This is a genomic window from Bradyrhizobium sp. AUGA SZCCT0160, assembly GCF_018130105.1.
In the GTDB taxonomy this organism is placed as follows: Bacteria; Pseudomonadota; Alphaproteobacteria; order Rhizobiales; family Xanthobacteraceae; genus Bradyrhizobium.
Map to the genome: position 1 here is coordinate 171093 of NZ_JAFCMD010000003.1, position 55846 is coordinate 226938.

General features: G+C 63.1%; 58 protein-coding genes and 1 pseudogene (2 of these 59 only partly in view). 29 read left to right on the top strand and 30 right to left on the bottom strand.

Translation table 11 applies throughout. From position 1 onward, the window contains the following. Positions 1-715: the 3' portion of an aspartate/glutamate racemase family protein gene (locus tag JQ558_RS06910; RefSeq protein ID WP_212293198.1), read on the top strand. It extends 14 nt beyond the left edge of the window; 715 of the gene's 729 nt are visible here — the last part of the coding sequence; its start codon lies beyond the left edge, outside the window; its stop codon occupies positions 713-715. A gap of 17 nt (positions 716-732) precedes the next feature. On the opposite strand, the gene JQ558_RS06915 is transcribed toward JQ558_RS06910, so the two are convergent. Genes JQ558_RS06915 through JQ558_RS38320 form a run of 3 tightly spaced genes read right to left on the bottom strand, consistent with a single transcriptional unit; the run spans position 733 to position 2529 of the window. Then, complete coding sequence (locus tag JQ558_RS06915) at positions 733-1512, bottom strand: SDR family oxidoreductase (RefSeq protein ID WP_212293199.1); 780 nt, start codon at positions 1510-1512, stop codon at positions 733-735. 43 nt (positions 1513-1555) lie between these two features. Beyond that, positions 1556-2293 (bottom strand): ketopantoate reductase C-terminal domain-containing protein, encoded by a 738-nt coding sequence (locus JQ558_RS38090; protein WP_409410490.1) that lies wholly within the window; start codon positions 2291-2293, stop codon positions 1556-1558. Beyond that, the gene (locus JQ558_RS38320; RefSeq protein ID WP_249142369.1) at positions 2290-2529 is read right to left on the bottom strand and encodes a 2-dehydropantoate 2-reductase N-terminal domain-containing protein; all 240 of its coding nucleotides are present in this window, start codon (positions 2527-2529) and stop codon (positions 2290-2292) included. The genes JQ558_RS38090 and JQ558_RS38320 overlap by 4 nt, the downstream gene beginning before the upstream one ends. A 171-nt stretch (positions 2530-2700) precedes the next feature. Between JQ558_RS38320 and JQ558_RS06925 the strand changes: the two genes are divergently transcribed. Beyond that, positions 2701-3501, top strand: coding sequence for an enoyl-CoA hydratase-related protein (locus tag JQ558_RS06925; RefSeq protein ID WP_212209725.1), 801 nt, complete (start codon positions 2701-2703; stop codon positions 3499-3501). Between the two features lie 9 nt (positions 3502-3510). On the opposite strand, the gene JQ558_RS06930 is transcribed toward JQ558_RS06925, so the two are convergent. Beyond that, complete coding sequence (locus JQ558_RS06930; RefSeq protein ID WP_249142370.1) at positions 3511-3783, bottom strand: hypothetical protein; 273 nt, start codon at positions 3781-3783, stop codon at positions 3511-3513. A gap of 141 nt (positions 3784-3924) precedes the next feature. On the opposite strand from JQ558_RS06930, the gene JQ558_RS06935 reads away from it, so the two are divergent. The 4 genes from JQ558_RS06935 to JQ558_RS06950 all read left to right on the top strand — a co-directional run bounded on the left by JQ558_RS06935 (position 3925) and on the right by JQ558_RS06950 (position 8071). Beyond that, positions 3925-5289 carry an FAD-dependent oxidoreductase gene (locus JQ558_RS06935; protein WP_212293200.1) on the top strand — a complete coding sequence of 455 codons (1365 nt, stop codon included), beginning with the start codon at positions 3925-3927 and terminating at the stop codon, positions 5287-5289. A 22-nt stretch (positions 5290-5311) separates the two neighbouring features. Further along, on the top strand, positions 5312-6316 hold the full coding sequence (locus tag JQ558_RS06940; protein WP_212293201.1) for an ABC transporter substrate-binding protein: 1005 nt from the start codon (positions 5312-5314) through the stop codon (positions 6314-6316). A 167-nt stretch (positions 6317-6483) separates the two neighbouring features. Continuing rightward, a complete protein-coding gene (locus JQ558_RS06945) occupies positions 6484-7257 on the top strand; it encodes an ABC transporter ATP-binding protein (protein ID WP_212293202.1) in 774 nt (257 codons plus the stop codon). After that, the gene (locus tag JQ558_RS06950; protein ID WP_212209721.1) at positions 7250-8071 is read left to right on the top strand and encodes an ABC transporter permease; all 822 of its coding nucleotides are present in this window, start codon (positions 7250-7252) and stop codon (positions 8069-8071) included. Before JQ558_RS06945 ends, JQ558_RS06950 begins: the two co-directional genes overlap by 8 nt. Positions 8072-8249: 178 nt before the next feature. Here the strand turns inward: JQ558_RS06950 and gtdA are convergent, their stop codons facing one another. After that, positions 8250-9290 carry a gentisate 1,2-dioxygenase gene (gene gtdA / locus JQ558_RS06955; protein WP_212209720.1) on the bottom strand — a complete coding sequence of 347 codons (1041 nt, stop codon included), beginning with the start codon at positions 9288-9290 and terminating at the stop codon, positions 8250-8252. 109 nt (positions 9291-9399) lie between these two features. Between gtdA and maiA the strand changes: the two genes are divergently transcribed. Together maiA and JQ558_RS06965 are read left to right on the top strand one after the other, a co-directional pair. After that, positions 9400-10032 carry a maleylacetoacetate isomerase gene (maiA, locus tag JQ558_RS06960; RefSeq protein ID WP_212209719.1) on the top strand — a complete coding sequence of 211 codons (633 nt, stop codon included), beginning with the start codon at positions 9400-9402 and terminating at the stop codon, positions 10030-10032. Next, entirely contained in the window at positions 10022-10531 is a 510-nt protein-coding gene (locus tag JQ558_RS06965; RefSeq protein ID WP_212209718.1) for a MarR family winged helix-turn-helix transcriptional regulator, read from the top strand. The genes maiA and JQ558_RS06965 overlap by 11 nt, the downstream gene beginning before the upstream one ends. 159 nt (positions 10532-10690) lie before the next feature. Here the strand turns inward: JQ558_RS06965 and JQ558_RS06970 are convergent, their stop codons facing one another. The 5 genes from JQ558_RS06970 to JQ558_RS37140 form a co-directional block, all read right to left on the bottom strand. Then, positions 10691-12298 carry a benzoate-CoA ligase family protein gene (locus JQ558_RS06970; RefSeq protein ID WP_212293203.1) on the bottom strand — a complete coding sequence of 536 codons (1608 nt, stop codon included), beginning with the start codon at positions 12296-12298 and terminating at the stop codon, positions 10691-10693. Further along, positions 12295-13434 (bottom strand): FAD-dependent monooxygenase, encoded by a 1140-nt coding sequence (locus JQ558_RS06975; RefSeq protein WP_212293204.1) that lies wholly within the window; start codon positions 13432-13434, stop codon positions 12295-12297. Before JQ558_RS06975 ends, JQ558_RS06970 begins: the two co-directional genes overlap by 4 nt. Before the next feature lie 259 nt (positions 13435-13693). Beyond that, positions 13694-15034, bottom strand: coding sequence for a TAXI family TRAP transporter solute-binding subunit (locus JQ558_RS06980; protein ID WP_249142371.1), 1341 nt, complete (start codon positions 15032-15034; stop codon positions 13694-13696). 161 nt (positions 15035-15195) lie between these two features. After that, complete coding sequence (locus JQ558_RS06985) at positions 15196-15411, bottom strand: hypothetical protein (RefSeq protein WP_212209714.1); 216 nt, start codon at positions 15409-15411, stop codon at positions 15196-15198. Positions 15412-15490: 79 nt separating this feature from the next. Further along, a complete protein-coding gene (locus JQ558_RS37140) occupies positions 15491-15835 on the bottom strand; it encodes a cysteine rich repeat-containing protein (RefSeq protein WP_249119139.1) in 345 nt (114 codons plus the stop codon). Between the two features lie 459 nt (positions 15836-16294). Between JQ558_RS37140 and JQ558_RS06995 the strand changes: the two genes are divergently transcribed. Genes JQ558_RS06995 through JQ558_RS07010 form a run of 4 tightly spaced genes read left to right on the top strand, consistent with a single transcriptional unit; the run spans position 16295 to position 19123 of the window. Next, the gene (locus JQ558_RS06995; RefSeq protein WP_249128379.1) at positions 16295-17062 is read left to right on the top strand and encodes a transporter substrate-binding domain-containing protein; all 768 of its coding nucleotides are present in this window, start codon (positions 16295-16297) and stop codon (positions 17060-17062) included. Between the two features lie 24 nt (positions 17063-17086). Beyond that, positions 17087-17749: an amino acid ABC transporter permease gene (locus tag JQ558_RS07000; protein ID WP_212293205.1), complete on the top strand. Its 663-nt coding sequence runs from the start codon at positions 17087-17089 to the stop codon at positions 17747-17749. 2 nt (positions 17750-17751) lie between these two features. Further along, entirely contained in the window at positions 17752-18402 is a 651-nt protein-coding gene (locus JQ558_RS07005; protein ID WP_212275367.1) for an amino acid ABC transporter permease, read from the top strand. Continuing rightward, entirely contained in the window at positions 18389-19123 is a 735-nt protein-coding gene (locus tag JQ558_RS07010) for an amino acid ABC transporter ATP-binding protein (protein WP_212209710.1), read from the top strand. The genes JQ558_RS07005 and JQ558_RS07010 overlap by 14 nt, the downstream gene beginning before the upstream one ends. A 45-nt stretch (positions 19124-19168) precedes the next feature. Here the strand turns inward: JQ558_RS07010 and JQ558_RS07015 are convergent, their stop codons facing one another. Further along, entirely contained in the window at positions 19169-20005 is an 837-nt protein-coding gene (locus JQ558_RS07015; RefSeq protein WP_212293206.1) for a hypothetical protein, read from the bottom strand. A 206-nt stretch (positions 20006-20211) separates the two neighbouring features. Here JQ558_RS07015 and JQ558_RS07020 point away from each other — a divergent pair, with 206 nt between their 5' ends. Both JQ558_RS07020 and JQ558_RS07025 read left to right on the top strand, forming a co-directional pair. Then, positions 20212-21414, top strand: coding sequence for an efflux RND transporter periplasmic adaptor subunit (locus tag JQ558_RS07020; protein ID WP_212293207.1), 1203 nt, complete (start codon positions 20212-20214; stop codon positions 21412-21414). A gap of 9 nt (positions 21415-21423) precedes the next feature. After that, positions 21424-24582 (top strand): efflux RND transporter permease subunit, encoded by a 3159-nt coding sequence (locus tag JQ558_RS07025; RefSeq protein ID WP_212293208.1) that lies wholly within the window; start codon positions 21424-21426, stop codon positions 24580-24582. A gap of 147 nt (positions 24583-24729) precedes the next feature. On the opposite strand, the gene JQ558_RS07030 is transcribed toward JQ558_RS07025, so the two are convergent. The 3 genes from JQ558_RS07030 to JQ558_RS07040 all read right to left on the bottom strand — a co-directional run bounded on the left by JQ558_RS07030 (position 24730) and on the right by JQ558_RS07040 (position 28150). After that, complete coding sequence (locus JQ558_RS07030) at positions 24730-25731, bottom strand: NADP-dependent oxidoreductase (RefSeq protein ID WP_212293209.1); 1002 nt, start codon at positions 25729-25731, stop codon at positions 24730-24732. A gap of 105 nt (positions 25732-25836) precedes the next feature. Next, positions 25837-27153, bottom strand: a complete 1317-nt coding sequence (locus JQ558_RS07035; RefSeq protein WP_212293210.1) for a glutamate ligase domain-containing protein — start codon at positions 27151-27153, stop codon at positions 25837-25839. Beyond that, on the bottom strand, positions 27146-28150 hold the full coding sequence (locus JQ558_RS07040; RefSeq protein WP_212293211.1) for a hypothetical protein: 1005 nt from the start codon (positions 28148-28150) through the stop codon (positions 27146-27148). Before JQ558_RS07040 ends, JQ558_RS07035 begins: the two co-directional genes overlap by 8 nt. A gap of 305 nt (positions 28151-28455) precedes the next feature. Here JQ558_RS07040 and JQ558_RS07045 point away from each other — a divergent pair, with 305 nt between their 5' ends. From JQ558_RS07045 to JQ558_RS07060, 4 genes are all read left to right on the top strand, one after another. Continuing rightward, positions 28456-29229: a ferredoxin--NADP reductase gene (locus JQ558_RS07045; protein WP_212209703.1), complete on the top strand. Its 774-nt coding sequence runs from the start codon at positions 28456-28458 to the stop codon at positions 29227-29229. Between the two features lie 258 nt (positions 29230-29487). Then, on the top strand, positions 29488-30360 hold the full coding sequence (locus JQ558_RS07050; RefSeq protein ID WP_249119138.1) for a patatin-like phospholipase family protein: 873 nt from the start codon (positions 29488-29490) through the stop codon (positions 30358-30360). A 201-nt stretch (positions 30361-30561) separates the two neighbouring features. After that, positions 30562-32193, top strand: a complete 1632-nt coding sequence (locus JQ558_RS07055; RefSeq protein ID WP_212293212.1) for an FMN-binding glutamate synthase family protein — start codon at positions 30562-30564, stop codon at positions 32191-32193. Between the two features lie 113 nt (positions 32194-32306). Next, a complete protein-coding gene (locus JQ558_RS07060; RefSeq protein WP_212209700.1) occupies positions 32307-33611 on the top strand; it encodes a hemolysin family protein in 1305 nt (434 codons plus the stop codon). Between the two features lie 24 nt (positions 33612-33635). On the opposite strand, the gene JQ558_RS07065 is transcribed toward JQ558_RS07060, so the two are convergent. Then, positions 33636-35636 (bottom strand): carbohydrate porin, encoded by a 2001-nt coding sequence (locus tag JQ558_RS07065; RefSeq protein ID WP_212293213.1) that lies wholly within the window; start codon positions 35634-35636, stop codon positions 33636-33638. A gap of 475 nt (positions 35637-36111) precedes the next feature. Further along, positions 36112-36933: a creatininase family protein gene (locus JQ558_RS07070; protein WP_212293214.1), complete on the bottom strand. Its 822-nt coding sequence runs from the start codon at positions 36931-36933 to the stop codon at positions 36112-36114. A gap of 135 nt (positions 36934-37068) precedes the next feature. Here JQ558_RS07070 and JQ558_RS07075 point away from each other — a divergent pair, with 135 nt between their 5' ends. The 9 genes from JQ558_RS07075 (at position 37069) to JQ558_RS07115 (ending at position 45056) form a co-directional block, all read left to right on the top strand. Continuing rightward, entirely contained in the window at positions 37069-38088 is a 1020-nt protein-coding gene (locus JQ558_RS07075) for an ABC transporter substrate-binding protein (RefSeq protein WP_212293215.1), read from the top strand. A gap of 5 nt (positions 38089-38093) precedes the next feature. Further along, positions 38094-38888 carry an ABC transporter ATP-binding protein gene (locus JQ558_RS07080; protein WP_212293216.1) on the top strand — a complete coding sequence of 265 codons (795 nt, stop codon included), beginning with the start codon at positions 38094-38096 and terminating at the stop codon, positions 38886-38888. Then, complete coding sequence (locus JQ558_RS07085) at positions 38885-39673, top strand: ABC transporter permease (RefSeq protein WP_212293217.1); 789 nt, start codon at positions 38885-38887, stop codon at positions 39671-39673. Before JQ558_RS07080 ends, JQ558_RS07085 begins: the two co-directional genes overlap by 4 nt. Next, positions 39673-40662, top strand: coding sequence for a 2-hydroxyacid dehydrogenase (locus JQ558_RS07090; protein WP_212293218.1), 990 nt, complete (start codon positions 39673-39675; stop codon positions 40660-40662). Before JQ558_RS07085 ends, JQ558_RS07090 begins: the two co-directional genes overlap by 1 nt. Before the next feature lie 146 nt (positions 40663-40808). Next, the gene (locus JQ558_RS07095) at positions 40809-41480 is read left to right on the top strand and encodes an AprI/Inh family metalloprotease inhibitor (RefSeq protein WP_249142388.1); all 672 of its coding nucleotides are present in this window, start codon (positions 40809-40811) and stop codon (positions 41478-41480) included. Positions 41481-41678: 198 nt separating this feature from the next. Next, a complete protein-coding gene (locus tag JQ558_RS07100; protein ID WP_212293220.1) occupies positions 41679-42725 on the top strand; it encodes a hypothetical protein in 1047 nt (348 codons plus the stop codon). A 191-nt stretch (positions 42726-42916) separates the two neighbouring features. Beyond that, positions 42917-43288 (top strand): YciI family protein, encoded by a 372-nt coding sequence (locus JQ558_RS07105; protein WP_192739251.1) that lies wholly within the window; start codon positions 42917-42919, stop codon positions 43286-43288. Positions 43289-43360: 72 nt separating this feature from the next. Further along, a complete protein-coding gene (locus JQ558_RS07110) occupies positions 43361-43753 on the top strand; it encodes a YciI family protein (RefSeq protein ID WP_212275398.1) in 393 nt (130 codons plus the stop codon). Between the two features lie 31 nt (positions 43754-43784). Then, positions 43785-45056: an RNA polymerase sigma factor gene (locus JQ558_RS07115; RefSeq protein WP_212293335.1), complete on the top strand. Its 1272-nt coding sequence runs from the start codon at positions 43785-43787 to the stop codon at positions 45054-45056. Between the two features lie 2 nt (positions 45057-45058). Here the strand turns inward: JQ558_RS07115 and JQ558_RS07120 are convergent, their stop codons facing one another. Continuing rightward, positions 45059-45370, bottom strand: a complete 312-nt coding sequence (locus JQ558_RS07120) for a putative quinol monooxygenase (protein ID WP_192739249.1) — start codon at positions 45368-45370, stop codon at positions 45059-45061. 177 nt (positions 45371-45547) lie between these two features. Here JQ558_RS07120 and JQ558_RS07125 point away from each other — a divergent pair, with 177 nt between their 5' ends. Further along, a complete protein-coding gene (locus JQ558_RS07125; protein ID WP_212293221.1) occupies positions 45548-45925 on the top strand; it encodes a hypothetical protein in 378 nt (125 codons plus the stop codon). Between the two features lie 128 nt (positions 45926-46053). Here the strand turns inward: JQ558_RS07125 and JQ558_RS07130 are convergent, their stop codons facing one another. From JQ558_RS07130 to JQ558_RS07160, 8 genes and pseudogenes are all read right to left on the bottom strand, one after another. Further along, on the bottom strand, positions 46054-46302 hold the full coding sequence (locus tag JQ558_RS07130; RefSeq protein WP_212293222.1) for a 4-oxalocrotonate tautomerase family protein: 249 nt from the start codon (positions 46300-46302) through the stop codon (positions 46054-46056). Between the two features lie 36 nt (positions 46303-46338). Continuing rightward, complete coding sequence (locus JQ558_RS07135; protein ID WP_212293223.1) at positions 46339-47049, bottom strand: SDR family NAD(P)-dependent oxidoreductase; 711 nt, start codon at positions 47047-47049, stop codon at positions 46339-46341. A gap of 99 nt (positions 47050-47148) precedes the next feature. Further along, positions 47149-48117 carry a LysR family transcriptional regulator gene (locus JQ558_RS07140; protein ID WP_212209689.1) on the bottom strand — a complete coding sequence of 323 codons (969 nt, stop codon included), beginning with the start codon at positions 48115-48117 and terminating at the stop codon, positions 47149-47151. Positions 48118-48402: 285 nt separating this feature from the next. Further along, entirely contained in the window at positions 48403-48654 is a 252-nt protein-coding gene (locus JQ558_RS38325; RefSeq protein ID WP_409410491.1) for a hypothetical protein, read from the bottom strand. Between the two features lie 61 nt (positions 48655-48715). Continuing rightward, positions 48716-49081, bottom strand: a pseudogene (locus JQ558_RS38330) (substrate-binding domain-containing protein); the annotation flags it as partial. Then, positions 49081-49908 (bottom strand): extracellular solute-binding protein, encoded by an 828-nt coding sequence (locus JQ558_RS07150; protein ID WP_212293225.1) that lies wholly within the window; start codon positions 49906-49908, stop codon positions 49081-49083. The pseudogene JQ558_RS38330 and the gene JQ558_RS07150, both read right to left, overlap by 1 nt. A 22-nt stretch (positions 49909-49930) precedes the next feature. After that, the gene (locus JQ558_RS07155) at positions 49931-50653 is read right to left on the bottom strand and encodes an ABC transporter ATP-binding protein (protein WP_212293226.1); all 723 of its coding nucleotides are present in this window, start codon (positions 50651-50653) and stop codon (positions 49931-49933) included. Between the two features lie 2 nt (positions 50654-50655). Continuing rightward, positions 50656-51348 carry an ABC transporter permease gene (locus JQ558_RS07160; protein ID WP_212293227.1) on the bottom strand — a complete coding sequence of 231 codons (693 nt, stop codon included), beginning with the start codon at positions 51346-51348 and terminating at the stop codon, positions 50656-50658. A gap of 96 nt (positions 51349-51444) precedes the next feature. On the opposite strand from JQ558_RS07160, the gene JQ558_RS07165 reads away from it, so the two are divergent. Next, positions 51445-52338, top strand: a complete 894-nt coding sequence (locus JQ558_RS07165) for a helix-turn-helix transcriptional regulator (RefSeq protein WP_212293228.1) — start codon at positions 51445-51447, stop codon at positions 52336-52338. On the opposite strand, the gene JQ558_RS07170 is transcribed toward JQ558_RS07165, so the two are convergent. The 5 genes from JQ558_RS07170 to map form a co-directional block, all read right to left on the bottom strand. Beyond that, positions 52335-52556 (bottom strand): LuxR C-terminal-related transcriptional regulator, encoded by a 222-nt coding sequence (locus JQ558_RS07170; protein ID WP_212293336.1) that lies wholly within the window; start codon positions 52554-52556, stop codon positions 52335-52337. The genes JQ558_RS07165 and JQ558_RS07170 overlap by 4 nt on opposite strands. Before the next feature lie 192 nt (positions 52557-52748). Continuing rightward, positions 52749-53462, bottom strand: a complete 714-nt coding sequence (gene radC, locus JQ558_RS07175; RefSeq protein ID WP_212293337.1) for a RadC family protein — start codon at positions 53460-53462, stop codon at positions 52749-52751. A gap of 127 nt (positions 53463-53589) precedes the next feature. Continuing rightward, positions 53590-54549 (bottom strand): MBL fold metallo-hydrolase, encoded by a 960-nt coding sequence (locus JQ558_RS07180; protein ID WP_212209683.1) that lies wholly within the window; start codon positions 54547-54549, stop codon positions 53590-53592. Between the two features lie 251 nt (positions 54550-54800). Further along, positions 54801-55490: an HAD family phosphatase gene (locus tag JQ558_RS07185; RefSeq protein ID WP_212293229.1), complete on the bottom strand. Its 690-nt coding sequence runs from the start codon at positions 55488-55490 to the stop codon at positions 54801-54803. Then, on the bottom strand, positions 55491-55846 hold the end of the coding sequence (gene map / locus JQ558_RS07190) for a type I methionyl aminopeptidase (RefSeq protein ID WP_212209681.1). 469 nt of this gene lie beyond the right edge of the window; the window shows 356 of its 825 coding nt (coding positions 470-825); its start codon lies beyond the right edge, outside the window — the gene reads right to left on this strand; its stop codon occupies positions 55491-55493.

Sequence of the window (55846 nt, forward strand, 5' to 3'; positions counted from 1 at the left end):
CATCGTTAATCCCAATACGACCGCGTCAATGACGAAAACCATCGGCGAGGCCGCGCGCGCGGTCGCGGCATCAGGCACCGAGATCGTCGACGTGACGTCGGCGATGGGGCCGGTCTCGATCGAGGGATTTTATGACGAAGCCTTCGCCGTTCCCGGCCTGATCCAGGCGCTGTTGAACGCAAGGGATGCCGATGCCGGCATCATCGCCTGCTTCGACGACACCGGCCTCGACGCCGCGCGATCGGTCGCCCCCTATCCGGTGGTCGGGATTTGCGAGGCCGCGCTGGTGACGGCGGGGCAACTGGCAAAACGCATCGGAATAGTGACCACGCTGCCGCGTTCGATCGTGCCGCTGGAAGAACTGGTGCGGCGCTACGGCTTTGCGGAACGGGCGCATGTCACCGCCTGCAATGTCGCGGTGCTTGATCTCGAAAAGCCTGGCTCCGGCGCGGAAGAGAAACTCGACGCCGAGATTGCGCGCGCGCTCGACAAGGGCGCGGAAGCCATCGTGCTCGGTTGCGCCGGGATGGCCGACCTTGCAGCCAAGCTCTCGCAAAAATTCGGCGTTCCCGTCGTCGACGGCGTCGCGGCCGCGGTGAAGCAGGCCGAGGCGCTGGTCGGCTTGAAGCTCACCACATCGCGGCGCGGTGCCTACGCGCTGCCGGGCGCCAAGGACTACACCGGCCTGCTGGCGCCGTTTGCGCCCAAGAGTTAAGCAGAACTGAGAAGGCTTCAGGCTGATTGCGTCCCATAAATCTTGTCGCGCAGCCGCCGCATGCCGGCCAGCCAGCGTTCGCGGCTGGAAGCCTTGCGCAGCATGTATTCGGCGACTTGCGGGTGCGACAGAATCAGAAACCGTTCGGCTTCCATCGCCTCGATAACCATGCGGGCGACTTCGGGCGCCTGCAGCACGCCATCGACCCGCGCGGCGCTGGGACCGGGCGTCGTCATGCCGGTCTGTACAGATTGCGGGCAAAGCACCGACACGCGGATGCCGCGGTCGCCATATTGAATGGCGAGATGTTCGGCGAGCGCCACCGCGGCATTCTTGGTGACGCCGTAGGGCATCGAATTCAGCGACGCCAACAGGCCCGCGGCGGATGCGGTGTTGAGCAGATAGCCCGAGCCGCGCGCGAGCATGCCCGGCACCAGCACGCGTGCCGCGAACACGTGGCTCATGACATGGACCCGCCAGCTGACGTCCCAGTCGGCGTCGGACGCGCTTTCCTGTCCCTTGCGCGACAGGCCGGCGTTGGAAAAGAACACGTCGATCGGGCCATATTTGTCCTCGGCTGCCGCGATCAGCGCCTTGACGTCTTCTTCAAGGCCGACGTCGGCGGTCACGGCCAATCCATCGATGTCGCCGGCGACATTCGCCAGCCGGTCGCGCGAGGTTTTCAGGTCGGCGACGACCACGCCGCGCGCGCCGGCCTCGGCATAAGCACGCGCCACCGCTTCGCCAATGCCGCTCGCGGCGCCGGTAACGACACAGACCTTGCCTTTGACGTTCATGCTGAAGCTTCCTTCTTTGTTCGGCGTGTCCCGCGTGTGGTGTTCAAGTCCGGTAAAGCCCCTTGTCGCGCGCCTGACGAATTGCAAGTCCCGCCATCAGATCGAGCATCGGCGTCGAAAGCCCGGCGGCCCGTGCGAATGCGGCGGGTGCGCGGACCAGTACGTCGATCTCCATGGCGCGGCCGAGCTCAAAGTCCTGCAGGATCGATGGCTTGTGGGCGGGCGCAGGTCCGGAGCGGGTGACGCGCTTGACCTCGGGGTAACAGCTCTGGGCGATGCTGTTGGCTTCATCCAGCAAACGCGGGATCACCTCGGCGAGCGCCGGTTCGTCCCGGACGCCGCGGGCGGTCTGGCCGGTGAGCAGACACAGCACCGACATCGACATGTTGGTCAAAAGCTTGGACCAGATCGCTTCCCTGATCTCGGCGACATCTGGCGATTCGATCGAAGCTTCATTGAGCGCTGTGCGCAGCCGCGCGATCCGCTCGCTGTGACGATTGTCGCATTCGCCGATCAGGAGCCGGTTCCGATCAGGTGAGAGATTCGCGACCACACCGGGTGCGACAATCTCGTTGGATGAATAGATCACGCCGCCGATAATCCGTTCTTTGGGTATCGCCGCGCGCAGCTTGCCGTTTGGATCGAGGAAGCCAAGATCGGGCGTCGGCGGATGTTTTGCGGGAAGCCCGATATCGTACCACCAGGGGATCCCGTTCTGGGCCAAGACCACGGCGGTATCGTCGCGCAACAGGGATTGCAGACCGGCGGCGAGCGCGCTCACCCCGTCGCCTTCAGCGTGCTGATCACGACATCCTGCGGACCTAGATCAGCCGGGTCGTCCGAGGCGGTCACTTTGGCTTTGAACTCGGCCTCGCCGACACGCAGCGTCAGGCCGTTGGCCCTCACGGCTTCGAGGTGCGGGCCGCGCATCACGCAGGAAACGTCGTGTCCGGCCAGCGCGAGCCGCACCGCGAAATGGCTGCCGACGGCGCCCGTACCGAAAACGCATATCCGCATCGAGTTGATGTCCTGCTGAGGGGAACCGTGAGGCGACAGTTTCCACAAGCTTGCACCGCAGCGCAACCGGCGATGCCGTTTGCATCGCAGGCATCACGGAAAGGGATAGATCAATCGCCGCTGTGTCGGCATATTGCCTGTCGAAACTGCTGCAACCAAAAAGGACCGTCAATGTCTGCCAATCCAGTCTTGTGGGATCTCGATCAACGCGGCGTCGCGACGGTCACGCTGAATCGCCCGGAAGTGAACAACGCCTACGATGCCGGGCTCATCAACGGCGTGCTGGCGGCGATGGATGAACTCGGCCAGAAGTCTCACCTGCGCGTCGTGGTGCTGAAGGGCAACGGCAAGCATTTCCAGGCCGGCGCCGACCTGAAATGGATCAATGGCGTGCGGCCGAAATCGCCCGAAGAGAACGAGGCGGTCTCACGCGCCACCTTCGAGGCGGTGCAGCGGCTCAATACGCTGCCGATCCCGACCGTGGCGCTGGTGCAAGGTGGCTGCTTCGGCGGCGGCACCGGCGTGATTTCGGCGTGCGACGTGGTGATCGCCGCCGACAATGCGCTGTTCTCGATCACGGAAGTCCGCTGGGGCCTGACGGCCGCGATCATCATCCCGCAGCTTTGCGATTCCATCGGTGTCCGTCAGGTGCGCCGCTACGCGTTGACCGGTGAGCGCTTCGGCGCCGAAGACGCGCGCCGCATTGGTCTGGTGCATGAGGTGGTGCCGCTGGCGGAGCTTGAAGCGTCGGGCGCAAAGGTCGTGGAGCAATTGCTGGCCAACGGCCCCGAGGCGCTGGCCGAAACCAAGGCACTGGCGCTGGAAAGCTCCTTCGGCGGCATGAGTGTCGACGACGACGCTTATACACGCCTGGTCAAAATGCATTCGGACCGGCGGCGGACATCGGAGGCGTCCGAAGGGCTGGCCTCGTTCGCCGAAAAGCGCGCGGCGAATTGGGGCGGCAAGGGATAGTTTCACGACTCAGCAGCCCCGGCAGATGCCGCTCACACTCCGGTAGACCTCGGCATCGTCGCGCCGCATCTGCTGCAGCGATTCGATCATGCGTGCGTCGGTGCTGCGCGTGTCGGCAATGGCGGGCGCGGGCTTGCGCTTGGCGGCCAGCGCAGCCTCCTGACGCGTGTAACAGGCCTCGCGCTCGGGTTTGGCCTGGATGAACCGGCACTGCTCCACTTCCGCCAGCGCGGGGGAAGCGCCGAGCAACAGGGCGGGTACGAGGGCAGCGAGGATTTTCAAACCGGTCAGTCCTTTCGTCCCCACTTTCTCAATTCCGCGTAGCGGGAGCAATGTCTTCCGTCTCTATTTCAACCGTTTGACACGTAGCCAAAATCGCCTGTGAAGGGCATGATGCCGGCACTTCAGCCGGGAACCCCAAAATTGCCCTCCAAAACCATCACCGAGCCTGCGCGCCAAATTCCGCTCTATGGCGAATACGATGTCGCCGTGCTGGGCGGCGGGCCTGCAGGCATAGCCGCCGCCGTTGCTGCTGCGCGCGCGGGCCGTCGCACCCTGCTGATCGAACGCTATGGCTTCCTCGGCGGCATGGGCACCGCCGCGGGCGTCACGAATTTCTGCGGGCTGCATGCCAATGTCCATGGCGAGATGCACCGGGTGGTGCAGGGGATTGCCACCGAACTGCTGGATCGGATCGACCGGCTCGGCGGGCTGAACGCGCCGCATCTGATCCTGGGCAAGATCTTCGCACAGGCCTATGACACCGCGGCCTACAAGATCGCGGCCGACGATCTCCTCGCCGCGCACAGGGTCGACATTCTCTTTCATGCGCTCGGCGCCGGCGTGGTGATGCATGACGAGAGGCACATCGACGCGCTGATGGTCGAGACCAAGGCGGGTCGGCAGGCGGTGCGCGCCGGAATCTTCATCGATTGCTCCGGCGATGGCGATCTGGCCGCCTGGGCCGGCGCGCCGTTCGAGGTCGGCGATAACGCCGGCAGCACGATGTACCCGTCGATGATGTTCCGCCTCAACGGCATCGACTCCGAGAAGGCTGGCGACGCCTGGCGGACCATTCCGGCGCTGATGGAAAAGGCCGAGGCCGCAGGCACGCACAAGTTTCCGCGCAAGGCCGCGATCGTCCGGCCACAGCGTCACGGGATCGAATGGCGGGTGAATTTTACCCAGCTCGCGCGCGAAGACGGCACGGCGGTGAACGGCCTCGAGCCTGACGATATGACCCGCGGCGAGATCGAGGGCCGCCGCCAGGCGGTGCAGGCATTCGAGTTCCTGCGCACCGTGCCGGGCTTCGAACAATCCTACATCGTCGATCTTCCGCCGCAGCTCGGCATCCGCGAGACCCGCCGCGTCGTTGGCGGCTACATGCTCTCCGGCGAGGACGTGCTCGGCTGCGCCTCGTTCGAGGATTCCATCGGTGTCAATGGCTGGCCGATGGAATCCCATGTCGCGGGCGACGTGGTCTTCAAGTTCCCGCCGATCCCGGAATCACGCGGCTTCAACGAGCTGCCGTATCGGATGCTGGTGCCCGAGGGTATCGACAACCTCTTGATGGCCGGGCGCTGCGCCTCGATGACCCATGACGGCCAGTCGGCGGCGCGGGTTTCCGGCGCCTGCTTTGCGATGGGCGAGGCGGTTGGGATCGCTGCGGATTTGGCACTGTCCGGCAACACGATTCCACGCGACATTGCCGTTGAAAAGTTGCAACAAGCATTGCAACAACAGGGCGCCTTTATCGGCCGCGGCCAGAGCGTGCCCGAAGGGCTGTAAGAGAAGTTGCGGAGGAAACGGTATGACGGGATTTGCTCGGCTCGCTGTGGCTGCCTTGCTGGCGATCGCGGCAAGCGGGATCGCACGGGCCGATGATGCGCTGAAGGCCAGGATCGGCGTGCTCAGGCTGTCCTCGTCGGCGCCGGTGTTCATCGCGCAGGACAAGGGCTACTTTCGCGAGGCCGGCCTCGACATCGAATTGAAATTCTTCGACGCGGCGCAGCCGATCGCGGTGGCGACGACGTCGGGCGATGTCGATTTCGGCGTCACCGCGTTCACCGCGGGGCTCTATAATCTCGCCGGCAAGGGCACGCTGAAGGTGATCGGCGGCATGAGCCGCGAGAAGGCCGGCTATCCCCTGATCGGTTATTTCGCCAGCAACAACGCCTATGCCGCCGGGCTGAAGACGCCGAAGGATCTCGCCGGAAAGCGCATCGCTGTGACGCAAGTCGGCTCCAGCTTCCACTATTCGCTGGGGCTGCTCGCCGACAAATACGGCTTCAAGCTCGTGGACATCAAGGTGCTGCCGCTGCAGTCGCTGTCGAACGCTGCTGCGGCGCTGAAGGGCGAGACCGTCGATGCGGCGTTGCTGCCGGTGTCGACCGCGCGCACGCTGATGGATTCCGACGGCGCCAAATTGCTCGGCTGGGTCGGCGACGAGACGCCGTGGCAGCTCGGCGCGGTGTTCGCTTCGCCAAAAGCACTGACCAACAACGCGCTGGTGACGAAATTGCTGGGCGCACTGGTCCGCGCCGACCGCGAATATCATGACGTGATCCTGGCCTCCGTGAAGGACGGCAAGGCCGGGATCAACGACAAGACAAAGCCGCTGCTGGAAATCATCGCCAAATACACCAATCTGCCGGTCGAGCAGGTGGTCGGCAATTGCGCCTATATCGATCCCGACGGCAAACTCGACGTCAAGAACGTCGCCAACCAGATCAGCTGGCTGCAGGAACAGGGTTTCGTCGACAAGGGCTTTGGCGTGGATGCGATCATCGCCAAGGAATATGTGAAGGCGGATTGATTTGAGGTTTACCTCTCCCGCTCGCGGGGGAGGTCGACGCGCGAAGCGCGGCGGGTGGGGGTCTATCCACTCGGAAGAGCCTGTCGTGTGGAGAGACCCCCACCCCAGCCCTTCCCCGCAAGCGGGAGAGGGAGCGCAGCGGTGCAAGGATTCGAACTGAGAACCCAATGGACCTGATCGCCGGCCATATCAGCCACCGCTTCGGTACGCTGGACGTGCTCGACAACGTCTCGTTCACCGTGCGTGCCGGCGAAGTGGTGGCGATCGTCGGGCCCTCCGGCTGCGGCAAGAGCACGCTGCTGTCGATCCTCGGCGGGCTGCTGCGGCCGAGCGGAGGCCAGGCCGAACTGCGCGGCGCGCCGCCGGCGGGCAGCCTCAACCCGCTGACCTTCGTGTTCCAGGATTTTGCGCTGCTGCCGTGGTGCACGGTGGAAGAAAATGTGGAGTTTCCGCTGGTGCACACGGCGCTCGGGATAAGCGAGCGCCGTGCCGTGATCGACAACGCGCTGCGCCGCACGGGGCTCACCGATTTTCGCGGCGCCTACCCGAAGCAATTGTCCGGCGGCATGCGCCAGCGTGTCGGCATTGCGCGCGCGCTCGCAGTGCGTCCGGCGATCCTGCTGATGGACGAGCCGCTCTCGGCGCTGGATTCGCAGACCCGCGAACTGCTGATGGAGGATTTTATCCGCCTGCTCGCCGACGGTTCGATGGGCGCGGTCTACGTGACGCATAATCTCGAAGAAGCCGTTCGCCTTGCCGACCGCATCGTGGTGCTGTCGCGCCGTCCCGGCCGCGTCCGCGAGGTCGTGACCATCCCGATGACGCGCGACGAGCGCGGCGATATCAATGCCCGCGGAAAACTGCTCGCGATACAAAATGATCTGTGGTCGCTGATCCGTGAGGAGGCGATCGACGCCGAGCGTGAGGTCCAGCATGCTTGACCGCGCGCCGCAGGGAACGCAGGACGAGATCACGCCGCGGCCGGTGGCGTTTCGCGGCGCCGGCTTTACGCCAAGCGCCGGCCGCTATTCCGGCTGGATCGCGCTTATCCTGGTGATTGCGTTCTGGCAGCTCGCCGGCAGCGCCGGCTGGGTCAATGCTCTGTTCCTGCCACCCCCCTCGGCGATCGCGGTTGCGATCTACAAGCTCGCGCTATCGGGCGCGCTCTGGCAGCATCTGTCCTGGTCGGTGATGCGGATCGGATCGGGCTGGATCCTCGGCACGGCTGCCGGCGTCATCGTCGGTTTCGGGATCGGGCTGTCGACGCTGGCGCGCGGTGTCGGCATCACCTTCATCTCGGCGCTGTTTCCGATTCCGAAGATCGCGCTGCTGCCGCTGCTGATCCTGTGGCTCGGGATCGGCGAGGAGCCGAAGATCGCGACCATCGCGCTCGGCGTGTTCTTCTCCACCGCGATCTCGGTCTATAGCGGCGTCGACGCGGTGCCGCGCAATCTGATCCGGATGGCGCAGAGTTTTAACGTGCCGTTCCACCTGATCGTGCGCCGCGTGATCTGGCCGGGCGCGCTGCCCTCGATCCTCGCGGGTTTTCGCATCACGGCGTCGGTCGCGCTGCTGCTGGTGGTGAGTGCGGAAATGATCGGCGCCCAATACGGCATCGGCGCCTTCGTGCTGCAGGCCGGCAATCTGATGCAGACCGATCAGCTGCTGGCCGGCGTTGTGATCCTGTCGGTGTTCGGGCTGGTGGTGGGGAAGGGGATTAATTTGCTGGAGGCAAGGCTGCTGCACTGGCGGTGATGTGCGTCGGCGTGAGCGAGCCAAAATTGGCGCGACAAACAACACCGTCGTCCCGGCCTTGAGCCGGGACCCATACCGCGTGATCTATCGATGGCCCGAGGTAGCTAACGCTGTTCGCAAAATGAGCGTCGGTGGTTATGGGTCCCGGCTCAAGGCCGGGACGACAGCGGTGGTTGCCTCACGCATTCCCGCGGTCTTCGCGGAACAGATCGAGCTTCTGCTGCACCGGACGGTCGGAGAAGCTGAACAGCACCGAATCGACATCGGCTTCGTGGGTGACCCATTGCCAGCTCGGCACCACGAACAGATCGCGGGCGCCCCACTCAAACGTCTGATCGCCGACCCGCGTGCGGCCCTTGCCCTCGATCGCGGCGAACACGGTCGCGTCGGTGGAGCGATAGCGCGCTGTCTTAAAACCCTTCGGCAGCATCTGGATGAAAGTACCGATGGTCGGCATCGCGAATTCGCCGGTTTCGGGGTTGGAGAATTTCAGCTTCAGCCCGTGGCAGGCGTCCCACTCATTGCGGATCTTGGCCTGCTCCAGCGCCTCGCGGGTGTAGCTGTAGGGATAGTTGAAGATCGGTGATGTCTTCGACTTTCGCTTCTCGTCGACGGGGAGGAGGTTGCGTCCGTAGCGGGCAAAGCTGTCGCCGGAAGGCCGCGTGATCTTCTGCTGGTCCTCGTTCGAGCCTTCGGCAAAGGACGCATCGAAGAACTGCACCATCGGAATGTCGAGCCCGTCGAGCCAGAACATCGGCTCGGAGGTTTCGTTGGAATGATCATGCCAGGTCATCGATGGCGTGATGACGAAATCGCCGGGCTCCATCAGCGTCTTCTCGCCGTCGACCGCGGTTGCCGCCCCCTTGCCCTCGAGCACGAAACGCAACGCCGACTGGCTGTGGCGGTGCGCCGGGGCGACGTCGCCGGGGACCACCATCTGCACGCCGGCAAACAGCGAGGTCGTGATCTTCGACTGGCCGCGCAGGCCCGGATTTTCCAGCACCAGCACCCGCCGCTCGGCTTCCTTGGCGGTGATCAGCTTGCCGGCCTCGGTCATGTAGTCGCGGATCTGGTCGAACTTCCACAGATGCGGCCGGCAGGCGCTGCGCGGCTCCGGTGTGATCAGATCGCCCATCACGTTCCAGAGTGCGGAGAGGTTCTCGCCGTCGATCTTCTTGTAGAACGCCTCGCGTTCCGGGGTCTTCTGCACGGCTTCCATAGATAGCCTCCCGTTATTCTTGTCCGTCCATTTATTGACAGCATACTTACAATATGGGTAGCGTCAATGACGGCGTAGACCGCAACGATAGATTTACGGGGAGGTTCCGATGAAGCTGCACGGCTATTTCCGCAGTGCCGCGGCCTACCGGGTCAGGATCGCCTTGAATCTGAAGGGGCTGCGACCCGAACATTTGCCGCATCACCTTCGCAAGGGCGAACAATGCGCGCCGGCCTATCTCGCCATCAACCCGCAGGGGCTCGTGCCCGCACTGGAGGACGACGCCGGCGCCGTACTCACGCAATCGTTGGCGATCATTGAATGGCTGGATGAAACCTATCCCGAACCGGCGCTGCTGCCCGGCGATGCGCTGGGTCGCGCAAAAGTTCGCGCCTTCGCCATGGCGCTGGCCTGTGACACCCACCCGGTGCAGAACCTGAAAGTGTTGAACCGGCTTCGGCAACTCGGTTTACCCGAGGAAAAGGTGACGGAGTGGGCGGCCTGGGTCAACCGCGAGGGACTGACGGCTTGCGAAGCACTGGCCACCGGCGAAAAGGGGCCATTCTGTTTCGGTGCAACGCCGACGATCGCCGATCTCTGCCTGGTGCCGCAACTCGGCAACGCGCGGCGCTTCGGGGTGGATGTCTCGGTCTTCCCGCGCCTGCTCAAGGCTGAAGCCGCGGCGAAGGAAATCAAGGCGTTCGCCGACGCCGCACCGGACAAGCAGCCCGATGCCGAGTAAGCCCACGCCCATCACCATGGACGCCGTCTATGCGGCGCCGGGCTATTTGTTTCGGCGCATGCAGCAGATCGCGGTCGCGATCTTTGTCGAGGAATGCAAGGCCTTCGACCTGACGCCGGTGCAATATGCCGCGCTGGTTTCGATCCACACCCATCCCGGCATCGACGCGACGCGGCTGTCGGCGGTGATCGCGTTCGACCGCTCGACGCTCGGCAATGTGATCGAGCGGCTGGAGGCAAAGGCCTTTATCGAGCGCAGAGCCGGCCGCGAGGACAAGAGGGTAAAATTGCTCTATCTGACCAAAGCGGGTGCCGCCACGCTGCGCGAGATCATGCCATCGGTCGAGCGGGCGCAGGCGCGGATGCTGCAGCCGCTGAAGGCCGCCGACCGCAAGGTGTTGCTGACGCTGATGACGCAACTCGTCGATCTCAACAACGAGGCCTCGCGCGTGCCGCTGCGCGCCGAGGACGCGCTCGAGCATCTGGGTAAATCGGGTTGAGGCGGCCGGACAACTAGTTATTGTCGTCCCGGCCTTGAGCCGGGACCCTTAACCACCGGCAGGAATTATCTTGCACGCTGGTCGTTATCTTTTCTTTCCAGCAACGCGGGCCGCGGCGTATGGGTCCCGGCTCAAGGCCGGGACGACACGGAGTATGTCCTACATCCTCAACAGCGCCTGCCGGTCGATCTTGCCTGTTCCGGTCTTCGGCAGTTCATCGATGAATCGTACCTCGCGCGGGTATTTGTAAGGCAACAGCTTTGCCTTGACGAAATCCTGCAGCCGCTTGGTGGCATCGCCCGCGTCGAAGCCGCCCTGGTTCATCACCACCACCGCCTTCAGCGTCATGCGCCGGTCCGGCAGCTCGGCAGCGAAGACGGCGCATTCACGGACGTCGGGGTGCTCGGCAAGGCAGAGCTCGACTTCGAGCGGATAGACCCACTGGCCGGAAATCTTGATCAGGTCGTCGGCGCGGCCGCGGAAGAAATGGAAGCCGTCGGCATCGCGGACAAAACGGTCGCCGGTGTAGATCCAGCCGCCCTCGCGGATCGTCTCCGCTGATTTGTCCGGCCGGTTCCAGTACAGCGGCGTATTGGAATCGCCGCGCACCCACATGATCCCTTCCTCGTTGTCGCCGACGTCGCGTCCTTCCTTGTCCCGGAGCGCGATTTCATAACCGGGGACACGCAGCCCCGCCGCGCCGAGCTTCTTGTGATCGGGCCGGTTGGAAAGGTAGATGTGCAGTGCCTCGGTCGAACCCAGGCCCTCGATGATCTCGAGCCCGGTCAGCGTCTTCCAGCCGTTGAACACTTCACCCGACAGCACCTCGGCGGCGGACAGCGCCATCCGTAGCGACGAGAAGTCGGCTGCCGCCGCGCCATCGGCCTTGGTCAATGACGTATAAAGCGTCGGCAATCCGAAAAACACGCTCGGACGGTAGCGCCCGATCGCCTCGAAGATAGCGGCGGGCTTCGGCTGGCCGGGCAATAATAGCGTGGCGGCGCCGACCGAGAACGGGAAGGTGATGGAATTGCCGAAGCCGTAGGCGAAGAAAATCTTCGGCACCGAGAAGCAGATATCGTCGGGGGCGAGCTTGAGCACGCTACGTGCGAACGCGGCTTCGCTGTAGGCCATGTCGTGCTGCAGATGTACGATGCCTTTGGGCCGCCCGGTCGAGCCGGACGAGTACATCCAGAACGCCATCTCGTTGCGGTGCGTGTCGGCCTCCGCGAGTTCGGTTGGGAAGGCCTTCAGCCAGGTATCGGCGGCAAGCGTCTTCGGCACGGCGTGCTCGCCGGCGGTGCCGTTGACCACGATCAACGTGTGCAGTGGCGTGTCCTTGCAGGCGACCACGTCGAATCGGGAAGTGAACTCGGCATCGGTCACCGCGACAGCGGCGCCGGCGTCCGAGAGATAAAACTGCAGCAGGTCCGGCGGCGTCAGGGTGTTGATCAACAGCGGCACGAAGCCGGAGCGGACCGCGCCGAAGAAGGCGGCCGGGTAAGCCGGCGTATCGTCGAGGAACAACAGGATGCGGTTGCCGCGCTTCAGCCCCAGCGACTGGAAGCCGTGACCCCATTGCGAGGCCTCGCGGCACAGCTCGGCATAGCTGCGTGTGCCGGCGGGTCCGGTCAGCGCCAGGCGTTCACCGCGGCCGTGCACGAGGTTGTCGAACAGGATGCGGCTGGCGTTGTAGCGCTCCGGGATCGCGAAACCGATTTCGCGCGCGCCGGGATTTTCCAGAGGTACCTGATCGTCGATCATCATGACCGGCTCCGGCTGTTCTTTGCTGCTTCATAGCGCGCCATGAAGGCCGGCGACATCGCGCGCAGGCGCGCATCGTCGATCCGTCCGGAGCGGGTGATGTAGCTGTAGGCAAAATCCATCAGATCGAGCTTCATGTGTTCGGGGAAATGTTCGTACCAGTCGGCGCTGGTGCGCGCCGCCGTCACCAGTTTCTTCACGATCGGCTTGCGTTCGCTCTGGTAGCGGGCAAGGCCCGCCGGAATGTCCGCTTCCGCCTCCAGCGCCTTGGTCAGCGCGATGGCGTCCTCGATCGCCAGCCTTGTTCCCGAGCCGATCGAGAAATGCGCCGAATGCAGGGCATCGCCGATCAGCACCATGTTGCCGTGCGACCAGTTCTCGTTCCAGATCCAGGGAAAATTGCGCCATACCGATTTGTTCGACACCAGCGAATGGCCGTCGAGCGCGTCGGCAAAGACCTGTTCGCAGATAGCCTGCGATTGTTCGATGGTCTTGTGCTCGAAACCATAGGCCTGCCAGGTCGCCGCGTCGCATTCGACCAGGAAGGTGCTCATGGCGGGCGCATAACGGTAGTGATGCGCGTTGAAAGACCCGAGATCGGTCTTCACGAAGGTCTGCGACAGCGTGGCAAAACGTTTGCTGGTGCCATACCAGGCAAATTTGTTGGTCGAATGCGAGACCGAGGCGTCGAATTCCTTCTCAAAGTTGCGGCGCACCAGTGAGTTCAGCCCGTCGGCGGCGACGATCAGGTCATAACCCCTGAGTTCGTCCAGCGACTGGATGATGGTGTCGTATCGCGGCGTGATGCCGGCGGCGCGCACGCGCTGCTGCAGGATAGTCAGCAATTCGAGCCGCCCGATCGAGGAGAAGCCGACGCCGTCGATCTCGACGCTCTCACCCGGCAAATTGAGCGTGATGTTCTTCCAGCTTTCCATCCGCGGCGTGATCGCATCGACCGTCTCGGGGTCGTCGGCACGCAAAAATTCCAGCGCCTGTTCGGAGAACACGACACCAAAACCCCAGGTTGCGCCTTCGGGATTCTGCTCGAACAGGTCGATCTCTGCGTCCGGATGACGCCGCTTCCAGAGATAGGCGAAGTAGAGACCGCCGGGGCCTCCGCCGATGACGGCGATGCGCACAGGTTCCCTCCCTGATTGACAGTATACTTACTATTTGAGGCACCCTAAACCGGACCGGGGAATGACGCTACCAAAAAAATTGCCAAAACGGGCCAGGCGGATGCTTGTCTGGGTGCAACCCGGGACTGGAACGTGATGAGCCGAGATTTAATACCACCACTCGCTCCGTATCGCGTCATCCTGAGGTGCGCGCTCTTGTGCGCCTCGAAGGATGAGAAGCGCCCGTAACCCATCCTTCGAGGCTCGCTTTGCTCGCACCTCAGAATGACGTGTGCCGATTCGATTCAATAGTGCCAGCAGGCTCCTCCGCCAGCATTTGCCGGCGGCGATAGATCGAATCTTCCAGCCGATGCGCCATTGAAACCAGCGTCGAAATATCCTGCGCGTTCTCGCTTCTGATCGCGCTCGCCATCTCGGCATCCAGCGCCTGGTCGACCTGGTTTTCGATCTCGCTCAGTTCGGCCTCGCCCTTCACTTCCCTGATCCGCCGCGGCAGGGCGAACAGGCTGCGCAACGTCGTCTCGGCCGGTTCCTGCCGGCCGCCAAGAAACCGCCACGCGGTTGCGAAGATCGAGGCCAGCGCGCCCAGCACCATCGGCGTCAGGTAAATCCAGTTGCCGTATTTATCCATGAAGCTCTGCTGGGTCCCGTTGTAGTAGGCAGCCGCCCCCGGATGGACCGGGATGTAGGCGCCGGGGTCGGTATCGGGTGCCGTCAGCCCGGCCAGCAGCGGCTGGTCGCGCACGAGATCGTTGCGGGCGGTGACCAGCGCCTGTGTCAGCGTCGTGATCGTGTCCGGGTCGATCTTCTTGTTGGCCACCAGATAAGTCGCGACGCGGAGCGTGGTCGAATCGGCGTCCGGCACCGGCGGATTGCCGCGCAGCGTGCCTTGCGGAATATCGAAGCTTTCATAGGCGCCTTCGACATCGGCGATGGCGCCGGCCGATTCCACCGGGATCAATGCGGGGAAGGAGTTATGCCCGCCCCGGAAGAAGCGCCTCACCAGGGAGATATACTTTTCGCTGAGTGGGACGACCAGCACGAACGCGCTCGCCGCTTTCGACTGTATCGCGCCCGGCGTATCCGCCGGCGCCATGTTCTTGAAGATCACCTTGTCGCCGAGGTCGTATTCCGCTTTCAGGGCCTCGACGATCTTCTGATTGATCTCGCCACCGACGACGCCGACGGTGTGGCCCTTCATCTTCTCGATGCTGGTCACCTGCGATCCCGGCAGGGCCAGGATCATCAGGACCGATTTGGTGATCAGCGCCACGCTCCGCGCCAGCGAGAGATCGCCGAGATCGGCGCGCACGATGGCAAGGTCGGTCTTTCCCTCGGCAAAGATTTTTGCGGAATCGAGCACGTTGTCGGTCGGAACGATCTTCAAACGGACCGCGGATTTGGTGGCTTCCAGCCGGGCGGCGATGACGGACGCGACCTTGGCAGCTTCACCGTCGAACGACCCCACCGCGACGCTCAGCACCGTCGGCCTGTCGTAGAAGCGATAGGCGATGAGGCCGGCGCCGAGGACAACGCCGGCAAGGCCCGCCAGCAGGAACGCCCGGGCCCAGAATGGCAATGCGATTGAATAATTCCTCATTCCGGATTCACAGCCATTGAACTTCGAAGCGTCCAATGCTGGCACATCATGCGCGATCCGGCAAAACAGGGAATGGCAAGTGCCGGCCGTGGCGACGCCAATGACGGTAGCCGCGGCCGGCAAGTCCAGATGTCTTCAATTCTGAGCCGGATCAGCTTCGATCAGGTGCAGCGGCGAACCTTCACGCCGTTCACGATCACGGTGCGGCACACGACCGCCGGCTTTGGCTTTTTGACGACGACCGCGCCTCGAGGTCCCGCACAGCCGGCGCGAACGACGCCGTCTGCGCAGACAGCCGCGTTGGCATCGGTCGACTCGAAGGTCATGGCAGTGCCGATGGCGAGCAAGGCGGCGGCAAGGAGCAGAAAAGCACGCATGTTGTTCTCCCTGGATTTATCTTGGTTGGTGTTCAGGTTTCTTCTGGAAGGTGCTGCGGATGCGTCTCAGGCCGCGCGTCTATTTCTTCTCCGCCGCCTGCAATACTTTCTTGCAAGCAGGTGTGAGCTTGTCGCTTTCCTTGGAGAGGCAGGCGATGATCCGCCCGCCGCCCGGGGTGACGCTCTTGCAGTATTTTTCGAAGTCGCCCATGCAGGCGTCGCGTTGCGCGGCAGTCAGCTCCTGCGCGAACGCTTGCGACGCAATCAACAAGGTGGATGCAGTCAGGATGGCACGTAGCATCTGTTTTTCCTCCTCGCGTTGGTTGATGATTGTTGTTCTCAAAGCGTCAGCCAGGCCGCCTGCTTGCTTCTCGATCTCGCTGTATTGAAGCTCCCTTTTTGTTGCGAAATCAGGAGAACCCATGGCGGAGATCAGAGCCGGATGGCTTTCATTCCGTGCCGATCATGTCGAGCCGGCTTCCAAGAAAATATTTCTGCACGTCGAAAAATTGATCATCGGAACGTTGATCGTATCGGCAGGGCAAAGGTCAATTGGCACACCGCGTGTCAGATCGCGATGACGATTTGTTATGTCGCGCGATCCGTGAGGTTGGTTCAATTGATCCTCGCGTTTCGTGGCGATTAGCGCGCCACAACCCTGCATCGAATGGCAGGACGTGTATCATTTGGACGTGAATGTGTCACCCATTGCAGCCTAATTCCAGGGCAGTCGATGATAAAATTAGGAGCAGTTCGAGGCATTGCCTGATGATTGAGCATCGGGCAGGGTCCCGCACTGCGAAGGGGATCCGAAGACATCGGCCAAACTGACCCGCCGGTGTTGCGATGCACAGGGGACAATAGGATGCTGATCAAGAAATCGATGCTTGCCGCGGCTTTCGCGCTCGTCACCGCCGCGCTGACCACGCCGGCACATGCCGACGCGCTGGACTCGATCATGGCGGCCAAGGTCATCAAGGTTGCAGTGCCGCAGGATTTTGCGCCGTTCGGCTCCGCCGGGCTCGATCTCAAGCCGCAGGGCTACGACATCGACATGGCCAACCTGATCGGCAAGGCGCTCGGGGTGAAGGTCGAGATCATCGCCGTCACCAGCGCCAACCGGATTCCCTATCTGCAGACCAAGAAGGCCGACATCGTCATTTCCAGCCTCGGCAAGAATGCCGAGCGCGAGAAGGTGATCGACTTTTCCGTCGCCTACGCGCCGTTCTTCTCCGGCGTGTTCGGTACCAAGGAAATCAAGGTGGCATCGGCCGACGAGCTCAAGGGCAAGACGATCGGCGCCACCCGCGGTGCCATCGAGGAGCAGGAGCTGACCAAGCTCGCGCCGGCTGACACCACCATCAAGCGTTTCGAGGATAACAACGCCACCATTGCCGCCTTCGTATCCGGACAGGTCGACCTGATTGCGACCGGCAATACGGTCGCCGCCGCCATTGCCGAGAAGGTCCCGGCCCGGGCGCCCGCGCTCAAATTCGTGATCAAGGACAGCCCGTGCTTCATCGGGCTCAACAAGGAAGAGCCGAAGCTGCTGGCCAAGCTCAACGAGATCATCGCGCAGGCCAAGACGTCCGGCGACATCGCCAAACTGTCCGAGAAGTGGCTGAAGGCGCCCTTGCCGCCGGGCTTTTGACCTGGTCGCGGGGGCCGGCCCGTCATGAACTACAAGCTTCAATTCAGTGAATTGCTGCCCCACTGGGATGTGCTGCTGTGGGGGTTGCTGTTCACCGTCGTACTCACGGTCGTCTCGACCGTCGCCGGTATCGCCGTCGGCACCGCCGGCGCATCGGCGCGCACCTTCGGGCCGAAATGGCTGGGCAGCCTGGTTGCGGCCTATGTCGAGGTGATCCGCAACACGCCGTTCATCGTGCAGTTGTTCTTTATCTTCTTCGGCCTGCCGGCCGCCGGGCTGAAGCTCAGTGAATCGACCGCGGCATTCCTCGCCATGACCGTCAACCTCGGCGCCTATTCGACCGAGATCATCCGCGCCGGCATCGAGGCGGTGCCGAAAGGCCATATCGAGGCCGGTATCAGCCTTGCCATGACCAAATGGGAAGTGCTGCGCCACATCGTCCTCAAGCAGGCGTTCGAGAAGATCTATCCGGCGCTGTCGTCGCAGATCATCATCGTCATGCTGGGCTCGGCGGTGGTGTCGCAGATCTCGGCGCAGGACCTGACCTACGCCGCCAACCTCATCGCATCGCGCAATTTCCGCAACTTCGAGGTCTATCTGCTGGTGGCCTTGGCCTATCTCTCGCTCGCCATGCTGACGCGTTCGCTGCTGCGCGGCCTCGGCCGCATCCTGTTCAAGGCGAAGTGAGCATGTTGCAGTTCAGCCTCTGGGACATCCTGTCGAACCTCCTGATCGCCACACAGTGGACCATCGTGCTGTCGCTGATCGCCTTTGTCTGCGGCGGCGTTGTCGGGTTGATCTTGCTGTTCATGCGGACCTCCCGGATCCCGGTGCTGGAATGGTCCACCAAGATCTACATCGAGCTGTTCCAGGGTACGCCGCTGCTGATGCAGCTGTTTCTGTTCTTCTTCGGCATCGCGCTGTTCGGCGTCGAGGTGAGCCCGTGGATGGCCGCGACCCTGGCGCTGACGTTCTGGACCAGCGCCTTTCTCGCCGAGATCTGGCGTGGCTGCGTCGAGTCGATTCCGAAGGGGCAGTGGGAAGCCTCTTCCAGCCTCGCCATGAGCTACATCGAGCAGATGCGTTACGTCATCCTGCCGCAGGCCTCGCGCATCGCGGTGGCGCCAACCGTCGGCTTCTCGGTGCAGGTGGTCAAAGGTACGGCGCTGGCTTCGATCATCGGCTTCGTCGAGCTGACCAAGGCCGGCACCATGCTCAACAATGCGACCTTCCGCCCGTTCGTGGTCTACTCGCTGGTCGCGCTGATTTATTTCTGCCTGTGTTTCCCGCTGTCCTGGTGGGCGAAAAAAATCGAGAACCGCCTCAATGTCGCTCGTTAGCATTCGTGACGTCAGAAAGAGTTTTGGTCCGAACGAGGTGCTGAAGGGCGTCTCGCTCGAGGTCGCCAAGGGCGACGTGGTCGCCATCATCGGCCGCTCCGGATCGGGCAAGAGTACGCTGCTCCGCTGCATCAACGGCCTGGAGACCTATCAGTCCGGCGCGATCATCGCCGACAGCATCGAGGTCGGCGGCTCCACCACCAATCTGCGCGAACTGCGCCGCCATGTCGGCATGGTGTTCCAGCAGTTCAATCTGTTTCCGCATCTGACCGCCGCCGAGAACGTGATGCTGGCGCCGACCGTCGTCAACAAGGTGGCTTCCAAGGAAGCGCGTGCCATTGCGGCCGAGGTGCTGGCGAAGGTCGGGCTGTCCGAGAAGATGGATGCCTATCCGAACCAGCTCTCCGGCGGCCAGCAGCAGCGTGTCGCGATCGCACGTTCGCTGGCGATGCGGCCAAAAGTGCTGCTATGCGATGAAATCACTTCGGCGCTCGACCCGGAACTGGTCAACGAGGTGCTGCGCGTGGTCGAGCAGTTGGCGCGAGAAGGCATGACGCTGATCCTGGTCACGCACGAAATGCGTTTCGCCCGCGACGTCGGCACCAAGCTCGTCTTCATGCACCACGGCAAGGTGCATGAAGAGGGCGTTCCGAAAGAGGTGTTTGCCGCACCGCGGACGCCGGAATTGCAGCAGTTCGTCGGTACCGTCGCGCACGCGTAGTCCGATCGCGCCGTTTTCACGGCGCGAACCGGGTAGCGCGGCCTGCTACTGCGCCTTGAACTGGGCCAGCACGTCCTGGCAAGCCGGCGACAGCCTGCCCGCGTTGGTCGCGAGACACTGCACGATACGGCCGCCACCCGGTGCCACGCCGCCGCAGATCGTGCGGACATCGGCGCCGCAAGCCGAGCGCAGCACGAGCAGTTCTTCGCGCGGCCGCAGCGGCCGCAGCACGATCACGGTGGGTGCGGCCGCGCCTGCCGCTGCCGGAGCCGCCGCCGCGGCAGGAGCGGCGCCGGCCGCCGGTGCGGCGCCACCGCCGACAGCCGCCGTGACCGCCTTCTCGCAAGCCGGCGAAAGTTTTGCCTTGTTCTTGTCCAGGCATTGCAGCGCCGGCGCACCGCCGGTCGGCACGCCGGCGCAGACTTTTGGATAGTCGGAGCGGCAGGCGCTGCGGACCGCGGAAATCTGCGCGCTGGACGGCTGCCCCGCGGCTGCGGCCGCGGGCTTGGCGTCAGCCTTGGAATCAGCCTTGGAATCTGTCTTGGGCGCCGCGGTCGTGGTGGCAGGCTTTGCGCCGGCCGCGGTCGGAGCGGATTCGGGCTTGGCCGCGGGCGCGGCGGCAGCCGGCGCTGCCACGGCGCGCACCGCGCTTTGACAGCTCGATGATAGGCTCGACATGTTCTTCTGCAGGCATTGCAGCGAAGCTTCGCCGCCCGGCGGAATGCTGGAGCAATGCGCGATATAATCCGACCGGCATTGGGTCTTGATCGCGTCGCGCTGCGCCTGGCTCGGCGCCTGTGCAAAAGCTGGTGCTGCACTTGCGAATATCACTGCCGTCATCAACGCCCCGAGCGTTGCCGCACGTGTCAACGTGTTGAACATTTGAATAAATCCTTTTGTCGTCGCTGGAGTCGCCGCTTCAACAGAAGTGAAATCATGAACGAGAAAGCGAAGAAAATTTCGCGCGCGGCATCATTTTCGGTTTCCGGTTCCCCTGCAAGTGGATTGTTGCTATTTTTATGGGATGGTCGAACGCCATAATTTGAATAGAACGCCCTTTGCAAGAACAAACGTATTGAGGCACGCAAATGAAGTCTGAGCGTTCGCTGGCATGCAGCAGAGCACATGACACCTTCAGACAGAGAGGCGCCATTGCGTGTCGCGCGGTCGTCGCCATTGCCGCATTCGGCGTCTTAAGTGCCTGCGAACAGAATACTTTTGTACCGCCGCCGCCGCCGAAAGTTGAGGTCGCCGTGCCGGTGCAGCGCAGCATCACTCGCTATCTGGAGGCGACCGGCAACACCGCGCCGATCAAGAACGTCGATCTGGTCGCGCGCGTACAGGGCTTCCTGCAATCGATCAACTACAAGGACGGCACTTTCGTGAAAGAAGGCACCACGCTGTTCACGATCGAGCCGGAAACCTACAAATTGAAGCTCGATCAGGCGCAGGCCGCGGAAACCGGCATGCAGGCGTCGATGAAGCAGGCCGAAGCCGATTTCAAACGGCAGTCGGAGCTGGTGCAACGACAGGCGGTCTCGCAGGCCACGCTCGATACTTCAACGGCGGCGCGCGAGAACGCGCAGGCGAATCTGCAGCAGGCCCAGGTCAACACCAGGATTGCGGCCGTGAACTACGGCTATACCAACGTCACGGCGCCGTTCGACGGCATCGTCAGCGCGCATCTGGTGTCGGTCGGCGAACTGGTCGGCGTCTCGTCGCCGACGCAGCTTGCCAACATCGTGGCGCTCGATCCGATCTATGTGAACTTCAACGTCAACGAACAGGATGTGCAGCGGATCCGGGAAGAGGCAAGGCGGCGGGGCATAACCGTCGAGGAAATCCGCCAGTTGCCGGTCGAGGTCGGATTGCAGACCGAGAGCGGCTTTCCGCACAAGGGCAAGCTCGACTACGTCTCGCCGACCCTCAATCAATCAACCGGCACGCTCGCGGTGCGCGGCCTATTGCCGAATCCCGATCGGGCGTTGCTGCCGGGATTCTTCGTCCGGGTCCGCGTGCCCTTTGACGAGCAGTCGAATGCGCTGCTGGTGCCCGATGTCGCGCTCGGCAGCGACCAGGCCGGCCGCTACGTGCTGGTTGTCAACGGCGAGAACGTGGTCGAACAGCGCAAGGTACAAACCGGGCCGCTCGAGGGCGCTTTGCGCGTCATCGAAGGCGGCTTGAAGGGCGACGATCGCGTCGTCACCGCCGGGCTGCTCCGCGCGATCCCCGGTCAGAAGGTCGACCCGCAGATCAAGAAAATCGAAGCGTCGCCGGCACCAACCAAATAGGGACCGGCCATGATTTCGAAATTCTTCATCGAGCGGCCCGTCCTTTCCAACGTCATCGCGATCCTGATGATCCTGATCGGCGGGGTGTGCCTGTTTCGCCTCGCGGTGGCGCAATACCCCGATGTGGTGCCGCCGACGGTGCAGGTGACGACGCGCTATCCCGGCGCCAGCGCCAAGACCGTGATCGATACCGTGGCGCTGCCGATCGAGCAGCAGGTCAACGGCGTCGAGGACATGCTGTACATGCAGTCCTACAGCGGCGCCGACGGCACCTATTCGCTGACGGTGACGTTCAAGATCGGCACCGACCTCAACTTCGCGCAGGTGCTGGTGCAAAACCGGGTGTCGAGCGCACTGGCGCAGCTGCCGCAGTCGGTGCAGAACCAGGGCGTCACCGTGCAGAAGAAGTCGACGGCGGTCCTGCTGTTCGTGACGCTGACGTCGCCGAATGCGACTTATGACAGCCTGTTCCTGAGCAATTACGCTACCATCAACATCAGAGACGAGCTGTCGCGGCTGCCCGGCGTCGGCAACGTCACGGTGTTCGGCGCTGGCCAGTATTCGATGCGGGTCTGGCTCGATCCGAACAAGCTGCAGGTCCGCAACCTGATGCCGCAGGATGTCGTCACGTCAATCCAGCAGCAGAGCCAGCAGGTCACGGCAGGGCAGGTCGGCGCCCCGCCGGCGCCTTCGGGTCAGGCGTTCCAGTACACGCTGAACGTCAGCGGGCGGCTCAGCGACAAGAGCGAGTTCGAGGACATCATCGTCAAGACCGGCAGCAACGGCGATGTCACCCGCGTCCGCGACGTCGGCTGGGTCGAACTCGGCTCCCAGACCTACAGCCAGGCGTTCTCGCTCAACAACAAGCCCGCCACCGGCATCGGCGTGTTCCAGTCGCCCGGCGCCAACGCGCTCGAGGTCGAGAAGGCCGTCAGGGAAAAGATGACGGTGCTCGCCAAGGCGTTTCCGCAGGACGTGAAACATGACACGCCGTTCGACACCACGAAATTCGTCTCGGAATCGATCAAGGAGGTCTACAAGACGCTGATCGAGGCGGGCTTCCTCGTCCTGATCGTGATCCTGATCTTCCTGCAGGACTGGCGGGCGATGCTGGTGCCCGCGACGACAGTGCCGGTGACGATCATCGGCGCCTTTGCTGCGATGGCGGCGCTCGGCTTCACCGTCAACATCTCGACCCTGTTCGCGATCGTGCTGGCAATCGGCATCGTGGTCGATGACGCCATCGTCGTGGTCGAGGGCGCCGCGCATAATATCGAGAAGGGCATGTCCGGCCATGACGCCGCGATATCGGCGATGGACGCGCTGTTCGCGCCGATCGTCGGCATCACGCTGGTGCTGATCTCGGTGTTCCTGCCGTCGGCCTTCTTGCCGGGATTGACGGGGCGAATGTATTCGCAATTCGCGCTGGTGATTGCGGCGACCGCGCTGCTCAGCGCCATCAATGCCGCGACGCTGAAGCCGACCCAATGCGCGCTGTGGCTGCGCCGACCGGCGCCGCCGGAACAGCGCAATTTCTTCTACCGCGGCTTCAACGCGGTCTACGACCGGCTCGAGCGCGGCTATGCCCGGCTGATCGGCCGCCTGGTCGCGCACAGCAACGTCTCGGTGATCGCAGCGCTCATCCTGATCTGTGGCGCCGGCTATGGCCTGTCGCGGGTGCCGACCGGGTTTATTCCCATTGAAGATCAGGGCTATCTCCTGGTCGCCGTGCAACTGCCCGACGGGGCCTCGCTCGACCGCACCCAGCAAGTGCTTACCCGCGTCAGCGACATCGCCGGCAAGCACCCCGGCGTCGATCAGGTCATCAGCATTTCCGGCATCTCGGCGCTGGATAGTTCGTCGAGCCTGGCCAATGCCGGCGTCGCCTACCTGATTTTGAAGGAGTGGAGCGCGCGCGGCGAGGGCGAGGATCTGCGCTCGCTGTTCGTCGGCCTGAACGAGAAGATGTCTGCGATCGAGGAGGCGCGAATCCTGGTGATCCCGCCGCCGCCGATCCAGGGCATCGGCAACGCCGCCGGTTTTGCGATGCAGGTTCAACTGCGCGACGGCAATGCCGACTACGGCAAACTGCAGGCGATTGCCGGCGCCATCGTCTCCAACGCGCAGACGCAGAGCGCGCTGCAGCGCGTCAGCTCGTCGTTCCGCTCGATGGTGCCGCAATTCGACGTCGAGGTCGACCGGGTCAAGACCCAGACCCTGCATGTCACGACCGACCAGATCTTCTCGACGCTGTCGTCCTACATGGGTTCGACCTACGTCAACCAGTTCAACAAGTTCGGCCGCACCTTCCAGGTCTATGCCCAGGCGGATGCGCAGTATCGCCTGAGCTTGCGCGACATGGCGAACATGATGGTGCGCAACAGCAATGGCGACATGATCCCGCTCGGCACGGTCGCCAAGATCACGCCCTCGGTCGGCCCCTCGCTGATCAGCCTGTACAATCTCTATCCGTCCGCAAGCATCATCGGCCTGCCCGCCACGGGCTACAGCTCGGGCCAGTCGATGAAACTGATGGAGGAGATCGCCGAAAAGACCCTGCCGCAGGGTACCGGCTTTGAATGGACGGCGATGTCGTACCAGGAGAAGGTCGTCGGCGGCCAGATCTACTGGGCGTTCGGGCTCGCGCTGCTATTGGTCTATCTCGTGCTGGCCGGACAGTATGAAAGCTGGTTCGCGCCGATCTCGGTGATATTAGCGGTGCCGTTGTCGCTGCTCGGTCCGATGATCGTGCTGACGGGGCTGCGGATCGAGAACAACCTCTATACCCAGATCGGCATCATCCTGCTGATCGCGCTGTCGGCGAAGAACGCCATTCTGATTGTCGAGGTCGCGCTCGAACTTCATGTGCGCGACCGCAAGCCGCTGCTGGAATCCGCGGTTGAGGCGGCGCGAGCCCGGTTCCGCCCGATCCTGATGACCTCGTTTGCCTTCATCCTCGGCGTGGTGCCGCTGGTGCTGGCGACCGGCGCCGGCGCCAACGCCCGCAAATCGATCGGCATCACCGTGTTCTCGGGCATGCTGGCCTCGACCTGTCTCGCGGTGCTGTTCGTGCCGACGTTCTTTGTCGTGGTGCAGCGGTTCGAGAACTGGCTCAGTGAGCGGAAGCGGAAGAAAGCGGGCGCGCAGGTGGCGCCGGGTGCGCGTTAGACTCACGGTGTCGTCCCGGCCTTGAGCCGGGACCCATACGCCGCAGCCTATCGGCGAGAACGCTGGCGTTAGATACCTTCCGTAACAATAACCGCCGCGGCGTATGGGTCCCCGCGTTCGCGGGGACGACGGTTGATGGAGTTGCGCCTACACCTTCACCATCCGCTTGCCGCGGTTCTCGCCGGCCAACAGTCCGATCAGCGCCTGCGGCGTGTTTTCCAGGCCGTTGATGACGTCTTCCTGCACCTTCAATTTGCCGGAAGCGACCCAGGACTGCAGGTCCTTCAGGGCCTGGTCGCGCTCGTTCATGTAGTCCATCACGATGAAGCCCTGCATGATCAGGCGCTTCACCACGATCAGGCCGGGCACCCCGCGCGGGCCGGTCGCCGACGGCACGCCGTCATATTGCGAGATCGCGCCGCAGCAGGAGATGCGGCCGCGGTTGTTCATCAGCGCGATGCAGGCCTCCAGAATGTCGCCGCCGACATTGTCGAAATAGACGTCGATGCCCTTCGGCGCCGCCGCCCGCAGCGCCTTGTAGGTCGCGCCGTCCTTGTAATCGACCGCGGCGTCGAAGCCGAGTTCAGAGGTGAGCCAGTTGCATTTGTCCTTGCCGCCGGCGATGCCGACGACGTGGCAGCCTTTTATCTTCGCAATCTGGCCGACGATCGAGCCGACCGAGCCGGCCGCCGCCGAGACCACGACGGTTTCGCCTTCCCTGGGCTTGCCGACATGGAGCAGGCCGAAATAGGCGGTGAGGCCGGCGATGCCGTAGACGCTGAGCAGATGCGTCATCGGATCCATCCGCGGCATCTTGGTCAAATGCTTTGCGGGCACCGCCGCGTAATCCTGCCAGCCGGTGTCGCCGAACACGATGTCACCCGGGGCTAGGCCGGGAGCTTTCGAGGACACGACCTCCGCGATGCCGCCGCCGGCCATCACGGTGTTGGCTTCGACCGCGGCGCGATAGGTGGCGCCGTGCATCCATGCGCGGTTGGCGGCGTCGAGCGAAATATAGCGCGCCCGCACCAGCACCTCGCCGTCCTTCGGCTCCGGCACTGCACCCTCCGACATCTTGAAATGCTCGGGTCCGAGCTTGCCGGTCGGCTTTTCCACCAGCAGGATCTGGCGATTGACGGTGGCGTTCATGGCGTTTTCTCCCTCGGCTTGATCGTTCTTGATGTTGATCGCATATCAGGCGGCCAATTGCACTCGCCGTGTTGCGTCTCCCTCCAGACCTGCAAAAATACAGGCTCAGAAGAATTTCAAATCCTGCGCGCGGCCACCGCGGGCGATTGTGGCGTATTCGATTGCCAGGAACAGTCCGCCCGCGACATATAGTTTGCGCTTCTGCGACGCCGCCAACGCACCGGCCAGCCGCACCGCGTCCTCGATCGTGGACGCGACCTGAATATCCGCCGCGGGATTGGCGAGCCGGGCTGCGGCCGCGATGTCGTGCGGCTTGGCGCCCTTGTGGTACGCCGCCGTGCAGATGATCGTGTCGAAGGCCGGCGCCAGGCTGCCTACGATCTCGCCGGCCTTCTTGTCGCCGGACGCGCCGGTGACGAGAATCCAGCCATCGGCGCCGTGGATCGCCTTGAGACTTGCGAGCGATTGCCGGATGCCGTCGGGGGTATGGCCGACATCGATCACCGTCAACGGGTCCTGCGCGATGATTTCGAGGCGGCCGGGCCATTGCGTTTCGCGCAGGCCCGCGCGGATGGCCTGCTCTGCCCGCTCCGGCGGCTGGCGCGGCTGCGCACCCTGCGACCAGAGCAGGAACAGCGTGACGGCGATCGCGGCATTGTTGAACTGAACCGTGCCGAGCAGGCGCATCTCGAGGTCGCGATAGTGGTGATGGCCGAACCGGTAATCGAACCGCTGTCCGGACGGGGACGCGGACTCGCCGTCGATGCCGATCCCGTCGCGGACGAACAGCGAGGTGACCCCGCGATGGCGATTATATTCGAGCAGATGCCGCCGCAGGCCCCGGCAATTCTCGCCATAGATGATGGTGCCGCCACCGGCGCAGGCGTCGCTCTTGTCGGAAGCGATCAGCTCCAGCGTATTGCCGAGCAACTCGACGTGTTCGAAATCGACCGACGTCACGCAGGTTTCGCGTGCGCCGACCAGGCGGACCGGATCGTAGCGGCCGCCGATGCCGGCCTCGAACACCGTGAATTCGCAATCGTTTTCCTGGAAATGCAGGCAGGCGAGGGCGAACAACGCTTCGAACGCGCCGAACTGTTCGCCGCGCTGCTGCGAGATTTCGGCGATGGCGGTCTCAACCCTTTGCTTGCACCGGGCGAAATCATCATCGCCGATCTCGGCATCATCGATCCGGATGCGTTCGTTGAAGCGCAGCAAGTGAGGGGAAGTAAAAAGACCGGTTCGCAGGCCACAGGCGCGGCCGATCGCGGCGCACACCGCAGCCGTGCTGCCTTTGCCGTTCGAGCCGGTCACCACGACCGAGTTTCGCTGCAGCCGCGCGCGATCGATCTTGAGCGCGTCGAGCAATTCGGCCAGGCGCGCGAGGCAGATGCCGTCGCCGTATTTTGGCAGGTCAAACACCGAGCAGTCCCATCGCGTGAAACGTGTGCTGCCAGATCTTCAGGATCAGATCGCCGCGGCCGGATTCTTCCAACAGCCTAATCGACGGGTTGGAGTTGACTTCGATCACCGTCATGGCGCCGGGATCGCCGCCGATGCCCACGAACAGATCGACGGCCGCGACACGAAGCCCAAGTGCGCTTGCGGCTTTTTTCGCCAGCGTAACCGCTGCTTCGGAAGGCGCAGTTTCGAGCACCATCGTTCCGCCCGCGCTCAGATTCATCCGCCCGGGAATGTCGCGGCGCTCGCCTTGCGGCAGCACGGCGTCGAGCGAGGGGTCGCGCTCCCCGGGGGAGGCCGGCGAGAGACCGCGGGCGCGAAGGGCATCGTTATGGGCGGTAAATAATTCGCGCAACGTGTGCACGCCGTCGCCGCGGACGAAGGGCGGATTTTTGCGCGCGCAATACAGCGCGTCGTCGTCGAGCAGAAAGACCCTGTACTCGGTGCCCTCGACGATCGGCTGGATCAGCACCGCGTCGTAATATTTCGCGACGTCGTCGAGATATCCAATGAGCGCAGCTTCGCCGTGAATCCTTTGCGCGAAATCGCCGCGCGATCCCGTCAGCGGCTTGACGAAGGCGGATGCGCCCAATTCGCGAAAGTGTGTCAACGCGTCCTCGCGCTCATGCCCTGGGGGGCGATGTGCGCGATAGCGTTCATGGAGGAAGAAGTACTTGCTGCTAATCGTCGATATCCCGGCCTCTTCAAGAACTTTGCCGGTGAAGTATTTATCGGACGCCAGCGTCGAGGCGGTGGCATTGTTCTGCGGATACCACGAGCAGCGGCCGGCGCCGAAATGCAGCGATTTGTTCGGCGAAGCGACGCTGAAGAGCAGCCCGGAGCCGCCGTCGAGGTCGCGAAAGGCGAGCCCGAATTCAGCGCAGGCGAATTCGGCATAGATCGACTGGTCCGGATAAAAGCCCGGTTTACCTTGTCGAAATTCTTTCACGCTTCGCATGCGGTCTCTTTTGACGCGTTCTAAAATTCGCGTAGCAATTTATTGCCAGATCGGCGTCAATTTCAGCAAGTTAATTGCGTGTGAGATCTCCATTAACGAAGACCAATCGAACCTTTCCGCAAAATAAACCGACTGCCATTCCGAGTTCTCAATTGTGCGCCAATTGATCTTGACTATCTCTGACATTGGCGCAATTGAAACGTCAAATCGCCAATGATTTCGGGGGTTTTTAGCTCTTTGAGCCCCGAAAAACCGGCAAGAAACTGATTTGTTCTACACCAAGACGTCAGGAAAAACGAAAACACATGAGCGCGTTCTATAGAGAGAAAGTTCTTTCTGTCCGTCATTGGACCGATACGCTTTTCAGCTTCACCGCCACCCGCGATTCCGGCTTCCGTTTCCAGAATGGGCAGTTCGCGATGATCGGCCTCGAGGTCGAGGGCCGTCCGCTGCTGCGCGCCTACAGCATGGCGAGCGCCAATCACGAGGAGGAACTCGAGTTCTTCTCGATCAAGGTTGCGGACGGGCCGCTGACCTCGAAGCTGCAGAAGATCCGCGAAGGCGACACCATCCTGGTCGGCCGCAAGGCGACGGGCACGCTGATCACCGACAATTTGATTCCGGGCAAGCGCCTGCTGCTGCTGTCGACCGGCACCGGCCTCGCGCCGTTCGCCAGCCTGATCAAGGATCCCGACGTTTATGAGCGCTATGAAACCATCGTGCTGGTTCATGGCTGCCGGCAGGTTTCCGAACTTGCCTATGGCGAGGAACTGGTCGCGAAGCTGCGCGACGATGAATTGTTCGGGCCGCTGTTGTCCGAGAAACTGCTGTATTATCCGACCGTGACCCGCGAGCCGTTCCGCAACCGCGGCCGCATCACCGACCTGATCACCTCGGAACAGCTTTTCAACGACATCCACCAGCCGCCGCTCGATATCGCGACCGACCGCATCATGATGTGCGGCAGCCCCGGCATGCTGGAAGAGCTGCGCCAGCTGTTCGAGACCCGCGACTTCCTCGAAGGCAGCCACAGCCAGCCCGGTCACTTCGTGATCGAAAAGGCGTTCGTGGAACGCTAACGATGTCGTCCCGGCCTTGAGCCGGGACCCATAGCCACCGGCGGCAATTGGTCTGCACGCTGGTTGTTATCTTCTTTTTCCAACAACGCGGGCCGCGGCGTATGGGTCCCCCGATGCGCAATTGCGCATCTGAGCTCGAGGCCGGGACGACGTGGGGAAAGAGCGTCGCTCTCCCAGTAGCCCATCCCATTCCCCCGCTGCTATAACCCTCCCAACGCCATGCGGCCTGTGCCGACGCGGCGATCAGGGAGCCAGGCGTTGTCGGTACGCGATCAGATCGGCCCGGTGAAGACCGCCTTTGTGTTCGCCGGCGGCGGCAGCTTTGGCGCCATTCAGGTCGGCATGTTGCATTCGCTCGCCGCGCACGGAATTTCCGCCGATATGGTGGTCGGCTCCAGCGTCGGCGCCCTCAACGGCGCCTTTTATGCCGGCGATCCGACGCTCAAGGGCGTGGAGCGGCTGGGCGACATCTGGCGCGGATTAACCCGGCACGACGTGTTTCCGATGAGTTGGCGCACGGTGCTGAGCTTTCTGTGGCGCCGCGATTTCCTGATTTCCCACGACGGCATCCGCAAACTGATCGACGACCACATTCCCTATCGCAATCTGCAGGATGCCAAGGTGCCGGTGCATATCGTCACCACCGACATCATTTCCGGCGACAGCGTTGTGCTGTCGGAAGGCTCGACTTCGGAGGCGATCGTCGCTTCGACCGCGATCCCCGGCGCTTTCGCGCCGATCCCCTACAAGAATTACTATCTCGCCGATGGTGCGATCTCCAGCAACACGCCGATCCAGGTCGCGGTTCAGAAAGGCGCCAAGCGGTTGATCATCCTGCCAACCGGGCACGCCTGCGCCACGCAGGCTCCTCCCGTCGGCGCGGTCGCCAATGCGCTGCACGCGCTGACGCTGCTGATCGCGCGGCAATTGGTCATTGAGCTGGAGGGCCTCGATCCCGGCATCGAATATTTCGTGGTGCCGCCGCTATGCCCACTGGTGGGATCACCTTACGATTTTTCGCGCACCGCCGATCACATCGACCGCGCGATTGCCACGACAGATGCGTGGCTCGCCCACCATGGCCTGCAGCAGGGCAAGATTCCCGGGGAAATGCGGCTGCACAGCCACTGAGGCGCGACGGTTACGCTGCACTGCAAAAGCAGCTTCCGATCAATTGATTCAACCACCACGGGCTTGTGCAAATATTTTTCGATCCCCTGTCACGTCGGCGACGGCTGGACCGTATATCGTATGGTGCTTATGCCAATGGTTGGATTAAGCTGCTGGCGGACAAGAATAATTCCGCAAGAATCTTCCGGCTGAGGGGTTGTCATGGAAACGCTGTTGATGCCGTTCTCGCCACGCTACATCGTGCTGACGATCTGCGCGGTCGTCACGGCACTGCTGATCGGCATCGGCATCTTCGATCAAAATTTGAAGGTGTGGGAAATATTGCTGATTCCCATCGTGATCTTCGGCGGTCTCACCGTTCTCGGCATTCGCGACCTCACGCAAGAGAGCCACGCGGTGCTGCGGAACTATCCGATTTCGGCGCACATCCGTTTTCTGCTGGAAGAGATCCGGCCGGAGATGCGGCAGTATTTCTTCGAGAGCGAGAAGGACGGCATGCCGTTCTCCCGCGATACCCGTGCGCTGGTCTATCAGCGCGCCAAGATGCAGCTCGACAAGCGGCCGTTCGGCACCCAGGAAGACGTCTATCGCGACGGTTATGAATGGATGCATCATTCGATGGCGCCGAAGGCTCGCGCCGTCGAGCAGTTTCGCGTCACCATCGGCGGTCCGGATTGCACCAAGCCGTATTCGGCCTCGGTGTTCAACATTTCGGCGATGAGTTTTGGCGCGCTTAGCCCAAATGCCGTACGCGCGTTGAATGCGGGCGCCAAAAAAGGTGATTTCGCGCATGACACCGGCGAGGGCGGCGTCAGTCCCTACCACCGCGAGAACGGCGGCGACATCATCTGGGAAATCGGATCCGGCTATTTCGGCTGCCGCAACCGGGACGGCGGCTTCAATCCCGAATTGTTCGCGCGCATTGCTTCCGACGACCAGATCAAGATGGTCGAACTCAAGATCAGCCAGGGCGCCAAGCCCGGACACGGCGGCGTGTTGCCGGCGGCCAAGGTCTCGGAAGAGATTTCAAAGATCCGGGGCGTGCCGATGGGCGAAGACTGCATCTCGCCGGCCAGCCACCGCGCGTTTTCGACGCCGCTCGAAATGATGGCCTTCATCGGTGAAATGCGGCGGTTGTCCGGCGGCAAGCCCGCCGGATTCAAGCTGTGCGTCGGCCATCTCTGGGAGTTCCTGGCCATCTGCAAGGCGATGCTGCAGACCGGGATCTATCCTGATTTCATCGTGGTCGACGGCAATGAAGGCGGCACCGGCGCCGCTCCGCTGGAATTCATGGACCATCTGGGCATGCCGATGCGCGAGGGCGTCAATTTCGTCCATAACGCGCTGGTGGGCATCAACGCGCGCGACCGCATCCGCATCGGCGCCGCCGGCAAGATCGCGACCGCCTTCGACATGGCGCGCGCGATGGCGATCGGCGCCGATTGGTGCAATTCGGCGCGCGGCTTCATGTTCGCGCTGGGCTGCATCCAATCGCTGAGCTGCCATACCGACCGTTGCCCGACCGGGGTGACTACGCAGGACCCGTCGCGCGCGCGCGCGCTGGTGGTGCCGCACAAGATCGATCGCGTCTACAACTATCATCACGCCACCTTGCATGCGTTGGCCGAGCTGCTCGCCGCTGCTGGCCTCGACCATCCGCAGCAGTTACGGCCGATCCACTTCTCGCAGCGATCCTCCACGAACGACACATTGACGTTCGCGAAACTTTATCCGCCGCTGCGCCCGGGCGAGCTGATCGACGGCACCAGCGATGCACGCTTCCGCGACGCCTGGGATATGGCCCGGGCGGATTCGTTCCAGCCGGCGGGGTGAGCCTTCACGCTTACGTCATCCCGGCTCGAGGCCGGGACGACAAGCTATCGCCGCAGGGCCGCTGCTCTGATAAAGCCTCTCTCTGGAATGACTGCCCGTAAAAAAGGGAGACAATGCTTTATCTGGAACTCGGGATCGTGACGGTCCTGATCATCACCAATGGCCTGCTTGCAATGTCGGAGCTTGCCATTGTCTCGTCGCGGCCGGCACGGCTCGCCGCGCTGGTCGAAAAGAACGTCACGGGTTCCCGCCGTGCACTCGCGCTGGCGTCTGATCCCGGCAAGTTCCTGTCGACGGTCCAGATCGGGATCACGCTGATCGGCGTGCTGTCGGGTGCGTTTTCCGGCGCCACGCTGGGCCAGCGCCTGACCAACCTGCTGGTCGAATCGGGATTGTCGAAAGGCCTGGCTGACGCGATCGGCGTCGGCGTCGTGGTGAGCGTCATCACCTACGCCTCACTCATCATTGGCGAATTGGTCCCCAAGCAGATCGCCTTGCGCGATCCGGAATCGGTGGCGGTGCGCGTGGCGCCCTACATGATGCTGCTCTCGAAAATTTCGTCGCCCCTGGTGTGGCTGCTGGATCGCTCCGGCAAGGGGCTGTTGTGGCTGCTCGGCCATCGGGGTGAAGCCGAAGACAAGGTCAGTGAGGACGAAATCCGCACATTGGTGGTCGAGGCCGAGAACGCCGGGGTACTCGAGCCCGGCGAAAAGGAAATGATCGCGGGCGTCATGCGTCTTGGCGATCTTCCGGTCGGCGCCGTCATGACGCCCCGCCCCGAAGTCAGCATGATCAATCTGGCGGATCCGCCTGAAATTATCTTTGCTGCGCTTGCCGGCAGCAACCATTCCCGCTTTGTGGTGTTCGACAAGGATCCGGATGCGGCGCTCGGCATTGTCCAGTCCAAGGACATGCTGGACAGCTATTTGTCAGGGCAGGCACCCGATATTCGCACGCTGGTCCGGGATGCGCCGATCATTCCGGAATTCCTCGATGCCAGGGACGTCGTCGCGGTGCTTCGTGACTCCCCCGTGCATATGGGGCTGGTGCATGATGAATACGGCGCCTTCCAGGGCGTCGTGACCAGTGCCGACATTCTCGAATCGATCGTCGGCGGTTTCCATACCGAAGAGGGGCCGCCCGAAGCGGCGGTGGTGAAACGGGACGACGGCTCGTATCTGATCTCGGGCTGGATGCCTGCCGTCGAATTTGCGAATCTGCTCCAGATCGTCCTGCCGTCGTCGCGGCAGTATCAAACCATGGCCGGCTTCCTGCTCCAGCAGTTCGGCGCGATACCTGGCGTCGGCGATCACGTGGAGGCGCAGGGCTGGCGCTTCGAGATCGTCGATCTCGACGGCCGGCGTATCGACAAGGCGCTGGCGACGCGCATCGACGATGCCGCCACGACGCCAGCGTGATGCCGAAGCTTCTGACGCCGAGGCTCAGAACTCGCCGTGCAAGCGACCCGAGAAGATATGGACGGGGCCACGGTCGCCATTATAGGCGGGGTTTGCGATCCGCTGATAATCAGCGGTCAACGTGAAATTCTTGTCGAGCGCGAACGCATAGAAGGTCTCGAAGATACTTTCATTGCGGTAGTTGAGCCGGCCGTCGCCGATCAAAAGGCCGAGGCCGCCCGCCGCCAGGAAGTCGCGATGGCCAGATGAAAGTCCATTGACGGCGCCGCCGATGCCGAACGTATCGCTCGGCCGGCCCCAATAACTGCCCTTGACCGATAACCCGGCGGAAACGCTGCGATCCACGTCGGTGAAGGACAGGATTTCGTTGCGCCCGTCGTTCCAACTCGCGCGGGCGAACATCCCGACATCCCTAATGATCTGCTGTTCGGCGTTGATGTAGAATCCGTATTTGGTGTTTTCGCGCCGGATGCCGACGATGACGTCGTTGATGTCAAGCGTCGGGTCCGCCGCTGCTATCCCCAGCGCGTTCCGGTAGCTGCCGGTGTTGCCGCGATTGCCGAAAATGCCGAGCCTGAGCTTGCCGGGCTGATCGAAGATCGTGTGGCGCTCCTCGAATTCAACCACCGCGCCGCCGGACTTGAACACCAGGACGTCGCTGTTCGGCGCGTTGGGGACCTGGAACAGGCCGGCGCGAATTGCCCAGTCCTTGCGATTGAGTTCGACCACGGCGCCACGGGTGAAGCCGGGGAGGTCGGCGGGGAAATCGTAGGCCGCAGATGACCACATCGCCCAGTTCATGAAGTCGACGCGGGGATCCTTGGCGTAGGAGTTGCCGTCAAAATAGTCGCCGACCGCGAAGCGGCCGACTGTGACCGTGACGCGGTCGATGTCGCGCTTGCCCGCCAGTTGCATCGGACCGTCGGCGACGTCTTCCTGTTCGCCGCCAAGGCCGAAGGTCTGGCGAAAGACGTAGCGCTGCGGGCGATATTTCGGATAGGGCGCGCCGCCTTTCTGGGCTTCGCCGTTGGAGAAGCCGGCAAGTCCCAGCGTGCTGTTGAGGCCAAAACCCTGCGCCAGTTCGGGGTTGAAATAGAACTCGCCGCCCTGCCACAGCCGCCAGCCGAGAAACACGTCCGCGGTCCAGGTCTGGCGGCCCTGGCCGCCGCCCGGAAGACTGTTGGTGCCCTCATAGGGCGAGCGCATGCGCGGATAGGCTTGCGCGATAACCGTGGTCTGACCGTGTACATTCCAGTTTTTCGGCTCGGGAAGCGCGGTGCGTCCATCGACCGGTGTGGGACCCGCCCAAGGCGGCGTCTCCCACAGCCGGTAATTCAGTCCGAGTTTGAACAGATGAATGTTGGGATCGACGTTGACGCGCGGCAATCCGACATCGGTCAGGTCATAGGTCCGCGGCGCCAGGTCGACATAGTTGTATTCGGCCTTGGCAGTCCAGTTGCCGCCGACCGCCACCTCGATGCCGAGGCCCGCGGTCCAGCCGACATGCGTGAGGTACCGCTTCGGCGGGATGATGACCCCGGTGTCGTTGAGGTTGACATGGGTGCTTCCCCAAGCGAGGCCGCCCGTGACGTAAGGCATCCACGTTCCCATAGCGTAGCCGACCCGGCCGCGCGCGGTTGCGATGTAATCGATGGTGCTGTTGAACGGCACCGGCGCGAGCCGCGGAATGTCCACCGGACTGCCGAACGAAACGTCAGCCTCCACACCGAGCACGACCCTGTTTGCCAGCTGGTGGTTGTAGCCGGCCTGGTAGCCGCCGGTCAGTCCCGTGACGCTGTGGGGAAGGAACACGCCCTGCAAGGGCTCAGTGTTGGTGCCCGGGCCGAGGCTGCCGGCGCCATAACCGGCATGGCCGCCCACATAGAAACCAGTCCAGTTATAGACGGCCTTGAGTGCAGGCGCCTTGAGAGACAGATCAGCCGCCAGGACGGGACTGGCGAGCGTCATGGCACCGACGGCGGCGCCAGCCAAAACATGCTGCAGGAAATGGCGGTACGAACCCATGGTGCGGCCTGGTCCAGCGCGAAGCGGGCTGCGGTCTCGCACCATCACTGCAGATTTGAACGCCGGCCGCCACCCAAGAAATGAAGTCATCAACCCTGCCGCCCCCGGTCGGCTTCTTCCCGATTCGTCCGCTCAAAGCCAGATCGGAAAAACGCACCATACACCCCAATCCCAGTTGCCATTAACTCGCAACAATAAGGCGATGGAGTCCGTCTTGGATGGCATTCCTACATGACGGTTTTGCAACAGCGGTGGGGCAGGGATGGCTGGCCAAAAATGACCCGCCCGGGGGGACAACCGGGCGGGTCTGGTTCGGCACAGGTGGATGAGGCGCCATGCCGGACAGGGAACCACGAGAGCAGCCGTAAGGCGGTCATCGTGGTCCGCACCCAGTTGGACGGCGCCATCCCGATTCCGGTTCGAACGAAGTTTAGGGAATCCGGATTGGAGATTATTCGGCAGTCTATACAGTCGCTTAGAGGATGTAATCGGGCCCGGTCGCCAGCCTCTTCACGTCGAATTTATCGACATCGTCAAGCAATTCGCAGAACGCGCGGGCGCCGTGATCGAGCAGCTTCTCGCCCTTTTCGGCGGAGGCCTGGGTGGCGTCGCCTATGGCGCCGCTGCCGTGCAGGTCCTGCGCCTGCCAGGCGAATGGCGCGGGCCGATGCGCCGACAGCCAGCGGTGATCCTTTTCCATCGCGATGCTGCTCGGGCGAAAATCGATGATCGCCTGCTCGCGCACGGTTTGCGGATATCGCGCCAGCATGATCGAGGTCTCAATCGCGCCGCCATGGATGCCGTGGCGCAGTTCTTCAGCCGAAAACAGTCCGTCCGGGACACCGAAGCGCGACCAGCTGGTGGTGACCACGAACAGTCCATGTTGTGCGCGAAGATCCTGCGCGACCAGCGTCATCGCCGCGCTGTTGCCGCCGTGGCTCGTCACCATCACGAGCTTCTTGACGCCGGCGCGCGCGACGCTTTCGCCGAGCGCCATCCAGCTCTTCAGCGCGGTTTCAGTGGGTAGCGTCAGCGTGCCCGGATAATCGATATGTTCGGTGGAAATCCCGACCGGCTGCAGCGGCAGGAACGTGACCGGAACGCTCGCCGGCAGCAGCTCGCGGACCCGCGCCAGATAGGCCTCGCCGATCATGACGTCGGTGCCGACAGGCAAATGCGGGCCGTGCTGTTCGGTTGCCGCCAGAGGCAGCACCGCGATCCAGCGCTCGGGGCCGCTGGCTGCGATATCGGGCCAGTGGATGTCGGTCCAGTTGCGGGGCGGAACGGACGAAGTCATCGAGCCAAGCGTTTCTTTGAATGGATTTGCAGGGTAGTTTGTTAGCCAACCAGGGACGATATCTCCCTCCTTGGGGGCGTGATCCACGTCCACACCCTCCTTATCATGGGCCAGAATGATCGACGGAGTCCAACCATGAACCCGGCCTTTTTGCCGCGAACGTTAACCGCAGCCCTTTTGGCGCTGGTGGCCGCGCTGGTGCCTGCGCGCGGGCAGACCCTCGACAAGGTCTCGTTTGGGACCAACTGGGTCGCGGAAGCCGAGCATGGCGGCTTCTTCCAGGCGGTCGCCGACGGCACCTACAAGAATTACGGGCTTGACGTCACCATCGTGCCGGGCGGCCCCAACACCAACAACCGCATGCTGCTGATCGCCGGCAAGCTCGATTTCTTCATGAGCGCGAACACGCTGCAATCCTTCGATGCGGTCACGAACAAGGTGCCGCTGGTGGCGGTCGCCGCCATCTTCCAGAAGGATCCGCAGGTCTTTCTGACCCATCCGGAATTCAAGATCAGCAAACTGGAGGATCTCAAACCGTTGACGCTGCTGGTGTCGAAGGAAGGCATTACGAGCTATTTCCAGTGGCTGAAGTCCGAGTATGGGTTCAGCGAGAGCAAGGTCAAACCCTACACTTTCAACTCGCAGCCTTTCATCGTGAACAAGCAAAGCGCGATGCAGGGCTATGTCACCTCGGAGCCGTACGCGGTCGAAAAGGCCGCCGGCTTCAAGCCGAACGTCGTGCTGCTGGCCGATTACGGTTTCAACGCCTATTCGACCCTGATCGAGACCCGTACCGAGATCGTCGACAAGAAACCCGATCTGGTGCAGCGCTTCGTCGATGCGTCCATGATCGGCTGGTACAATTATCTCTACGGCGACAACACGCCGGGCAATGCCATGATCAAGAAGCTCAATCCGGAAATGACCGATGAACTCTTGAAATATTCCACGGCCAAGATGAAGGAATACGGCATCGTCGATTCCGGCGACACCTTGAAGGATGGCATCGGCGCCATGACAGATGCCCGCGTCGCCAGCTTCTTCGACAAGATGGTGCGCGCCGGCGTGGTTCGCCGCGATATCGACTACCGCCAGGCCTATACGCTGCGCTTCATCAACAAGGGCGTCGGCCTCAATCTGCGGCCGAAGAACTAGGCGTGATGGCCGGTCCCGCTTTGTCTGATGCGATGGCGGTGAGCCTTGGTGACGTCACCAAGGTCTATGACAATGGCGTGGCCGCGCTTGGACCGTTCGACCTCGACGTCAAGCGTGGCGAATTCGTCTCCTTGCTAGGCCCCTCCGGCTGCGGCAAATCCACCGCCTTGCGGCTGATTGCGGGACTGACCACGCCGAGTTCGGGTGTGGTTGCCGTTTCGCACCGCGCGAACGAAACCCGCGCGGGTCATGACATCGGCTTCGTGTTTCAGGAGCCGACCCTGATGCCGTGGGCCAGCGTGCAGGACAATGTCCGGCTGCCGCTGAAGCTTGCCGGCATGGCGACGACGGAAGCGGACCGGCGGATCAGCGAGGCGCTGGCGCAGGTGGCCCTGTCGGAGTTCGCCGCTGCATACCCGCGCGAATTGTCCGGCGGCATGAAGATGCGGGTATCGCTGGCGCGGGCGCTGGTCACCCGTCCGGATATCCTGCTGATGGACGAGCCGTTCGCCGCACTCGACGAGATCACGCGCTTCCGTCTCAACAACGATCTCCTGGAGTTGTGGCGCAAGCTGAATATGACGGTCATCTTCGTCACCCATTCGGTGTTCGAGTCGGTGTATCTGTCGCAGCGCGTGGTCGTGATGTCGTCACGGCCGGGGCGCGTCAGCGCTGAATTTCGTATCGACACGCCGGAGCCGCGGGTCGAGGACTTCCGGATGTCGGCTTCCTATGCCGCCTATTGCCGCGAGGTCTCACAAGCGCTGGTGCCCCCTTATTCGGGGCGAACAGGCGCATGAGTTCTTCACGGGATTTTGTTCGGTTCTTGCTACCCGTCGTGGTGCTCGGCGCCGGCATCGCGTTGTGGGAACTGGTGGTGCGCGTCAACGACATCCAGCCTTATGTGCTGCCGGGGCCATCAGCGGTGTTCCAGACGCTGGTCGCGGACTGGCCGGTGCTATCGGAATCCCTCGGCGTCACCTTGCTGACCACGCTGGAAGGCTTCATCGCCGCCGCGATCGGCGGCGTCGCGCTGGCGCTGTTGTTCAATCAATCGAAATGGCTGGAATATTCGCTGTTTCCCTATGCGGTGATCCTGCAGGTCACGCCTGTGATCGCGATCGCACCGTTGCTGCTGATCTATTTGCAGCAACAAACCGCGGTCATCGTTTGCGCCTGGATCGTCGCCTTCTTTCCGGTGCTGTCTAACACCACGCTCGGGCTCAATTCGGTCGACCGCAATCTGGCCGGCCTGTTCAGCCTCTATGGCGCGTCGCGGCTGCAGACGCTGCGGTACCTGAAATTGCCGACAGCATTGCCCTATATTCTCGGTGGATTGCGGATCGCAGGCGGACTATCCCTGATTGGCGCAGTGGTCGCCGAAATCGCGGCCGGCACGGCGGGCGCAGGCTCGGGCCTTGCGTTCCGTATTGCCGAGTCCGGTTACCGTCTCAACATTCCCCGAATGTTCGCCGCTCTGCTGTTGCTCTCCGTCGCCGGGATTGTCATCTATGGCCTGCTGGCGCTAATTTCGCATCTGGTACTGCGGCGCTGGCATGAAAGCGCGCTTCGAAAGGAAAACTGATGGCTGCCGGGAATATTTCGTCCGAAAAGATCGATTTGCTGGTCTATGGGCCAATCAGGCCGATCCTCGAAAACGGCTTCTCCGACCAATATGTATTGCACAAGGCGGAGAGCCGGGCGGATCTCGAACGGCTGACGCCCGACGTGCTGGCCAAGACCCGCGGCATGGCGGTGACCTATCATTCGGTGCCGGCCGACGCCAAGGCGTTGTCGCATTTTCCCAAGCTCGAAATCATTGCCAGCTTCGGCGTCGGCTACGACCACGTCGATTGCAACTATTCGCGTGAACACAATGTGGTGGTCACCAACACGCCCGACGTGCTGACCGAAGAGGTCGCCGACGTCGCGATGGGGCTGTTGATCTCGACCTTGCGCGAATTCGTCAAGGCCGACCGCTATCTGCGTTCGGGCCTGTGGCAGACGCAGAATTATCCCCTGAGCGTCGGCTCGCTGCGCGACCGCAAGGTCGGCATTGTCGGCATGGGCCGCATTGGCCAGGCGATCGGCCGCCGGCTGGAGGCTTCGCTGGTGCCGGTCTCCTATCATTCGCGCAACCCGTCATCGGCGGTCTCCTACAAGCATTACCCCGACCTGCTGGAAATGGCGAAGGCGGTCGACACCCTGATCGTGATCGTGCCGGGCGGCGCCTCCACCGCGAAGATGATCAATGCCGATGTCCTCAAGGCGCTTGGGCCGCGCGGCGTATTGATCAACGTGGCGCGTGGCTCGGTCGTCGACGAAGAGGCGCTGGTCGCGGCGCTGAAGTCGGGGACGATCCTGGCGGCGGGGCTCGACGTGTTTGCCAACGAGCCGAGCGTGCCGGACGATCTGAAAGCCATGCAAAACGTCGTGCTGCTGCCACATATCGGCTCGGCCTCGGTGGTCACACGCAATGCCATGGATCAGCTCGTGGTCGATAACATCAAGAACTGGTTTGCCGGCAAGGCGCCGCTGACGCCGGTGCCGGAAACGCCGGTGAAGGGGCGCTGATGCCTCGCGTAGCGTTTTCCAGCGAAGTGGTCCCGGTTCGCGGCAAGAAAACGCGTCAAAATAAGGAATCCAGTGCCCCGTTTCGATTCAATCGAAACGGAAAAGGCTCTGGCCGCCCAGGTGTCGCGGTCGCAGTGCTATGGGCGCTGCTTGCCGTTCTGCTTGCTTCCGGGTCACCGGCGCGGTCGCAGGGCGGGCCGAACCTGCAGAAGGACATGGTCGGCCAGTGGGAGCTTGCGACCACCGAACGCAGCAAGACCTGCGTCGTCACGTTCAAGGGCGATGCGACGCCGCAGGGATTGAAACTGGAACTCGAGCCCAGCTGCGCGGCGGCGCTGCCCTTCACCAAGGATATCATCGCCTGGAATATCAAGGGCCTCGGCGACATCGTGCGGCTGCAGGATGCCGCCGGCCAGCCGGTAATCGATTTCACGGAAGTCGAGAGCGGCATTTTCGAAGGACTGCGGACCGGCGAAGGCGTCTACATCCTGCAGAATCTCGCAGCCGCCCGCTCGCTCGCTAAATCGATGGACCAGATGATCGGCGACTGGTCGATGGTGCGCGGCAATGGCAAGGCGATCTGCGGCCTGACGCTCACCAACACCGAGGCGACCGGCGATAATTTCCAGGTGTTTTTGAAGCCGCGCTGCGATCCAGCGGTGGCTGCGTTCGCGCCCAACCAGTGGCGGCTCGATCACGGCCGGATGATATTGCTGTCGGCCAGCGGCCAGACCTGGCAGTTCGAGGCCGACGACAATGCGCAATGGCGGCGGGTGCCCGACAGCGCCGATCCCCTGATCATGATCCGGGGGCAGTAGGCACCATCCGCGCCGGCCCCGACCACAGGAGGGCCGGCGGAACCTTTTTCGCTGTCGCAGCCTTTCTTCTAAGCCGCAGCGATCACCAATTGTTGTCGCCAGGTCACGCGCACGCGGTTCGGTCGCGTCGAAGCTGAACGGCAGCGGGACAGGAACCGTAGGAATTCGGTCATGTCGCTCTTGGGCTGTTTACAGCGCATGTTGATTGCGCCCATTACCTTCCTGGTTTTGACGGCTGCGGGATCGGCTTCGGCGCAGTCATCGGTTCCATCCCAACTTGCGGGCTGGTGGATCGCGGTAGACAACGTCGCCTTTCCACCGCTGTGGCGGGACGGCACCATCGTGCCGATGGAGGAGCTTCTCATCATCGAGAGCGACGGGCGGTTCGAGAACCGCATGATGGGATTTTACGGTATCGATCCCGGCTATTGCGCCAAGGAAAATCTCTGCAGCGATGCACCGCTGGTGGCCACCGGACGGCTCGCGCTTTCAGGTTCGGCCCCTGCCACCGGCAAGGAACAGATCCTTGCATCCGGAAGCAAACTCCTTTTCAGCGATATCAGTACCGCGGCGAACCGAATTGATTCGCCGCGCGGCGATCCGACCATCCGCGCGCGCAGCGTGAGCGCAACAAGTGCCTGGATGGTCGAGGGTCGGGTGGATGTGGACGACGGTACCCTCTTCTTGCGTCAGGCCGCAGGTGAAGAACCGCGTGTCTTCGTCAAGATAGAGCCCGAAAAATTGCGCCGGCTGCGCGCGGGCATCATGGTGTCCGAGCTCTCCGCCCTGCAGCATTGGCGCTGCTATCTCGCTTCCGCCACCGGCGGAGACGTCAGGTTGATGCCGCTGCGCAACGACAAGCCGATGCTGCCCGCGGTCCGCGACTACATCGCGGCTGCGCACTATTATCTGACCGCACTGACCTACGCGGGCCGGCCGACGGTCGACGATCCCGATACCAACCAGCGCCGGCTTGCCTGGGTCGCGCTCGAGGATTTGATGGCCGGGTCGTCGGCAAAGCTGCCGCAGCCCAGGACCGTTCAGGAGCGGCGCGAGGTCAAGGCGGTTGCCAGATATCTCACCGTGGTGGTCAAGGGCGAGCAGCCCGAGGCGGCAAAGGCCATGATGGCACGGGAATTCCCCGGCGTCCCCTTGCGCCAGGACTTGACCGAACCGGAAATATTGGCGTTGACGACCTATTTGCGCGGTGGCGCGGATCGAAACCGGCTGTTTTGCACCGGATGAGGCCAGGATTACTGCCGAGGCTGTGCTGATCCCGGATCAGCCTGCGCTGATCCCGGATTGCCGCGTCCATTGGTCCCCTCGAAAAATTGTCAAAACCCCTGTCGATTCCCGGCAATCCCGTTCGTCGTCTGAAATAGCGGGACAGTTCCGCGGGCTCGGTGCCTGCGGCTCGCCTCAAACAGGAGTTTTTCATGCGCTTCATGTCGATCGTAATGTCGTCCCATCCGCCCGCGGAGCCGCCGGCAGCAATGATGGAGGCGATGAACAAGCTCGCCGACAGGGAAATCAAGGCCGGCCGCATGCTGGACACCGGCGGGTTGATGCCGCTGGCGATGGGTGCGCAGGTGCGCATCACCGACGGCAAGCTCAGCGTCGTCGATGGCCCGTTCGTGGAGGCCAAGGAAGTAATCGGCGGCTACGCGATATCAGAACTGCGCAGCAAGGAAGAGGCGGTGGCGCTGGCGAAGGAATTCATGCAGCTCCACGTCGATCACATGCCGGGCTGGGAAGGGACGTGCGAGATTCGCGCGTTCTTCGACGGCGCGCCGGGCGAGTGTTCCTGATCATCGCCGTTCGCCATCCCGGCCGCCGCTAGCCAGCGATAGTGGTGGCTGGCTCACAAGGGAGTTCTTCACATGCGCTTCATGTATATCGTTACGCCTGTCCACCCCACACCGCCGACGCCCGAACTGATGGCGGCCGTGCACAAGCTCGCCGAACGCGAAATCAAGGCGGGCCGCATGGTCACCAGTGGTGCGCTACAACCGCGCACATCGGGCGCGCAGGTGCGGATCACGGACGGCAGGCTCGGTGTCGTGGACGGGCCGTTCGTGGAAGCCAAGGAAGTGATCGGCGGCTATGCGATCTTCGAACTCCGCGACAAGCAGGAGGCGATCGAGAAGGCGGTCGAGTTCATGCAGGTCCACCGCGACTACATGCCGGGTTGGGAAGGCACGTGCGAAGTCCGCGCTTTTGTGACGGCGGATTGGGAGGCGGCCTGCTCGGTCAGTGCGCGGGCCGCCTCTTGAGGCCCTCACCATGCAAGCAGCGTCGGCGGCGATGACCGCCGCCGACATCCATCGCACCGTTGTCGCCGTCTGGCGCATCGAGCAGCCGCGGCTGCTCACCAGCCTGTCGCGGATGCTGCGCGACGTGCCGCTGGCCGAGGACCTGACGCAGGAAGCGCTGCTGGCGGCGATCGAGCACTGGCCTGTCACGGGCGTTCCGGAAAAGCCCGGCGCCTGGCTGATGGCGATCGCCAAGCGGCGCGCGCTGGATCATCTGCGCCGCCGCCAGATGCTCACCCGCAAGCACGAGATCGTGGCGCGGGACATGGAGCAGGAACAGCAGGCCATGCCCGATTTCGACAGCGCACTCGACGACGATATCGGCGATGAATTGCTGCGGCTGATCTTCACTGCCTGCCATCCGCGCCTGTCGCGCGAAGCCCGCGCCGCGCTGGCGCTGCGGATGATCTGCGGCCTGACCACGGACGAGATCGCGCGCGCGTTCCTGCTGCCGGAGGCGACCATTGCCCAAAGGATCGTGCGGGCAAAGCGGACGCTGTCGGAATCAGGTCTCGCTTACGAGACCCCGCGCGGCGAGGAGCTTTCCGAAAGGCTCGCTTCTGTGCTCGAGGTCGTCTACCTCATCTTCAACGAAGGCTATACCGCGGCCCGCGGCGACGAATGGCTGCGGCCGCAGCTCTGCAATGACGCGCTGCGGATGGGGCGCGTGCTGACCTCGATCGCGCCTCAGGAATCCGAGGCGCATGGCCTGCTGGCGCTGATGGAATTGAATGCCTCGCGCATCGCCGCGCGCACCGACAAAGCCGGCGATCCGATCCTGCTGATGGACCAGAACCGCGGGCTGTGGGACCAGCTTCAGATCCGCCGCGGCATCTCGGCACTGACGCGGGCGCACGAACTCGGCGGCGCCGGCGGCTTCTACGCGTTACAGGCGGCGATCATCGCCTGCCACGCTCAGGCGTCGGCGCCCGATGAGACGCCCTGGCCGCGGATTGCAGAACTCTACGCTGAATTGGCCGCGTTGGTTCGCTCGCCCATCATCGAACTTAACCGCGCCGTAGCGGTCGGCATGGCCGAGGGACCAGCGGCAGCGCTTGCGATCGTAGACCGTCTCGCGCACGAACCCGCGCTGAAGACCTATCATCTGCTGGGAAGCGTTCGCGGCGATCTCCTGCACAAACTCGGGCGCTTCGAAGAAGCGCGCGCCGCGTTCGAGGCCGCCGCCAGTCTCGCCGGCAACAAGCGCGAGCAGGAATTGTTGAAGCGGCGCGCCGCCGAAGCAGGCAGCGGCGCGCCGGCTTGAGCCTAGATGAAGCGGAATTGCGAGCGTTCGCGCTTCGCAAGTTTTGGAATCGCCTGGCCGACGATGATGTTCTTGAAGTGCGGCGTTTGCTGATGATCGGCGAAGGCTGCTTCGCCCGCGAACACCTCGTAGAAGAAGTATTTCCGCGGCTCGGCCAGGTTCTGATGGATCTGGAATTCCTTCACGCCGGGCTCGCGCTGCGCCTGCGGCAGGAAATCTTTCAGTAGACTGGCGACCGCCGCTTCCTCGCCCGGATTGACCTCCCAGAACGCGGTGACGACCAGGCTTTGGTTGGCGTTGTCGATTGCTGCCATGTTGTTCTCCTGTGAGACATCCAGCGCCGATACCGGCGACTGACGTCCATCCTAGTCGGGATCACGACATCGATGCTTCGGCGTCAATCGAATTGTCATATCAAGAGGGGATTGGGAACCGGCGCGAGCATCCATGCGTTTGGTCCGCGAGCGCTTCACCCGATATGGAACCAACGCATGGCGAAAAAGACCGTGCTCGCGATCGGCAACGAGCCTTCGTTTGTGGATTTCAACGCCTTTCCGGGGCTGACACCCGAACTCGTCAGGAATTTCATCGAGGCGCAAATCGAAATACTGCGCGCGCTCGGCTACGACGCGGAGAGCTGTCTGATCGATCCCGGCGAAACCGCCGAGGCGGTGACCGTTGCCGCGCTCAAATCGAGACATCTGGATTGCGTGGTGATCGGCGCCGGCCTGCGCGAGCCCCCGGAACGACTGCTGCTGTTCGAGAAGATCATCAATCTCGTCCTGATCCACGTGCCGCATGTCCGGATCTGCTTCAACACTACGCCGGCGGATACGGCAGAAGCGGTGCAGCGCTGGGTCAGGCCGTGAGGCGCGGAAGCTATCTTCCTCGTTCGGTCGTGGTAACGAGGTCAATCGCCAGCGAGACGGTGACAGCGTCCGCACCGATCGCGAACAGGGTGGCGTAGTCCCTGTCCGTATTTCGAGCATCCTTCCCGCTAGCCTACGGAGCCCGTGCGCGCGTTCGCACGCTTCTTTCGGTAGTCGAGCACGGGAAGGCCGCCCCAACCCCAATTGCCGGTGTCGACTTCGTCGAAGACGACGAAGGTCGACTCCAGCGGCTTCTTGAGCACGTCGAGCAGCAGCTGGCTGACGCCCTTGATCAGGGCGGCCTTTTCTTCAGGCGTGGCCGCGTCGGCACCGGGGTGGGTGCCTTCGCGGGTGATCTGGATGGTGACGATGGGCATGTTCATTGTCCTTGCTGGAGTTGTTCCGAATGGCTGTCAGTGACCGGCGCTCTGGCCGCCATCGACATGCAGGATCTCGCCGGTGACGAAGGCGGCTCCTTCCAGGAACAGCACGGCGTCGACGATGTCCTTGGCTTCGCCCATGCGCCCGACCGGATGCAGATTGGCCAGGAATTCGTGCGTTTCGGGTTTGTGCATCGGGGTCTTGATGACTCCTGGGGAGACAGCGTTGACGCGGATGCCTCGCTTTGCGTACTCGATCGCCAGGGATTTGGTGGCGGCGTTCAAACCGCCCTTGGTCAGCGAGGCCAGCACCGAGGGAACGTTGCTGTTGGCATGGTCGACCAGGCTGGTCGTGATCTGCACGATGTGACCCGAACCCTGCTTCAGCATCTCGGCCGCGGCGAGTTTTGTCAGGTAGAAGAAGCTCCCAACATTGGTTGCAATGACCGACGCAAGATCCTCGGCGGTATAGCTGGTGAACGGCTTGGCGACGAAGATGCCGGCATTGTTGACCAGGGAATCGATGCGGCCGAAACGCTCTAGCGCCTGCGACACGATTTTCTGCGCGGTCGCCGGGTCGGAAACGTCGCCCGCGACGGTCAGAACATCCGGATCGCTGGACGGCCTGATCGAACGGGAATTGGCGACGACGCGGTAGTTGCGATCGCGATATCCCTTCACCAGATCCGCGCCGATACCCTGCGATGCGCCGGTGATGATGACGACTTTCTGTTCCTTACCCATGGTAGCCTCCTGATCTCTGTGAAGCGGCAGGTTTGCCGCCGGGCCGTGTGGCGCCGATGGAGATCAGGCTAGTTCTTCCAGGTTTCGGTGCGAATGCCCCTATTCGGAAGGCACTCTTCCGCCGCGCGCACGAATGGCGCTGGCGTTCTTGTCGGCCTCGCTCGAAAGCCGAGTGAAATACCGCTTCAGGCGCGGCGCGGCAAAGTCGACAAAGGCGCGCACCTTCGGTACCGACAAGCGCCCCTGCGGCGCCAGCAGGTGGACCGGCAGCGGCGGGTGTTCGTCCTTGCCGAGCAGCAGTTGTAGTCGCCCGTCGCGGATTTCGTCGGCGATGTGATAGGAAAACAGCCGCGTGACCCCGTGCCCTTCCGTCGCGGAGGCGATCGCCGCGCGAACCGTGTTGACGACCAGCCGCGGCGCGAACTGGACCACTCGTGGAACGGAGGATCCCTTCAGCGGCGGGAAGCTCCAGGAATCCAGTCCGAAATGGGTCATGGCGACAATACGGTGCTTTGCCAGATCGGCCGGTTCGCGGATGACGGGATGCCGCGCCAGATATCCCGGTGACGCCGCGATCACGCGGCGAACTTCGCCGACACGCACTGCGACGAAATTCGAATCGGCGAGATGTGCGATGCGGAGCGCAACGTCGATGCCCTCGTCGATCAGATTCACCGGCCGGTCGAGCAGAACGAGGCGCGCGGTCACCGCCTGATATTCGTTCATGAAGGCTTCGAGGATCGACCGCAAAATATCTTCACCGGTGATGATGGGCGCGGTTAGGGTCAGCGTGCCGCGCGGCGCCGAGCGTTCGCTGCCGGCGACGAGATCGGCCTCCTCGAGTTCGACGAGGACGCGGCGGCACGCAGCGACATAGCGCTCGCCGGCCTCACTCAGCTTCAGCGACCGCGTCGTGCGATGCAGCAGTTCAGCCCCGACATGGTTCTCGAGGAAGGCGATCGCGCGGCTCACGGCGGCCGGTGACCGGCGCAGGCGCCGGCCGGCACCGGCGAGGCTGCCCTCGTCGACGGCGGAGACAAAGACTTTCATCGCGTCGATGCGGTCCATTCGTTCTTCCGCCTAAGGGAACACTGGCCGTCCGGTCATAGGCATTCTTCCGCGGGGCGGCAAGGTGGCCTACCTGGGCTGCCAAATCTAGCTTCCAAGCCGCGCTGGACATGTTCGTCAGGCCTGATCGCGATGATATCCGATGAATCCCGCTGACCTGACTAATCCCCTATGGCGCCGCACCCGGCGCGGCAAATCCGTGCTTGGCGAGCAATTGCTGGCCCTCGGTGGAAAGAATGAACAACGCGAATTTGTAGGCAGGGGCCGACGCATCGTTGATCACGGTCAATAGTCGGCGCCGACCGCCAGCGCATCGGGAAGGCCGACGATCTGCTGCGCCGGATTTTCCTTCTGCGCCGCCAGCGCGCCGGTGCAATAGTTCAGGAAGATGTCGGCGGCGCGCTGTGCGAGCAATTTGCCATAGATCGAACGGTCCGGAGGTGCCGGCGGGCTGGTCGGTCCACCGGTGAGCTGCAGCGCTTTCTTGTCGAGCAGGGCGTAGGCGCCCGGTTTGATCCTGTCGGCCTTGCGAAACACTTCCCAAGCATAGTCGCCCGACGGGTCGGCGCGCGGCGTCGAGCTTGATCTCGGCGTCGAGCATCCGGTCGAGGAGCGTCGCGGGCTCGATCGCGAGCCCCGGCCTCGCCAATGCGCACAGCTTGTTGCGCGCGAACAGCACCGCCGGGCCGCTGCGTTTGGCGAACGCCAATGCGCGCGGGTGCTCCATGTTGGCGGAAGCGAACACTTCAGCCTTGGCGCTGCCGGCGATCTCGTCCTTCAGCAAACCGGATGCGCCGAACTTTGCCTTCACCTGGGTCCCGGTGGCCGCCTCGAAACTGGCCGCAACGTCGCTTAGCGCGCCGCGCAGGCTGCCGGCGGCATGGAGCAGCACCTGGTCTTCCGCAATGGCTGGTGCTGACATCAACGCGAGAACCGCAAGGCTTGCAAGAGGGCGAATGCGCATCAGGCGCCCGGATCGCTGGCATTGGGATAGAACAGCTGCTCGCCGTTGATCTTGAAATCGGCGATCGCCTTCTGGCCTTCGGCCGAGACCAGCCAGTCGATGAACTGCTGGCCGAAATCCTTCTTGACGTTCGGATGCTTCGCCGGGTTCACCAGCATGACGCCATACTGGTTGAACAGCCGCTTGTCGCCTTCGACCTCGATGACGAGTTCGCCCTTGTTCTTGAACGAAAGCCAGGTGGCGCGATCGGTCAGCACATAGGCGTTTGAAGCCGCCGCGGTGTTGAGCGCGGCGCCCATGCCCTGGCCGATCTCCTTGTACCAAGGGCCCTTGTCCGCCGCGATGTCGATGCCGGCGACCTTCCAGAGATTGAGCTCGGCCTGGTGCGTGCCGGACTTGTCGCCGCGCGAAATGAAGTCGATGCCCTTGTCCTTGAGCGTCTTGAACGCGGCGACGATGTCCTTTGATCCCTTGATGCCGGCAGGATCGCTTTTCGGGCCAACCAGGACGAAGTCGTTGTACATGACAGGGTAACGCTTGACGCCAAAGCCTTCGCTGAGGAATTTTTCTTCCGCCGCCTTGGCGTGGACGAACAGCACGTCGGCGTCGCCGCGGCGGCCGGTATCGATCGCCTGGCCGGTGCCCTGTGCAACCACCTTCACGTCGATGCCCGTCTTGTCCTTGAACATCGGCAGCAGGTGACCGAACAGGCCGGAATCCTGCGTCGAGGTGGTCGACGCCACCAGGATCGATTTGTCCTGCGCGAAAGCGGAGCCGGCGAAAACGGCGCTGACGGCGATCGCCATCAGCAAGCGGCGAGTAAACATTTCATGTCCTCCAAAAGATCAGTCAAACGAGCAGTTCGCCGGCGAGGAACGTTTTCGCTTCGCCGGTTTGTGGTGTGCTGAAAAACGACGCGCCCGGGCCGGTTTCGACCACGCGGCCGCGGTGAAGCATGACGATGTCGCCCGCCAGCCGCCGGGCTTCGCCGAGGTCATGGGTCGCCATGACGATTTTGATGCCGCGCTGGCTCACCGCGTGGACGATGTCCTCGATCGCCTTGGTGGCGGCGGGATCGAGGCTCGCGGTCGGCTCGTCCAGAAAAAGGATGGCAGGATCGCGCGCGAGCGCGCGCGCCAGCGCAAGCCGCTGCTGTTCGCCGCCCGACAGCCGGCGCGCAGGACGATCGGCCAGTTGGCCGAGGCCGACCAGCGCCAGCAATTCATCGATCCGGCTTTGCTGCTCCGTTCGCGCGACATCAGACGCGCGCAGGGCGTAGCGGATGTTGCCGCTTGCGCTACGCCGCAGCATGGCCGGGCGCTGCAGCACGATGGCGCGCCGCGTCGGCGGGACATCTTCCCGTCCTCCCCACGTCACGCGCCCCTGTGATGGCCGCACCAGACCCATCGCCGTGCGCAGCAGCGTGCTCTTCCCCGAGCCGTTCGGGCCGATCAGAATGGTCGGCCTCCCCGGATTCAGCGTGAGGCTGATGCCGCCAAGGATCGTCACCGCCCCGGCGGCGACGGTGACGTTCTCGAACCTGATCGGCAGATCGGAAATTGGTGCGCGCATGGTCACCCCGCCATCCGCTCGCCCGCGCGGCGGGCGGTCCAGGCGAGCGCGTTGACCGCGATCACGATCACGATCAGCACCATGCCGAGTCCGACGGCCAGCGGCAGGTCGCCCTTGGACGTTTCCAGCGCGATTGCGGTCGTCATGGTGCGGGTGAAGCCGTCGATATTGCCGCCGACAATGATGATCGCGCCGACCTCGGCCGCTGCCCGGCCAAACCCGGCGAGGAGTGCGGTGACTAGGCTAAACCGCGCGTCCCAGATCAGCGTCGCCACCCGGCCGACCGGGCCGACATTCATCGCATTGAGTTCGTCGCGGTATTCGAGCCACAGATCTTCGATGGTCTGGCGCGTGAGGGCCGCGATGATCGGGGCCACCAGCACCGTCTGCGCGATGATCATCGCCTTCGGCGTGAACAGCAGGCCCCATGAGCCGAGCGGGCCCGCACGCGACAGCGCCAGGAAAACCGCCAGCCCGACCACCACCGGCGGCAGGCCCATCAGCGCGTTGAGCACGATGATGACGGCCTGACGGCCGGGAAACTGGATCAGCGCCAGCGCTGCGCCGAAGGGGATTCCAATCAGGGCGGCAAGGACGACGGCGGAAAGGCTCACGATCAACGACAGCCGCACGATGGCCAGCAGCGCTGGGTCACCGGTCAGCACCAGTTGAAGCGCAGAAACATCGCCCGGCATCGAAATCCATCCTTCTGCGCATCTTGTGCAGAAGCCGCGGTTATGGTCAAATTTCGTAACCTATTCATATTAATGCATGTCTGTGCTTATTTGCCCATGGCCGATCTGCTCACCACCGACGAGGCCGCGATCTACCTGCGTCTGTCCGAGCGCAAGCTCTACGAGCTGGTCGCGCAAGGCGTCGTGCCGTGCACCAAGGTGACGGGACGATGGCTGTTTCCGCGCGCGGCGCTTGACCGCTGGGTGACGGCCGGCCTGATCGCGCCGGCGGCGCTCACCCATGTCGCAGCCCCTCCGATCCTTGGCGGCAGTCATGATCCCCTGCTGGAATGGGCGCTGCGCGAGAGCGGCTGCGGTCTCGCGAGCCTGCCGGAAGGCAGCGAAGAAGGATTGCGGCGGCTGACGCGCGGCGAGGTAATGGCCGCGGCGATCCATTTGCACGCCCAGGAAGATGGTGCGGATGATGAGCAGGTGAATATCGCAACCGTTGCCGGCGCACCGGGGTTGCACGATGCCGTCGTGATTTCGTTTGCGCGGCGCGAGCAAGGCATCCTGGTCGCACCTGATAATCCACTGAAGTTGAGCGATATTGCATCGGTCGCGCGGACCGGCGCGCGCATGGCGCAGCGTCCGCTCGGTGCCGGCGCGCAACTGCTGCTGCTCGCGCTGCTGGCCCGCGCCGGCCTCGCAGCCCACGATCTCACTTTGTTGAAGCCGGTTTGTCCGACCGGGACCGACATCGCGCAGGCGGTGCGTTCGGGCCGCGCCGATTGCGGGATCGCAACAAGGTCGGTCGCGCTCGCCGCCGCGCTCGAATTCCTGCCGCTGACATGGGAGAATTTTGACCTGGTGCTGCGGCAGCGCGATTACTTCCTGCCCGGGCCGCAGCGCCTGTTCGGCTTCCTGCGCTCGGCGGCGTTCCGCGAGCATGCCACAGAACTTGCAGGCTACGACATCGACCGTGTCGGCGAGGTTCTGTTGGTGAATTAGTTTCTGCCGGGCCGGGCCCAATGCTCCCTTGTCAACATCAGACGCATGAGTTCGGCCTGACGCGTCGTGCCGGTTTTCGCAAAGATCCGCTGAAGATGGGTCCGTGCCGTCGCAATCTTGATCCCAAGCCGGTCCGCGGCGGCCTGAAGGCTGCTGCCCTGGATTAATTCGTGAATGAGTCCGACTTCCGCCGGCGTAAGCCCGAACTTCTTCTGCAGTTGCCGTGGCGCTGTTCGATGGCAGGCGCGTTCATGGCTCGATCAATTTTCGCTGGATCAGGACGGCGTTCACGGTGGAGGATTTTGCAGCCCGGCACCTTGCCGATCTGCAGAATGCCGCGCGCGAGATCGTGAGCTCTGTGCAGAGGCCGACAAGGTAGCTGATTGGCTTCGCGCCTGAAGGCCGTCTTGCTAGATCAGCCGCATCCCCTTCAAACTCGCATGCCCGTTCTTGCCCACAATGATGTGGTCGTGCACGGAGATACCGAGTGGAGCTGCGATGTCGACGATCGCCTTGGTCATCTGGATGTCCGCCTGCGAGGGCGTCGGATCGCCGGACGGGTGGTTGTGCACCAGGATCAGCGCGGTCGCCGATAATTCCAGCGCGCGCTTGATCACCTCGCGCGGATAGACCGGGGTGTGGTCGACGGTGCCGGTCTGCTGCACCTCGTCGGCGATGAGTTGATTGCGTTTGTCGAGGAACAGCAGGCGAAACTGTTCCTTGTCGGCGAATGCCATGCTGCTGCGGCAATAGCCGATCACGTCGTTCCAGGACGACAGCGCGATGCTGCGCTTGATCTCGCCTTTTGCCACCCGGCTTGCGGCGGCGGCGAGCAGCTTGATCTGGTGGATGGACGCATCGCCGATCCCCTCGACTTCGCGCAGGCGTGCTTCCGGCGCGTGGACGACTTCGGCAAAGGAACCGAACTTCTTCAGCAGCAATTTGGCCAGCGGCTTGGTGTCGCGCCGGGGCAGGGCGGGGAATAGCGCCATCTCCAGCAGCTCATAATCGCTGAGCGCGTCCGGCCCGGCGCTGTAGAAGCGCTCGCGCAGCCGCTCGCGATGGCCGTGGTAATGCGGCGTCTCGGCGGGTTCGGCATTGGGATCGCTATTCTTGGCGGGCATCGGCATCAAGCATGCCGTGCCGGCCAGCTTTTGCAACTCTGAAGTGCGGGGCGGCGGCGGATTTCGGATAGAGAAAAGGCGCCGCACGCCATGCGGCGCCTTCCACTCGTTTCGGACCAGGGCGCGATCAGGCCTTCACGGCCGCGAACGCATAGCCGTTGCCGTCCTTCGACAGGGTGCCGACATTCGGGAAGCCGAAATGATAGCCGGCGATCATGCCCTTCTCGGCGATGATACGATCGAACAGAGCGCGGCGCGTGGCTTCCGCCTTCGGGCCATCGGCATCGAAGCTGGAGAACCAGCCGGGATTCCTGACGAACAGCTGGTGCATGCCGGTGACGTCGCTCTGGATGTAGAGCTGCTGTCCACCGGAGGCCACCAGGAAGGACATGTGTCCGACAGTATGGCCAGGCGTGGCGATCGCCTTGACGCCGGGCGCGAGGTCGGCGCCGTCATTATATTGCTTGATGTTCTTCCAGGTCGGGAACGTCGCCTGGATGCGCTTGACGATCGGACGGTTGGCTTCCGGCAACTTCTCGACCAGCGCCGGATCGGTCCAGAACTTGTACTCGGCCTCGGGCATCATGATTTCCGCGTTCGGAAATACCGGCGCGCTGGTCTCCTTCACCCACAGGCCAGAGATGTGGTCGCCATGAAAATGCGAGATCACGACCGTGGAGACGGTCGCGGGATCGAGGCCGGCAGCCTTCATATTGTCGGCGAGCTTGCCCACGGTGGCCGGACCGTTGCCGCCAAATCCGGTATCGAACAGCACGACCTTGCCACCGGTCCGGATCGCCGTGACGGTAAAGGGGTTGTCGATCTTGTCTGGCCCGATGCCCGCCGCGCTCAGCGCCTTCTTGACGTCGTCGAGCGAGGCATTCTTGACCATCGCTTCAGTGACGGTGCGCTCGACGGAGCCCTCATGCAGGCTGAACACCTCGATGTCCCCGACCTTGTATTTGAGGCTGTCCGCGGCGCGCTGCGCGTGTGCCGCATCGATAAACGAAACCGGCCCCTTGAGGCCGAATACGAGCGCAGCCCCCGTGCTCCCGAGAATCAGATCACGACGTGAAATCTCGAACATTGTTCTTGCTCCCTTGGTTGATCGCCCGTCGGAGGCCCCGACTGAGAGCGTCCGCGTCGAGTTCTACCCCGTCGCGCGCGGCGTATTCCGCAAGGATTCAACTCAAGGGATCGGCATCTTGCCGCAGGAGCGCACACGGCAGGATTGGTATTGAGAACCATTTGCAACAAGCGGCGTCGGCCGTCGTTCTCACGGTATCGGCATCCAGCGTCCCGTGCCGTTGCAATCATGACTTACCGGAACGGCAGGAATTAGTTGGCCGAGGCTTCCATCCTCCCGATGATCTCCCCGACCTGATGCAGGTCGGCGGCCACCAGCGTGCAAAGCGCTGCGATCTCCGGCGTTGGCGCCACGACATCCGGTACCATGATCACCATGGCGCCGGTCGCATGCGCTGCGCGCACGCCGTTGAAGGAATCTTCGAGGACCAGGCAATCGCGGACCTCGAACCCCAGCGCTGACATCGCCTTCAGGTGAACGTCCGGATGCGGCTTGCCGCGGGCCACGTCGTCTCGCGCGGCGACGGTGCGGAAGAAATGTTCGACCTCGCAACGGTTCAGATGATGAAGCGCTTCCTTCCGCGTCATCGAGGTCCCGACCGCCATTGGCATGTCCGCCCGTGCCAGTGCTGCCAGCAATTCTGATGCGCCGGTCTTCAAGGGAACGCCGGCATCCAGGATCGGACCAAGCCGTGCCGAGACCGCGGCCATATAGGCAGGGAGCGGAAATGCCGTGCCATGGTCGGTGCGAAGCTGCGCTTCCAGCTCAAGGCCGAGCAGCCCGACCAGCGACAGCACATAGTCTTTCGAGACGACGTGTCCGACATCATGGCCGGCCTCCACCATGGCGCTGACATAGGCGGGAATAGTGTCGATCAGCAGGCCGTCCATATCGAAGACGACGGCCTTCGGCTTGCGAGGTAGGGTTACGCGCCGGTCCAATTATGCCTTGACCAGCGGCTTCTCGGCGTGGCGTTGCGACAGCGTGAAGATTTCGACGCCATCAGCGGTCACGCCGACCGAGTGCTCGAACTGCGCCGACAGCGAGCGGTCGCGCGTCACCGCGGTCCAGCCGTCGGACAGGATCTTCACATGCGGCTTGCCGAGATTGATCATCGGCTCGATGGTGAAGAACATGCCGGGCTTCAGCGCCACGCCTTCGCCGGGCCTGCCGATATGGATGATGTTCGGCTCGTCGTGGAACATGCGTCCCAAACCATGGCCGCAGAAATCGCGCACCACGCTCATGCCTTGCGGCTCGACAAAACTCTGGATGGCGTGGCCGATGTCGCCCGTGG

Coding starts and splice junctions, on each gene's coding strand:
- JQ558_RS06915 (WP_212293199.1), bottom strand. CDS start 1,512: ATGAACGTCAAAGGCAAGGTCTGTGTCGTTACCGGCGCCGCGAGCGGC.
- JQ558_RS38320 (WP_249142369.1), bottom strand. CDS start 2,529: ATGCGGATATGCGTTTTCGGTACGGGCGCCGTCGGCAGCCATTTCGCG.
- JQ558_RS06925 (WP_212209725.1), top strand. CDS start 2,701: ATGTCTGCCAATCCAGTCTTGTGGGATCTCGATCAACGCGGCGTCGCG.
- JQ558_RS06940 (WP_212293201.1), top strand. CDS start 5,312: ATGACGGGATTTGCTCGGCTCGCTGTGGCTGCCTTGCTGGCGATCGCG.
- JQ558_RS06945 (WP_212293202.1), top strand. CDS start 6,484: ATGGACCTGATCGCCGGCCATATCAGCCACCGCTTCGGTACGCTGGAC.
- JQ558_RS06950 (WP_212209721.1), top strand. CDS start 7,250: ATGCTTGACCGCGCGCCGCAGGGAACGCAGGACGAGATCACGCCGCGG.
- gtdA (WP_212209720.1), bottom strand. CDS start 9,290: ATGGAAGCCGTGCAGAAGACCCCGGAACGCGAGGCGTTCTACAAGAAG.
- maiA (WP_212209719.1), top strand. CDS start 9,400: ATGAAGCTGCACGGCTATTTCCGCAGTGCCGCGGCCTACCGGGTCAGG.
- JQ558_RS06965 (WP_212209718.1), top strand. CDS start 10,022: ATGCCGAGTAAGCCCACGCCCATCACCATGGACGCCGTCTATGCGGCG.
- JQ558_RS06970 (WP_212293203.1), bottom strand. CDS start 12,298: ATGATGATCGACGATCAGGTACCTCTGGAAAATCCCGGCGCGCGCGAA.
- JQ558_RS06980 (WP_249142371.1), bottom strand. CDS start 15,034: ATGAGGAATTATTCAATCGCATTGCCATTCTGGGCCCGGGCGTTCCTG.
- JQ558_RS06985 (WP_212209714.1), bottom strand. CDS start 15,411: ATGCGTGCTTTTCTGCTCCTTGCCGCCGCCTTGCTCGCCATCGGCACT.
- JQ558_RS37140 (WP_249119139.1), bottom strand. CDS start 15,835: ATGGGTTCTCCTGATTTCGCAACAAAAAGGGAGCTTCAATACAGCGAG.
- JQ558_RS06995 (WP_249128379.1), top strand. CDS start 16,295: ATGCTTGCCGCGGCTTTCGCGCTCGTCACCGCCGCGCTGACCACGCCG.
- JQ558_RS07000 (WP_212293205.1), top strand. CDS start 17,087: ATGAACTACAAGCTTCAATTCAGTGAATTGCTGCCCCACTGGGATGTG.
- JQ558_RS07005 (WP_212275367.1), top strand. CDS start 17,752: ATGTTGCAGTTCAGCCTCTGGGACATCCTGTCGAACCTCCTGATCGCC.
- JQ558_RS07010 (WP_212209710.1), top strand. CDS start 18,389: ATGTCGCTCGTTAGCATTCGTGACGTCAGAAAGAGTTTTGGTCCGAAC.
- JQ558_RS07015 (WP_212293206.1), bottom strand. CDS start 20,005: ATGTTCAACACGTTGACACGTGCGGCAACGCTCGGGGCGTTGATGACG.
- JQ558_RS07020 (WP_212293207.1), top strand. CDS start 20,212: ATGAAGTCTGAGCGTTCGCTGGCATGCAGCAGAGCACATGACACCTTC.
- JQ558_RS07025 (WP_212293208.1), top strand. CDS start 21,424: ATGATTTCGAAATTCTTCATCGAGCGGCCCGTCCTTTCCAACGTCATC.
- JQ558_RS07030 (WP_212293209.1), bottom strand. CDS start 25,731: ATGAACGCCACCGTCAATCGCCAGATCCTGCTGGTGGAAAAGCCGACC.
- JQ558_RS07040 (WP_212293211.1), bottom strand. CDS start 28,150: ATGCGAAGCGTGAAAGAATTTCGACAAGGTAAACCGGGCTTTTATCCG.
- JQ558_RS07045 (WP_212209703.1), top strand. CDS start 28,456: ATGAGCGCGTTCTATAGAGAGAAAGTTCTTTCTGTCCGTCATTGGACC.
- JQ558_RS07055 (WP_212293212.1), top strand. CDS start 30,562: ATGGAAACGCTGTTGATGCCGTTCTCGCCACGCTACATCGTGCTGACG.
- JQ558_RS07060 (WP_212209700.1), top strand. CDS start 32,307: ATGCTTTATCTGGAACTCGGGATCGTGACGGTCCTGATCATCACCAAT.
- JQ558_RS07065 (WP_212293213.1), bottom strand. CDS start 35,636: ATGGGTTCGTACCGCCATTTCCTGCAGCATGTTTTGGCTGGCGCCGCC.
- JQ558_RS07070 (WP_212293214.1), bottom strand. CDS start 36,933: ATGACTTCGTCCGTTCCGCCCCGCAACTGGACCGACATCCACTGGCCC.
- JQ558_RS07075 (WP_212293215.1), top strand. CDS start 37,069: ATGAACCCGGCCTTTTTGCCGCGAACGTTAACCGCAGCCCTTTTGGCG.
- JQ558_RS07080 (WP_212293216.1), top strand. CDS start 38,094: ATGGCCGGTCCCGCTTTGTCTGATGCGATGGCGGTGAGCCTTGGTGAC.
- JQ558_RS07085 (WP_212293217.1), top strand. CDS start 38,885: ATGAGTTCTTCACGGGATTTTGTTCGGTTCTTGCTACCCGTCGTGGTG.
- JQ558_RS07090 (WP_212293218.1), top strand. CDS start 39,673: ATGGCTGCCGGGAATATTTCGTCCGAAAAGATCGATTTGCTGGTCTAT.
- JQ558_RS07100 (WP_212293220.1), top strand. CDS start 41,679: ATGTTGATTGCGCCCATTACCTTCCTGGTTTTGACGGCTGCGGGATCG.
- JQ558_RS07105 (WP_192739251.1), top strand. CDS start 42,917: ATGCGCTTCATGTCGATCGTAATGTCGTCCCATCCGCCCGCGGAGCCG.
- JQ558_RS07110 (WP_212275398.1), top strand. CDS start 43,361: ATGCGCTTCATGTATATCGTTACGCCTGTCCACCCCACACCGCCGACG.
- JQ558_RS07115 (WP_212293335.1), top strand. CDS start 43,785: ATGACCGCCGCCGACATCCATCGCACCGTTGTCGCCGTCTGGCGCATC.
- JQ558_RS07120 (WP_192739249.1), bottom strand. CDS start 45,370: ATGGCAGCAATCGACAACGCCAACCAAAGCCTGGTCGTCACCGCGTTC.
- JQ558_RS07125 (WP_212293221.1), top strand. CDS start 45,548: ATGGCGAAAAAGACCGTGCTCGCGATCGGCAACGAGCCTTCGTTTGTG.
- JQ558_RS07130 (WP_212293222.1), bottom strand. CDS start 46,302: ATGCCCATCGTCACCATCCAGATCACCCGCGAAGGCACCCACCCCGGT.
- JQ558_RS07135 (WP_212293223.1), bottom strand. CDS start 47,049: ATGGGTAAGGAACAGAAAGTCGTCATCATCACCGGCGCATCGCAGGGT.
- JQ558_RS07140 (WP_212209689.1), bottom strand. CDS start 48,117: ATGGACCGCATCGACGCGATGAAAGTCTTTGTCTCCGCCGTCGACGAG.
- JQ558_RS07150 (WP_212293225.1), bottom strand. CDS start 49,908: ATGTTTACTCGCCGCTTGCTGATGGCGATCGCCGTCAGCGCCGTTTTC.
- JQ558_RS07155 (WP_212293226.1), bottom strand. CDS start 50,653: ATGCGCGCACCAATTTCCGATCTGCCGATCAGGTTCGAGAACGTCACC.
- JQ558_RS07160 (WP_212293227.1), bottom strand. CDS start 51,348: ATGCCGGGCGATGTTTCTGCGCTTCAACTGGTGCTGACCGGTGACCCA.
- JQ558_RS07165 (WP_212293228.1), top strand. CDS start 51,445: ATGGCCGATCTGCTCACCACCGACGAGGCCGCGATCTACCTGCGTCTG.
- radC (WP_212293337.1), bottom strand. CDS start 53,462: ATGCCCGCCAAGAATAGCGATCCCAATGCCGAACCCGCCGAGACGCCG.
- JQ558_RS07180 (WP_212209683.1), bottom strand. CDS start 54,549: ATGTTCGAGATTTCACGTCGTGATCTGATTCTCGGGAGCACGGGGGCT.